Source organism: Paracoccus seriniphilus (assembly GCF_028553745.1).
Taxonomy (GTDB): Bacteria; Pseudomonadota; Alphaproteobacteria; order Rhodobacterales; family Rhodobacteraceae; genus Paracoccus; species Paracoccus seriniphilus.
In genome coordinates this window covers 1,545,378-1,601,542 of record NZ_CP067129.1, presented here as the reverse complement: position 1 = coordinate 1,601,542, position 56,165 = coordinate 1,545,378, and the positions used below count along the sequence as shown (strand labels likewise).

At 60.7% G+C, this 56,165-nt stretch carries 56 protein-coding genes and 3 tRNA genes (2 of these 59 cut by a window edge); 33 read left to right on the top strand and 26 right to left on the bottom strand.

The features are described 5' to 3' along the window. From JHW44_RS07830 to JHW44_RS07810, 5 genes are all read left to right on the top strand, one after another. Positions 1-636, top strand: the 3' portion of a protein-coding gene (locus JHW44_RS07830) for a phosphatidate cytidylyltransferase (protein ID WP_089343492.1). 195 nt of this gene lie to the left of the window's left edge; 636 of the gene's 831 nt are visible here — the last part of the coding sequence; its start codon lies beyond the left edge, outside the window; it ends in the stop codon at positions 634-636. 3 nt (positions 637-639) lie between these two features. Beyond that, positions 640-1,797 (top strand): 1-deoxy-D-xylulose-5-phosphate reductoisomerase, encoded by a 1,158-nt coding sequence (dxr, locus tag JHW44_RS07825; protein ID WP_089343493.1) that lies wholly within the window; start codon positions 640-642, stop codon positions 1,795-1,797. Continuing rightward, positions 1,794-3,125: an RIP metalloprotease RseP gene (gene rseP / locus JHW44_RS07820; RefSeq protein ID WP_089343494.1), complete on the top strand. Its 1,332-nt coding sequence runs from the start codon at positions 1,794-1,796 to the stop codon at positions 3,123-3,125. Before dxr ends, rseP begins: the two co-directional genes overlap by 4 nt. A gap of 103 nt (positions 3,126-3,228) precedes the next feature. Further along, positions 3,229-5,532, top strand: a complete 2,304-nt coding sequence (gene bamA, locus JHW44_RS07815; protein WP_089343495.1) for an outer membrane protein assembly factor BamA — start codon at positions 3,229-3,231, stop codon at positions 5,530-5,532. 80 nt (positions 5,533-5,612) lie between these two features. Then, complete coding sequence (locus tag JHW44_RS07810; protein ID WP_179217654.1) at positions 5,613-6,227, top strand: OmpH/Skp family outer membrane protein; 615 nt, start codon at positions 5,613-5,615, stop codon at positions 6,225-6,227. On the opposite strand, the gene JHW44_RS07805 is transcribed toward JHW44_RS07810, so the two are convergent. Both JHW44_RS07805 and JHW44_RS07800 read right to left on the bottom strand, forming a co-directional pair. Continuing rightward, positions 6,228-7,166 carry a nucleoside hydrolase gene (locus tag JHW44_RS07805; protein ID WP_089343497.1) on the bottom strand — a complete coding sequence of 313 codons (939 nt, stop codon included), beginning with the start codon at positions 7,164-7,166 and terminating at the stop codon, positions 6,228-6,230. Positions 7,167-7,262: 96 nt separating this feature from the next. Further along, positions 7,263-8,261 (bottom strand): Fe(3+) ABC transporter substrate-binding protein, encoded by a 999-nt coding sequence (locus JHW44_RS07800; RefSeq protein ID WP_089343498.1) that lies wholly within the window; start codon positions 8,259-8,261, stop codon positions 7,263-7,265. 125 nt (positions 8,262-8,386) lie between these two features. On the opposite strand from JHW44_RS07800, the gene JHW44_RS07795 reads away from it, so the two are divergent. The 9 genes from JHW44_RS07795 to ribD all read left to right on the top strand — a co-directional run bounded on the left by JHW44_RS07795 (position 8,387) and on the right by ribD (position 16,376). Further along, positions 8,387-10,207, top strand: coding sequence for an ABC-F family ATP-binding cassette domain-containing protein (locus tag JHW44_RS07795; RefSeq protein ID WP_089343499.1), 1,821 nt, complete (start codon positions 8,387-8,389; stop codon positions 10,205-10,207). A 187-nt stretch (positions 10,208-10,394) separates the two neighbouring features. Then, complete coding sequence (gene rplU, locus JHW44_RS07790; protein ID WP_089343500.1) at positions 10,395-10,775, top strand: 50S ribosomal protein L21; 381 nt, start codon at positions 10,395-10,397, stop codon at positions 10,773-10,775. A 12-nt stretch (positions 10,776-10,787) separates the two neighbouring features. After that, complete coding sequence (rpmA, locus tag JHW44_RS07785) at positions 10,788-11,060, top strand: 50S ribosomal protein L27 (protein WP_089343501.1); 273 nt, start codon at positions 10,788-10,790, stop codon at positions 11,058-11,060. Positions 11,061-11,169: 109 nt separating this feature from the next. Further along, positions 11,170-11,742 (top strand): GNAT family N-acetyltransferase, encoded by a 573-nt coding sequence (locus JHW44_RS07780; RefSeq protein WP_089343502.1) that lies wholly within the window; start codon positions 11,170-11,172, stop codon positions 11,740-11,742. Between the two features lie 103 nt (positions 11,743-11,845). Continuing rightward, positions 11,846-12,826 (top strand): LLM class flavin-dependent oxidoreductase, encoded by a 981-nt coding sequence (locus tag JHW44_RS07775; protein WP_089343627.1) that lies wholly within the window; start codon positions 11,846-11,848, stop codon positions 12,824-12,826. A 93-nt stretch (positions 12,827-12,919) separates the two neighbouring features. Then, positions 12,920-14,353, top strand: a complete 1,434-nt coding sequence (locus tag JHW44_RS07770) for a DNA recombination protein RmuC (RefSeq protein ID WP_089343503.1) — start codon at positions 12,920-12,922, stop codon at positions 14,351-14,353. Further along, a complete protein-coding gene (locus tag JHW44_RS07765) occupies positions 14,350-14,772 on the top strand; it encodes a secondary thiamine-phosphate synthase enzyme YjbQ (protein ID WP_089343504.1) in 423 nt (140 codons plus the stop codon). The genes JHW44_RS07770 and JHW44_RS07765 overlap by 4 nt, the downstream gene beginning before the upstream one ends. 138 nt (positions 14,773-14,910) lie before the next feature. Further along, positions 14,911-15,372, top strand: coding sequence for a transcriptional regulator NrdR (gene nrdR / locus JHW44_RS07760; RefSeq protein ID WP_089343505.1), 462 nt, complete (start codon positions 14,911-14,913; stop codon positions 15,370-15,372). Positions 15,373-15,398: 26 nt separating this feature from the next. Next, positions 15,399-16,376: a bifunctional diaminohydroxyphosphoribosylaminopyrimidine deaminase/5-amino-6-(5-phosphoribosylamino)uracil reductase RibD gene (gene ribD, locus JHW44_RS07755; protein ID WP_089343506.1), complete on the top strand. Its 978-nt coding sequence runs from the start codon at positions 15,399-15,401 to the stop codon at positions 16,374-16,376. Positions 16,377-16,382: 6 nt separating this feature from the next. Here ribD and JHW44_RS07750 read toward each other — a convergent pair whose 3' ends face one another. From JHW44_RS07750 to JHW44_RS07740, 3 genes are all read right to left on the bottom strand, one after another. Then, positions 16,383-18,398: a capsular polysaccharide biosynthesis protein gene (locus JHW44_RS07750; protein WP_089343507.1), complete on the bottom strand. Its 2,016-nt coding sequence runs from the start codon at positions 18,396-18,398 to the stop codon at positions 16,383-16,385. A gap of 19 nt (positions 18,399-18,417) precedes the next feature. Beyond that, positions 18,418-19,506: a polysaccharide biosynthesis/export family protein gene (locus tag JHW44_RS07745; RefSeq protein ID WP_336385720.1), complete on the bottom strand. Its 1,089-nt coding sequence runs from the start codon at positions 19,504-19,506 to the stop codon at positions 18,418-18,420. 136 nt (positions 19,507-19,642) lie between these two features. Continuing rightward, on the bottom strand, positions 19,643-20,899 hold the full coding sequence (locus tag JHW44_RS07740; protein WP_245846904.1) for a capsule biosynthesis protein: 1,257 nt from the start codon (positions 20,897-20,899) through the stop codon (positions 19,643-19,645). Between the two features lie 242 nt (positions 20,900-21,141). On the opposite strand from JHW44_RS07740, the gene JHW44_RS07735 reads away from it, so the two are divergent. The 7 genes from JHW44_RS07735 to JHW44_RS07705 all read left to right on the top strand — a co-directional run bounded on the left by JHW44_RS07735 (position 21,142) and on the right by JHW44_RS07705 (position 26,501). Beyond that, entirely contained in the window at positions 21,142-21,762 is a 621-nt protein-coding gene (locus tag JHW44_RS07735) for a riboflavin synthase (RefSeq protein ID WP_089343509.1), read from the top strand. 57 nt (positions 21,763-21,819) lie between these two features. Then, positions 21,820-22,938, top strand: coding sequence for a 3,4-dihydroxy-2-butanone-4-phosphate synthase (ribB, locus tag JHW44_RS07730; RefSeq protein ID WP_089343510.1), 1,119 nt, complete (start codon positions 21,820-21,822; stop codon positions 22,936-22,938). A gap of 4 nt (positions 22,939-22,942) precedes the next feature. Next, on the top strand, positions 22,943-23,491 hold the full coding sequence (locus JHW44_RS07725; protein WP_089343511.1) for a 6,7-dimethyl-8-ribityllumazine synthase: 549 nt from the start codon (positions 22,943-22,945) through the stop codon (positions 23,489-23,491). Then, entirely contained in the window at positions 23,488-23,979 is a 492-nt protein-coding gene (nusB, locus tag JHW44_RS07720; RefSeq protein ID WP_089343512.1) for a transcription antitermination factor NusB, read from the top strand. Before JHW44_RS07725 ends, nusB begins: the two co-directional genes overlap by 4 nt. A 74-nt stretch (positions 23,980-24,053) precedes the next feature. Then, on the top strand, positions 24,054-24,353 hold the full coding sequence (locus JHW44_RS07715) for a hypothetical protein (RefSeq protein WP_089343513.1): 300 nt from the start codon (positions 24,054-24,056) through the stop codon (positions 24,351-24,353). Between the two features lie 423 nt (positions 24,354-24,776). Then, complete coding sequence (locus tag JHW44_RS07710) at positions 24,777-25,679, top strand: DUF481 domain-containing protein (protein WP_089343514.1); 903 nt, start codon at positions 24,777-24,779, stop codon at positions 25,677-25,679. A gap of 357 nt (positions 25,680-26,036) precedes the next feature. Next, complete coding sequence (locus JHW44_RS07705) at positions 26,037-26,501, top strand: MmcB family DNA repair protein (RefSeq protein ID WP_089343515.1); 465 nt, start codon at positions 26,037-26,039, stop codon at positions 26,499-26,501. On the opposite strand, the gene JHW44_RS07700 is transcribed toward JHW44_RS07705, so the two are convergent. Beyond that, a complete protein-coding gene (locus JHW44_RS07700; protein WP_089343516.1) occupies positions 26,482-26,700 on the bottom strand; it encodes a DUF6324 family protein in 219 nt (72 codons plus the stop codon). The genes JHW44_RS07705 and JHW44_RS07700 overlap by 20 nt on opposite strands. A 103-nt stretch (positions 26,701-26,803) precedes the next feature. Here JHW44_RS07700 and JHW44_RS07695 point away from each other — a divergent pair. The 3 genes from JHW44_RS07695 to JHW44_RS07685 all read left to right on the top strand — a co-directional run bounded on the left by JHW44_RS07695 (position 26,804) and on the right by JHW44_RS07685 (position 28,142). After that, positions 26,804-26,880, top strand: a tRNA-His gene (locus tag JHW44_RS07695). A 182-nt stretch (positions 26,881-27,062) separates the two neighbouring features. Next, on the top strand, positions 27,063-27,497 hold the full coding sequence (locus tag JHW44_RS07690) for an ElaB/YgaM/YqjD family protein (protein ID WP_089343517.1): 435 nt from the start codon (positions 27,063-27,065) through the stop codon (positions 27,495-27,497). Positions 27,498-27,509: 12 nt separating this feature from the next. Beyond that, on the top strand, positions 27,510-28,142 hold the full coding sequence (locus JHW44_RS07685) for a hypothetical protein (RefSeq protein WP_089343518.1): 633 nt from the start codon (positions 27,510-27,512) through the stop codon (positions 28,140-28,142). A gap of 26 nt (positions 28,143-28,168) precedes the next feature. Here the strand turns inward: JHW44_RS07685 and JHW44_RS07680 are convergent, their stop codons facing one another. The 6 genes from JHW44_RS07680 to JHW44_RS07655 all read right to left on the bottom strand — a co-directional run bounded on the left by JHW44_RS07680 (position 28,169) and on the right by JHW44_RS07655 (position 32,927). After that, positions 28,169-28,558, bottom strand: coding sequence for a hypothetical protein (locus JHW44_RS07680; RefSeq protein WP_089343519.1), 390 nt, complete (start codon positions 28,556-28,558; stop codon positions 28,169-28,171). 46 nt (positions 28,559-28,604) lie between these two features. Further along, positions 28,605-28,982 (bottom strand): DUF1850 domain-containing protein, encoded by a 378-nt coding sequence (locus JHW44_RS07675; protein WP_089343520.1) that lies wholly within the window; start codon positions 28,980-28,982, stop codon positions 28,605-28,607. Next, entirely contained in the window at positions 28,979-31,063 is a 2,085-nt protein-coding gene (locus tag JHW44_RS07670) for a TRAP transporter permease (protein WP_089343521.1), read from the bottom strand. The genes JHW44_RS07675 and JHW44_RS07670 overlap by 4 nt, the downstream gene beginning before the upstream one ends. A gap of 67 nt (positions 31,064-31,130) precedes the next feature. Further along, positions 31,131-32,087, bottom strand: a complete 957-nt coding sequence (locus JHW44_RS07665; protein WP_089343522.1) for a TAXI family TRAP transporter solute-binding subunit — start codon at positions 32,085-32,087, stop codon at positions 31,131-31,133. Between the two features lie 158 nt (positions 32,088-32,245). Further along, positions 32,246-32,608 (bottom strand): Grx4 family monothiol glutaredoxin, encoded by a 363-nt coding sequence (gene grxD / locus JHW44_RS07660; protein ID WP_089343523.1) that lies wholly within the window; start codon positions 32,606-32,608, stop codon positions 32,246-32,248. A gap of 76 nt (positions 32,609-32,684) precedes the next feature. Next, on the bottom strand, positions 32,685-32,927 hold the full coding sequence (locus JHW44_RS07655; protein ID WP_089343524.1) for a BolA/IbaG family iron-sulfur metabolism protein: 243 nt from the start codon (positions 32,925-32,927) through the stop codon (positions 32,685-32,687). Between the two features lie 405 nt (positions 32,928-33,332). Here JHW44_RS07655 and JHW44_RS07650 point away from each other — a divergent pair, with 405 nt between their 5' ends. Next, complete coding sequence (locus tag JHW44_RS07650) at positions 33,333-33,887, top strand: thioredoxin family protein (protein WP_089343525.1); 555 nt, start codon at positions 33,333-33,335, stop codon at positions 33,885-33,887. Then, positions 33,884-34,564: a phosphoglycolate phosphatase gene (gene gph, locus JHW44_RS07645; RefSeq protein ID WP_089343526.1), complete on the top strand. Its 681-nt coding sequence runs from the start codon at positions 33,884-33,886 to the stop codon at positions 34,562-34,564. Before JHW44_RS07650 ends, gph begins: the two co-directional genes overlap by 4 nt. A 33-nt stretch (positions 34,565-34,597) precedes the next feature. Here the strand turns inward: gph and JHW44_RS07640 are convergent, their stop codons facing one another. From JHW44_RS07640 to JHW44_RS07625, 4 genes are all read right to left on the bottom strand, one after another. Further along, entirely contained in the window at positions 34,598-35,020 is a 423-nt protein-coding gene (locus JHW44_RS07640) for a BLUF domain-containing protein (RefSeq protein ID WP_179217655.1), read from the bottom strand. Next, positions 35,010-36,986: an RNA polymerase sigma factor RpoD gene (rpoD, locus tag JHW44_RS07635; RefSeq protein ID WP_089343528.1), complete on the bottom strand. Its 1,977-nt coding sequence runs from the start codon at positions 36,984-36,986 to the stop codon at positions 35,010-35,012. Before rpoD ends, JHW44_RS07640 begins: the two co-directional genes overlap by 11 nt. 177 nt (positions 36,987-37,163) lie before the next feature. After that, the gene (gene dnaG / locus JHW44_RS07630; protein ID WP_089343529.1) at positions 37,164-39,068 is read right to left on the bottom strand and encodes a DNA primase; all 1,905 of its coding nucleotides are present in this window, start codon (positions 39,066-39,068) and stop codon (positions 37,164-37,166) included. 74 nt (positions 39,069-39,142) lie between these two features. Then, a complete protein-coding gene (locus JHW44_RS07625; protein WP_089343530.1) occupies positions 39,143-39,730 on the bottom strand; it encodes a TetR/AcrR family transcriptional regulator in 588 nt (195 codons plus the stop codon). A 99-nt stretch (positions 39,731-39,829) separates the two neighbouring features. On the opposite strand from JHW44_RS07625, the gene JHW44_RS07620 reads away from it, so the two are divergent. Then, a complete protein-coding gene (locus JHW44_RS07620) occupies positions 39,830-40,108 on the top strand; it encodes a hypothetical protein (protein WP_089343531.1) in 279 nt (92 codons plus the stop codon). 47 nt (positions 40,109-40,155) lie between these two features. Beyond that, positions 40,156-41,331 carry an alpha-hydroxy acid oxidase gene (locus JHW44_RS07615; protein ID WP_089343532.1) on the top strand — a complete coding sequence of 392 codons (1,176 nt, stop codon included), beginning with the start codon at positions 40,156-40,158 and terminating at the stop codon, positions 41,329-41,331. 18 nt (positions 41,332-41,349) lie between these two features. Here JHW44_RS07615 and JHW44_RS07610 read toward each other — a convergent pair whose 3' ends face one another. Then, complete coding sequence (locus JHW44_RS07610) at positions 41,350-42,300, bottom strand: acyltransferase family protein (RefSeq protein ID WP_089343533.1); 951 nt, start codon at positions 42,298-42,300, stop codon at positions 41,350-41,352. Between the two features lie 230 nt (positions 42,301-42,530). Here JHW44_RS07610 and JHW44_RS07605 point away from each other — a divergent pair, with 230 nt between their 5' ends. From JHW44_RS07605 to gluQRS, 3 genes are all read left to right on the top strand, one after another. Next, positions 42,531-43,163, top strand: coding sequence for a 50S ribosomal protein L25/general stress protein Ctc (locus tag JHW44_RS07605; protein ID WP_089343534.1), 633 nt, complete (start codon positions 42,531-42,533; stop codon positions 43,161-43,163). Positions 43,164-43,273: 110 nt separating this feature from the next. Further along, a complete protein-coding gene (gene trmFO / locus JHW44_RS07600) occupies positions 43,274-44,611 on the top strand; it encodes a methylenetetrahydrofolate--tRNA-(uracil(54)-C(5))-methyltransferase (FADH(2)-oxidizing) TrmFO (RefSeq protein ID WP_089343535.1) in 1,338 nt (445 codons plus the stop codon). Then, positions 44,593-45,459, top strand: a complete 867-nt coding sequence (gene gluQRS / locus JHW44_RS07595; protein ID WP_089343536.1) for a tRNA glutamyl-Q(34) synthetase GluQRS — start codon at positions 44,593-44,595, stop codon at positions 45,457-45,459. Before trmFO ends, gluQRS begins: the two co-directional genes overlap by 19 nt. Here the strand turns inward: gluQRS and hisI are convergent. Next, on the bottom strand, positions 45,440-45,796 hold the full coding sequence (hisI, locus tag JHW44_RS07590) for a phosphoribosyl-AMP cyclohydrolase (RefSeq protein WP_089343537.1): 357 nt from the start codon (positions 45,794-45,796) through the stop codon (positions 45,440-45,442). The genes gluQRS and hisI overlap by 20 nt on opposite strands. Positions 45,797-45,858: 62 nt before the next feature. Here hisI and JHW44_RS07585 point away from each other — a divergent pair, with 62 nt between their 5' ends. Beyond that, positions 45,859-46,302 carry an iron-sulfur cluster assembly scaffold protein gene (locus tag JHW44_RS07585; protein ID WP_089343538.1) on the top strand — a complete coding sequence of 148 codons (444 nt, stop codon included), beginning with the start codon at positions 45,859-45,861 and terminating at the stop codon, positions 46,300-46,302. Positions 46,303-46,583: 281 nt separating this feature from the next. On the opposite strand, the gene recG is transcribed toward JHW44_RS07585, so the two are convergent. From recG to JHW44_RS07550, 7 genes are all read right to left on the bottom strand, one after another. Further along, positions 46,584-48,704, bottom strand: coding sequence for an ATP-dependent DNA helicase RecG (recG, locus tag JHW44_RS07580; protein ID WP_089343539.1), 2,121 nt, complete (start codon positions 48,702-48,704; stop codon positions 46,584-46,586). After that, positions 48,680-50,887: an NAD-dependent DNA ligase LigA gene (gene ligA, locus JHW44_RS07575; protein WP_089343540.1), complete on the bottom strand. Its 2,208-nt coding sequence runs from the start codon at positions 50,885-50,887 to the stop codon at positions 48,680-48,682. The genes recG and ligA overlap by 25 nt, the downstream gene beginning before the upstream one ends. Positions 50,888-51,295: 408 nt before the next feature. Further along, positions 51,296-51,373: transfer RNA gene (locus tag JHW44_RS07570), tRNA-Arg, on the bottom strand. A 94-nt stretch (positions 51,374-51,467) separates the two neighbouring features. Further along, positions 51,468-51,944: a GNAT family N-acetyltransferase gene (locus JHW44_RS07565; protein WP_089343541.1), complete on the bottom strand. Its 477-nt coding sequence runs from the start codon at positions 51,942-51,944 to the stop codon at positions 51,468-51,470. Further along, positions 51,941-53,482 carry a tripartite tricarboxylate transporter permease gene (locus tag JHW44_RS07560; protein WP_089343542.1) on the bottom strand — a complete coding sequence of 514 codons (1,542 nt, stop codon included), beginning with the start codon at positions 53,480-53,482 and terminating at the stop codon, positions 51,941-51,943. Before JHW44_RS07560 ends, JHW44_RS07565 begins: the two co-directional genes overlap by 4 nt. Position 53,483: 1 nt before the next feature. After that, a complete protein-coding gene (locus JHW44_RS07555) occupies positions 53,484-53,930 on the bottom strand; it encodes a tripartite tricarboxylate transporter TctB family protein (protein WP_089343543.1) in 447 nt (148 codons plus the stop codon). Positions 53,931-53,960: 30 nt separating this feature from the next. Further along, positions 53,961-54,947, bottom strand: a complete 987-nt coding sequence (locus tag JHW44_RS07550) for a Bug family tripartite tricarboxylate transporter substrate binding protein (RefSeq protein WP_179217656.1) — start codon at positions 54,945-54,947, stop codon at positions 53,961-53,963. A 148-nt stretch (positions 54,948-55,095) separates the two neighbouring features. On the opposite strand from JHW44_RS07550, the gene JHW44_RS07545 reads away from it, so the two are divergent. Beyond that, positions 55,096-55,169, top strand: a tRNA-Gly gene (locus JHW44_RS07545). 121 nt (positions 55,170-55,290) lie between these two features. Here the strand turns inward: JHW44_RS07545 and lpxB are convergent. After that, on the bottom strand, positions 55,291-56,165 hold the 3' portion of the coding sequence (gene lpxB, locus JHW44_RS07540; protein WP_089343545.1) for a lipid-A-disaccharide synthase. It continues 268 nt past the right edge of the window; only the last 875 of its 1,143 coding nucleotides appear in the window; its start codon lies off the right edge, out of view; the stop codon is at positions 55,291-55,293.

Below are 56,165 nucleotides of genomic sequence, written 5' to 3'. Positions count from 1 at the left end.
CATGCCGGACCATTCGGCAGCTGGCGGCCGCTGGTCCTGGCCGCGATTGCCGGCGTTTCCCAGTTTCTGGCGCTGGTCCTGTATCACCCGCTGGCTTGGGTGGCATTGCTGTTGCCGATCATCCTTGGCCTGCCAGGGGCGGCCCGTCGTGACCGTCTGACCTATGGCATTTTCGGAATTGCCATCCTGCTTGTTGCCTATGGTCTCGTGCTGTTTCGTGAAGATTATGGCCTGGGCTTCGTGCTGTGGCTGATGGGCATCGTCATCGTTTCGGATACGGCGGGCTATTTCTTTGGTCGCATCTTGGGCGGTCCGAAATTCTGGCCCTCGCTCAGCCCGAAAAAGACCTGGTCGGGAACCGTTGCCGGCTGGATCGGCGCGGCAATCCTGGGTGCCTTGCTGTGGTTGTCCGGGCATGGCGACGCATCCCTGGTCTGGGTCTCTCCTCTGGTCTGTTTCGCGGGGCAGATGGGTGATATCGCCGAAAGCTGGCTGAAACGGCGCGCCGGGGTCAAGGACAGTTCCAACCTGATTCCCGGCCATGGCGGCTTCATGGATCGTTTCGATGCTGTCACCGGTGCCGTTCTGGCGATCCTGCTGATCGGGCTTTTGACCAGTCTACCTGCGGTGAACTGAGCAATGCGACGTATCTCAATTCTTGGTGCGACCGGTTCGGTCGGAAGCAATGGCTTTGATCTGATCCGGCGTGCGGGCGGGGCTGCGGCTTTCAATGTCGTTGCGCTGACCGGAGGTCGCAATATCGAACGCCTGTCCGGAATGGCGCGGGAATTGCAGGCCGAAATCGCCGTGACCGCGCATGAGCATCTGTTGCCGGACCTGCGCGACGCTCTGGCAGGAAGTGGCGTAGAGGCCGCTGCAGGCACCGAGGCCCTGATCGAGGCCGCGGCTCGGCCCGCTGACTGGGTGCTGTCGGCGATTGTCGGCTCGGCCGGTCTGGCCCCCGGGTTGCGTGCGTTGGAACAGGGCGGCGTTCTGGCGCTGGCAAACAAGGAATCCCTGGTCTGTGCCGGACCGTTGATTCAGGATGTCGCAAAAGCCCACGGCGGGACCATCCTGCCTGTTGATTCTGAACATTCTGCAATTTTTCAAGCGCTTGCACATGAAAACCTTGAAACTGTCAAGGATGTGACGATTACCGCCTCGGGCGGGGCCTTTCGCGACTGGCCGCTGGAACGCCTGGCCTCGGCCACGGTTGCCGAGGCCTCGACCCATCCGAACTGGGCCATGGGTCAGCGGATCACGATCGACAGCGCGTCGATGTTCAACAAGGCCATGGAAGTCATAGAAGCCAAGGAATTTTTCGGCGTCGAAGCAGATCGCATCAAGGTTCTGGTTCATCCTGAATCGATCATTCATGCCATGGTCAGCCATGTCGATGGCGGCACGATTGCCCATCTGGGCGCGCCTGACATGCGCCACGCCATTGGCTATGCGCTGAACTGGCCTGAACGCGCGGCGCTGCCGGTAGCACCGCTGGATCTGGCGGCCATTGGCAGCCTGACATTTCGCGCACCGGATGAAACCCGCTGGCCGGCCCTTCGCCTTGCCCGGCAGGTCATGCATGCGGGCGGCATGTCCGGGGCGGTGTTCAATGCCGCCAAGGAGCAGGCCCTGGACGATTTCATCGCAGGAAAGATCCGTTTCACTCAAATGGCGCCCCGGGTTGAAGCAACCCTGGAAGCCATGGCGGGCCGGGACGGTTTCACTGCTGCACCCGAGACATTGGAGACGGTCCTGCATTGGGATCGCCTGGCACGACAAGAGGCCGCTGCATGACAGATATGATCCCGCAATTTGGCGGCACGCTCTGGACCCTTGCCAGCTTTGTCGTGGCCTTGGCGGTCATTGTGACTGTCCATGAATATGGTCACTACATCATTGGCCGGCTGTCCGGAATTCGGGCCGAGGTGTTCTCGGTCGGCTTCGGGCCGCGGCTTTTCGCGCGGCGTGACCGCAGGGGCACCTTGTGGCAGGTCGCAGCAGTCCCGCTGGGGGGCTATGTGCGCTTTCTGGGGGATTCCAATGCCGCCAGCGCCGGAACCGGCCAGCAGGTCGATCCGGCCCTGCGGCGCCAGACGCTGACCGGGGCGCCGCTATGGGCGCGGTTTGCCACGCTGCTGGCAGGGCCGGTGTTCAATTTCATCCTTTCGATCCTGATCTTCGCGGGCTTTGCCCTGTTCCAGGGATTGCCGACCCAGGAAGTCCGCGTCGGAGAAATTGCTGCCGCCCCCCCGGGCGTCGTCAACGAGTTGCGACCGGGTGATGAAATCATCGCCATCAACGAGCAACCGATTTCAAGCTGGGGCGATATCGGACGGGTGGGGTCAGAACTGCCGATCGCCACGGAATATGACTGGCAGGTCCGGCGCGCGGGTGAGTTGGTCACGGTGCAGGGGCCGGATCCGATTCCGCCGCGCATCACCGGCGTTGCACCCCGCAGTGCGGCGGCAGATGCAGGTCTGAAGGCGGGTGATGTGGTTCTTGCCATCGAGGACAAGCCGATCTCGCGCTTTTCCCAGATGCGTAGCAGTGTCGAGGCCGCCGCTGGCCGTCCGCTGGCGCTGACGGTCTGGCGTCCGGAACAGGGAACCGCGGATTATACGCTGGTGCCGAAACAACAGGATCTGCCCCTGGCCGGGGGAGGCTATGAAAAACGCTGGCTGATCGGTGTGACCGGAGGCGAGGGCTATTTCGCGCCTGCAACCCGCCGGGCCGGGCTGGCTGAATCCCTTTGGCTGGGGGCGTTGCAGACCTGGGGGATCATCACGTCTTCGCTGGCGGGAATGTGGGCGATGATTTCGGGCCAGATCGGCAGTTGCAATCTGGGCGGTGCCATCAGCATCGCCGAAAGCACGGGACAGGCTGCCAGTGCGGGCGGGGCCAGCTTTCTGTGGTGGATCGCGGTTCTTTCGGCGGCCATCGGTTTTCTGAACCTGTTGCCGGTTCCGGTTCTGGATGGCGGCCACCTGATGTTCTATGTCTACGAGGCCATCAGTGGTCGTCCGCCATCCGACCGCGTGCTGAACCTGTTGACGGCGATTGGCATGGCTGCGGTGCTCAGCCTGATGATTTTCGGCCTCACGAATGATCTTTTCTGCCCCTGAAGTGCGATGTGCTTTTGACAGCAGGGCAGCTTTGGGGCACAAGCTATGCGCAAAAGAAGGTGCTCGCAGCGCACCATTGCAGGCTTGAAAAAGAGGGGCAGCGATGACACGGAAACTGGGCAAGGGCGCGGTCGCGCTGGTGGCGGCTCTGACCATCTCGGTGCCGGCGGCGCTGTTGGTGCCGCAGGCAGCATCGGCATATGTGTTCAATGACGTCCGGATCGAAGGGGCGCAGCGGATCGAACCGGCGACCATCCTGTCCTATGCCAATATTGCGCGTGGTCAGAACGTTTCGGCGGGGGAATTGAATGATGCCCTGCAGCGCCTGCAGGGATCTGGCCTGTTCGAAACGGTCGAGGTGACCCCGCAAGGCAGTCTTCTGGTGATCAAGGTCAGCGAATATCCGACGATCAACCAGATCAGTTTCGAAGGGAACCGCCGCATCAAGGACGATCAGCTTGCGCAGATCGTTCGAAGCAAGTCGCGGCGCGTCTATCAGCCCTCTCAGGCCATTGCGGATGCGTCCAATATCGCCGAAGCCTATTCCACCGAGGGCCGTCTTGCCGCCCGTGTCGATCCCAAGATCATCCGGCGCGGTGACAATCGGGTCGATCTGGTATTTGAGATCCAGGAAGGTGATCTGACCGAAGTCGAACGGATCAGCTTTACCGGCAACCGCGCCTTCAGCGACCGTCGTCTGCGCCAGGTGCTGGAGACCAAGCAGGCAGGGATCCTGCGCGCCCTGATCCGCCGGGATACTTTCGCCGCCGAGCGGATCCCGCTGGACGAGAAGATGCTGACGGATTTCTATCGTTCGCGCGGTTATGCCGATTTCCGGGTTCAGGCCGTGGCGCCCGAACTGACGCGGGAACGCGATGCCTTCTATATCACCTTCAACATCCAGGAAGGTCCGCGCTATCGCTTTGGACAGGTTGATGTCGTCTCTGAAATTCCCGGCGTCGATGCCGCAGCCTTCCGCAAGGAAAACCGGGTTGATCGCGGCGATGTCTATAATCCTGCGACCATCGACAATACCATTCGGCGGATGGAGACGGTCGCCCTTCAGCAGGGTCTGAATTTCGTCAATATCGAACCTCGCATCACGCGCAATCCGTCGAACCAGACCCTCAACCTGACCTTCGCGTTGACGCGTGGGCCGCGGGTCTTCGTCGAACGGATAGACATCGAGGGCAACACCACCACCCTGGATGAGGTGATCCGTCGGCAGTTCACCACCGTTGAGGGCGACCCCTTCAATCCGCGCGAAATCCGCAATGCTGCCGAACGCATCCGGGCGCTGGGGTATTTTTCGGACGCTCAGGTTGAAAGCCGTCAGGGCAGCAGCCAGGAGCAGGTGATCGTCGACGTCAACGTCGAAGAGCAGCCCACCGGCTCGCTGTCATTCGGGGCGTCCTATGGCGTCAGCGCAGGCGTTGGTCTGAATGTCTCGCTGAATGAATCGAACTTCCTGGGCCGTGGCCAGACACTTGGCATGACGGTGTCGACTGCAGATGGCGACCGCGAGGGATCGATCAGGTTCATCGAGCCCTATTTCCTTGGGCGTGACCTGCGTTTCAAGTTCAACACCTGGTATAGCGAAACCGAGGATTGGTATGCCGATTACGACACGCGGTCGGTCGGCATCAATCCTTCGATCGACTTCCCGGTTTCTGCCAATGGCCGCCTTGAGCTGAGCTACAAGCTGTCGAAAGACTGGCTCAGTGATCTTGATGAGGACAGTTCGGCCATTCTGGAGCGGGAAGTGGGCGAACGTATCACGTCGGCGCTGGGATATTCCTATACCTGGGATACACGAAATACCGGGCTGGATCCGCTGAACTCGTACAAGTTCACTTTCTCGCAGGATATCGCAGGTTTGGGGGGCGACGTCAAAAGCGTGACCACCACCGCGCTTGCCGGCTTTGAATCCACGGCCTGGCGCGATGATGTGACCTTCCGCGGGGAAATCGAGGCTGGCGGCGTCCATGCCTATAGCGATTACTCGACATGGATCATCGACCGTTTCCGTTCGGGTTCGCGCATTCGTGGATTTGAATCCAATGGCATTGGCCCGAGGGATCTGGCTGCGGACAATGAGGATGCCCTGGGAGGCAAGTATTTCTGGGCCGCGCGTGCCGAGGCGCAATTCCCTCTGGGACTGCCCGAGGAATATGGCATCACCGGCGGCCTGTTTGCCGACATTGGTTCTATCTGGGGGCTGGATGACACGACCGGCACGGATGGAGAGACCGTCGATGACGACATGCATATCCGCGCCGCAATCGGTGCCTCGATCTTCTGGACGACGCCGATCGGTCCGCTGCGCTTCAACTTCTCGAAGGCTGTTCGCAAGGAAGATTATGACGAAGAGCAGAACTTCGATCTGACCATTTCGACCCAGTTCTGATGCAGAGCCGGACGATATGCACCGGACTGGCGTTCTGCCTGTTTTGGGGCGTGTCGCCGGTCTGGGCGCAGCAAGACGACATGTCGTCTGCGGTGTCCGATCTGGGTTCGACCACCTCTGAAGCGACGGTGGATTCCGAAGATCATGCCGCGCTTCCCACCCGCACGATCGAAGCCAAGGGCAAGGCCGTGGGCAATGCCCCCATCCTGACGGTCAATCAAGAGCGGTTGTATGAGGATTCGGCCTGGGGGCAGCGGGCGCAGCGCGAGCTTGCCCGGAAAGGCGGAGAGATCGCGGAGGAGAACGACCGTATCGCCGCCCAGCTTTCAGCCGAAGAGGCAGAGTTGACGCAGAAGCGGGCAGCGCTGGCCCCGGCCGAGTTCCGCAAACTTGCCGAAGCCTTTGACGCGCGTGCCACCTCGATCCGGCGCGAGCGCGCCCAGATGGTCCAGCGACTTAACGCCGAGGCTGAAGCCGACAGGGCCGCCTTCTTTCAGGCGGCGCTGCAGGTCATGGGTGAAGTGATGCAGGAACGCGGCGCGGTTGCCGTGCTGGATCGGCGCACGGTCTTTGTTTCGCTGGATGCCATCGACATCACCACGGATCTGATCGAGCGTCTGAACATGCGGATCGGCGATGGGTCCAGACCCGATGAAGCGCCGACACCGGATGCCGCCACGCAATCTGACAACTGATCAGGGCAGACGCGCCAACCGTTCGCTCAACAGAGCAAACAGCCTGTCCCGATCCACATGGCGGATGAACAGCGCATTGGGTGTGCGCTCGGTGACGCCCCACCAGTCGGCTACCGTCATGCCGGTGGTGAACTCTCCCTGCGTTTCGATCTCGACATTGATATGGCGCCCGGTGAACAGATCGGGCTGCAACAGCCAGGCAATCGTGCAGGGATCATGCAGCGGCGCCCCCTTGCTGCCGTATTTCTCCTTGTCATATCGTTCGAAGAAATCGGTCCAGCTTGCAACGGCCGGACCGCAGCGGTTCGGCAGGGCACGCATTTCGGCGATCCATTCGGCCGAGGTCAGCGCCTCATGCGTGGCGTCGAGGGGCAGAACCACAAGCGGCACGCCAGAGGCGAAGACCTCTTTCGCGGCAATCGGATCGACATAGATATTGAATTCGGCGGCCGGGGTGACATTGCCGACCTCGAAATAGGCACCGCCCATCAGAACGATCTGCTGCACGCGGGTGATAATGTCGGGGGCGCGGCGAAAGGCGGTGGCAATATTCGTCAGCGGCCCAATGGGAACCAGAGTTACGCTGTCTGCCGGTTGTGCGCGCAGCGTGTCGATGATGAAATCGACACCATGTTGCTCTTGCAGCGGCATGGTTGGTTCGGGCAGCTCGATCCCGTCAAGGCCGGATTGACCGTGCACATGTTCGGCGGTGACCAGTTCGCGATCCATCGGGCCGGCGCAGCCCGCGTGAACCGGAATGTCGGGCCGCTGCGCCAGTTCCAGAATCTTGCGGGTGTTCATCTCGGTGCGTGACAACGGCACATTGCCCGCGACCACGGTGACGCCCAAAAGCTCCAGCTCGGGGCTGGCCAGCGCCAACAGAATCGCAACTGCGTCATCCTGTCCGGGATCTGTGTCGATGATGATCTTTCGTGCCATCCTGCCCTCCTGAGTGTTGCGGTATTAGTGCGACGCGATGAAAAAGGGCGCAAGCCGAAAGCCTGCGCCCCTGTGATATTCCTGTAGATGGTGGAATCAGCCGTCGAAATTCACCTCTTCGATCAGATCCAGTGCCTGCGGGCGAAGATCCGAGATTTCCGCCAGAGGCATGCTGTCGGGCGTGAACTCACCCCAGCTTTTCACAAGTTCCGAGCGTTCGACGTGGTCCGAGACCGGGAATTCGAAATTCGTTTCGGCGTAGATCTTCTGGGCCTCGTCGCTGACCAGAAAATCCATCAGCTGCCGCGCGGCATCCTGATTGGGCGAGGCCTTGGTCATCGCGACACCCGAGACATTCACATGGGTGCCGCCATCGGCGAAGGTCGGAAACAGGATGCGCACCGATTCCGCCCAGTCCTTCTGCTCGTCATCCTGCAGCATCTTGCCCATGTAATAGGTATTGCCCAGGCTGATGTCGCATTCGCCGGCCCAGATCGACTTGACCTGCGAGCGGTCATTGCCCTCGGGCCGTTTGGCCAGATTGGCCTTCACGCCTTCCAGCCAGGCCTTGGTTTCCTCGGCGCCGTGATGGCCCAGATAGGCAGCGGTCAGCGCAACGTTGTAGTCATGGGTGAAGGGGCGGGTGCAGATGCGGCCCTTCCACTTCGGATCGGCCAGATCCTCATAGGTGGTCAGCTCACCATCAGCCACACGATCCTTGCTGGCATAGACGATGCGGGCGCGCGTGGTCAGTCCGAACCAGTGATTGTCCGAGTCACGCAGCGTTTCGGGGATCACGTCCAGTGCCTCGTCATTGACGGGCTGGGTGACGCCGGCTTCCTTGACCTCGCCCAGACGGGCGACATCAACGGTCATGATCAGATCGGCGGGGCTGCGGTCGCCTTCGGCCTGAAGGCGCTCGACCATGCCCTTGTCGACAAAGGCCGTATTGACGGCAATCCCGGTTTTTGCGGTGAATGCATCGGTCAGCGGCTTGAGCAACTCGGGCTGGCGGTGTGAATAGATATTCACCTCGTCGGCCAGGGCGGGCAGGGCGGTCGTCGCAGCAAGAGCGGCAAGGATCAGGGAACGCATCGATGACTCCTTTGGTCAGATTTGTGCGTTTCTCGCAGCATGGCATGGGCGCGTCAATACCCGACTAAAGGAATCGGAATATGCGGGCGATTGACCATCGCGACTCCTCGGGATAGGCGCAGCACATGGCAAGAGCACCCCTTTTACAACTGACCGACATTTCGCTGACCTATGGTGGCGATCCCGTATTTGACGACCTGTCCCTGACCGTCCAGCAGGGCGACCGGGTGGCGCTGGTCGGACGCAACGGCTCTGGCAAATCCACCCTGATGAAGGTCATGGCCGGATTGGTCGAGGCCGATCGCGGAGAGGTTGTCCTGAACGCGGGGGCGCATACCGGCTATATGGAGCAGGACCCCGATCTGTCCGGTTATGAAACGCTTGGCGAATTTGCCGCGGCCGGACTGGATGATGCCGAGGGCTACCGGGTCGAGATGGCTGCCGAAGGGCTGAAGTTCGATCCCAAGCGCCCCGTTGCCACCGCGTCCGGGGGCGAACGTCGCCGCGCTGCTCTCGCGCGCTTGCTGGCGCAGACCCCGGAACTGATGTTGCTGGACGAGCCGACCAACCATCTGGACATCGAGGCGATCGGCTGGCTGGAGGACTATCTCGGCCAGACCCGTGCGGCCTATGTCATCATCAGCCATGACCGCGCCTTCCTGCGTCGGCTGACGCGAGCGACGCTGTGGATCGACCGTGGCGTGGTTCGTCGGCAGGAAAAGGGCTTCGAGGCTTTCGAGGACTGGCGCGAAGCGACCTGGGCCGCCGAGGATGATGCAAGACACAAGCTGGACCGCAAGATCAAGGCCGAAGCGCGTTGGGCCGTCGAGGGAATCAGCGCAAGGCGCAAACGCAATCAGGGCCGTGTTCGCGCGCTGGCCGCGCTGCGTCAGGAACGCTCGTCACAGATCAGGCGTCAGGGAACCGCGGCGCTTGCGCTTGAAGCCGGTTCGCAATCGGGCAAACGGGTCATCGAGGCAAAGGGAATCTCGAAGGCTTTTGGCGATCGGGTGATCCTGAAGCCCTTTGACTTGCGTATTCAACGCGGGGACCGCGTGGCCTTTGTGGGCCCGAATGGCGCTGGCAAGACGACGCTGATCAAGATGCTGATCGGCGAAGTCGAACCCGATGAAGGCACGATCACGCGCGGCACCAATCTGGAGATCGCGGTCTTCGATCAGGCGCGTGCCAAGCTGAATCCTGATCAGAGCCTGTGGGAATCCTTGACCGGTGATCCTGATATGAGCGTCTCTGGCAGGGCGGATCAGGTGATGGTTCGCGGACAGCCCCGGCATGTTGTCGGCTATCTCAAGGATTTCCTCTTTGACGAGGCGCAGATGCGCGCCCCTGTGCGGAGCCTGTCGGGCGGGGAGAAGGCGCGACTGCTGCTGGCCCGGTTGATGGCGCGACAATCCAACCTGCTGGTAATGGACGAACCGACCAATGATCTGGACGTCGAAACACTGGATCTGTTGCAGGATTTGCTGGGCGATTATAACGGCACGGTGCTTCTGGTCAGTCATGACCGGGACTTTATTGATCGCGTCGCAGATACCACGATTGCCATGGAGGGGGACGGCCGCGCGATCGCCTATGCAGGCGGCTGGACCGATTATCGCAGCCAGCGGCGAGCGGACCGTGAAGATGCCGGCCAGGCATCGGCAACGACGGCGAGAAAGGCAGAACCTGTCGCGGCCGTCCGCAACAAGCCCGCAAAATCCGGATTGAGCTTCACGGAAAAGCACCGACTTGAGGAACTGCCCGCGGTGATTGAACGGCTTGAGGCCGAAATTGCCAAGCTGGCCGAATTTCTGGCCGATCCCGAACTTTACCGGACTGCGCCGAAGAAGTTCGAGAAGGCGACCGAGGCGATGGCCGAACGTCAGGCCGCGCTGGAAGCCGCCGAAGAGGAATGGCTGCTGCTCGAGGAAAAGAGCGGCGGCTGATCCCGCGCAGATGCTTGACTTGCGTATATGAATGGGCCATATCAGCGCGACCGGCCGGGCAATCGCTCTTGGCCGGTGCATTATTTTAATGACGTCCCGACAGAGGGATGCGCTGTTCGACGGCGGGGAAACCCGAAACACCGGTCATTCCGGCGGCCATAGGACGCGGCAAACAAAGGAAGATGCGATGTTCGCAGTTCTGAAGACTGGCGGCAAGCAGTACAAGGTTCAGGCAGGAGACGTGTTGCGCGTCGAAAAGCTTGACGCTGCTGCCGGTGACAAAGTGCAGTTCAACGATATTCTGATGGTGGGCTCGACTCTGGGCGCGCCTCTGGTGGACGGAGCCTGTGTTCAGGCCGAGGTCATCGACCAGATCAAGGCCGACAAGGTCATCACCTATGTCAAGCGCCGCCGGAAGCACAGCTCGCAGCGGACCCGTGGTCACCGTCAACAGCTGACGCTGGTCCGTGTGACCGACGTGCTGGAAAAAGGCGCTGCAAAGACCGGCGTGAAAGCCGCTGTCGGTGCACGCAGCAAGAATGCGGCAGATGCCGCCGTCGAAGCGTAAGGAGACTGAACCATGGCACATAAGAAAGCAGGCGGTTCGTCCCGCAACGGTCGCGACTCAGCCGGACGCCGCCTTGGCGTCAAGCTGTATGGCGGCCAGGCAGCAAGCGCTGGCAACATCATCGTGCGTCAACGCGGCACCAAATGGTGGGCAGGCGACAATGTCGGCATGGGCAAGGATCACACCCTGTTCGCGCTGACCGATGGTCACGTGGCCTTCAAGAAGGGCCTGAAGGGTCGCACCTTCATTTCGGTGATTCCCGCCAGCCTCGAGGCTGCCGAGTAACCCAAAATTAACATTCCGGTGTTAGAGGGGGGATCGGCGAAAGCCGGTCCCCCCGACCCATTTCGGGGATATCTTCCCGGGGGAGGAAACTATGGTTATGTCTGCGCCAATGCGGGAGGGAACGCGATTGGACGACCTCAAACTTGCCGATGCCGAGGCGCTGAATCAGCCCGTCATCGAAACTGATCGCTTTGTCCTGCGCCCGCTGCGCCCTTCAGACGCGGGCATGATTGCCCATTACACCTCTGATCGTCGTGTGGCCGAAGGTACACGCGCCATACCGCATCCCTTGCCACCGGGCGCTGCCGAGGATTTCGTCGCGCGCGCACTCTCGGTCGGACGAAGCGAGGATGTCTGGGCCATTGACGGTTCAGCCAATCGCCTTGCCGAACTTCTGGGGGTCGTGTCCCTGACGCGAATGGATGATGACCAATCGGAACTGGGGTTCTGGGTCGGTGCCGGCTTCTGGAATACCGGCTTTGCCACCGAAGCTGTCGAGGCTTTGGTCAGGGCCAACCCGCACAAGGCCCGCACTCTGTTTGCCGAGGCGTTCCAGGACAATCCCGGTTCGGCGCGCGTACTGACCAATTGCGGTTTCGTCTATCTGGGCGATGCCGAAAGCTGGTCTGTCGCCCGAAATGCACGGGTGCCCACATGGACCTATCTGCGGAAGATGGGCTGATCCGTCGCCGTCGGGGAAGCCGCTGACGAAATCACGAGAAAACGCGGCCGGTCGAGATTGCATTTCGGCCGGCCGCGCTTATTTGCGATGAATGACAACGAAAATCCCATATTCATTGCTGGATCTTGCCCCTGTTCCTGAAGGTGCCGAGACCGCTGACGCCATTCGCAATACACTTGATCTGGCCGCTCACGCCGAGGATTGGGGCTATCACCGCTACTGGATGGCCGAGCATCACAACATGCCCGGCATCGCCAGTTCGGCGACGGCCGTCCTGATCGGTCTGGTCGCCCAGGCGACCCGACGCATGCGCATCGGGGCGGGCGGAATCATGCTGCCCAATCACGCCCCCCTGACCGTGGCCGAGGCATTTGGCACGCTCGCCACCGTTTTCCCCGACCGGATCGATCTGGGTTTGGGGCGGGCGCCGGGTGGCGACGGAGCCGTGATCAAGGCTCTGCGGCGTGATCCCATGGCCGACAGCTTTCCGCAGGATGTTGTCGATCTGCTGGAATATTTCGGCCCCGAACAGGAAAACGCGACAGTTCGCGCGATTCCTGGGGAGGGCACGCATGTACCAATCTGGATTCTTGGAAGCAGCCTATACGGCGCACAACTCGCCGCGCATCTGGGGCTGCCCTATTCCTTTGCCAGCCATTTCGCCCCCACCGATCTGGAACAGGCGCTGGAGATCTATCGCCGCAAGTTCCGCCCCTCGCCCTGGTGTCAGGCGCCTCGCGTGATGATGGCAATCAATGTCTTTGCGGCCGATGATGCCGAGGAGGCGGCCTATCTGCGGACGACCATGCAGTTGGCCTTTGCGCGACTGCGAACCGGCATGCCGGGCAAATTGCCTCGTCCGACGCGCGATCTGGATGGTGAGATCGGCATCCCCATGCGCAAGGCGGTAGACCAGTCGCTGCGCATCAGCGCTGTCGGCAATCCAGAGGCCGTCAAGGAACAGTTGCGTGGGTTGATTGCCGAACATCACCCTGACGAGGTCATCCTGACCGGACAGATTCATGATCACACGGCGCGATTGCGCAGTTTCGAAATCGCGGCGCAGGTAATGCAGGAATTGTAGCAGGTGTTGCGGCCTCAGGTTGCCGATCCGGGTTGAAATCTCTGGACAAAATGTGAACATTGTCTGGAGATACCGGAAAGGCAAAGGATCGGCATGCAGTTTTCAGGCGCAGAGCTTTCGGGCTGGTTAAGCGATGTCACGCTATTGCAATGCACGATCCTTGCACTGGCGACGCTTTCGATCGGCCTCTGGTTCGCCAAGAGGCGCTGGCAGCGTCTGGCGGCGGAAAGTCTTGAAAATCTCTCGGACTTGCAGAAACGGTTACATGATCTGGATCTGCAGTCGGGACGGCAGGAGATCAGGCTGGAAACCGCCCAGATTCGACAGGCCGAACTGCTGGAAGAAAAGGACGGTCTGGCTGACGCCCTGCATCAGGCGCGCCAGCAACTGGCCGAACTGCAAACGGAACTGGCCGAATCCGAGCTGACCGCCGCCAAGGATCGCGAGGTCGCCGAGCGCGAGATCGAAACTCTGAAGGCGCTGCGCGAGGACATGCGCAGTCAGTTCAAGGCGCTTGCCCATGAAACCCTGCAGGTGCAGCGACGCGACATGCAGATGGCGCAGGGTGAACAGCTTCAGGCGCTGCTGACGCCTTTTCGTGATCAGGTCAACCGCTTCCAGACGGAATTACAGGCCAGAAACAAGGTCCTGGACGAAGAATCTGCAAGATTGCGCGAACAGATTCTGACCTTGCATCAACGCTCGGAGGCGATTTCGCAAGAGGCGGTCAATCTGACCCGCGCCCTGAAGGGGCAAAAGCAGATGCAGGGTGCCTGGGGTGAGATGGTTCTTGAGAGGATACTTGAAGATTCCGGTTTAGAAGCTGGGATTCATTACGAAACGCAGTCTTCCTGGCGCGATGAGAATGGGAAGATGTGGCGCCCGGATGTCATCGTCAGAATGCCGCGCAAGAAAATCATGGTGATCGACAGCAAGGTTTCGCTGAACGATTACGAAATTTCGGTCAACAATGAGGAACCCGCATTGGCTGCGGCGGCGCTGCGGCGTCACGTGGCGGCGCTGCGGTCGCATATCACGACGCTGGCAGAGAAGGGCTATCATCGCATGGACGACAATTCGGTCGACTATGTGCTGATGTTCATTCCCATCGAGGGCGCATTTTCGGATGCGCTGCGTCACGATCCGACACTGGCAAGTTTTGCACTGGAACGCGGGATCGGGCTGACGACCCCGACGACCCTGATGCTGACTCTGCGCACGGTGGAACATATCTGGGCGGTGGACCGCCGTGAAAGCAATGCATCCGAGATCGCGCGACGCGCCGGCGCTCTTTACGACAAGGTAGCCGGTTTCGTCGACTCGATGGAGGGTGTCGGCCGCGCATTGGATCAGGCGGGGCGCGCCCATGCGCAGGCCATGGACCGTCTCAGCCGAGGCAGCGGCAATGTCATCCGTCAGGTCGAAATGCTGCGCGAACTTGGCGCGCGCACCCAGAAGCAGATCGGTCTGGATCACGACAGGTCTGACGGCCCGGAAAGCCTGCCGCCACAGGAGGCTGCGGAATGATTGCGACCTTCACTGTCCGCACGAACGGCCCAGCTTGCCATGAAATTACCGGCAAGATCGCGGAATGGTTGGCTGCGGAAGATGCCTCGGACGGGGTTTTGACGCTGATGGTGCGCCATACGTCATGCTCGCTGTTGATCCAGGAAAACGCTGATCCCGATGTCCAGGTAGATCTGCTCAACTGGCTGCAGCGTCTGGCCCCTCCGGCAGATCATTTGTCGATGCGATGGATCACGCATCGTTACGAAGGACCGGATGACATGCCGGCCCATCTCAAGGCCGCAGTGCTTCCGGTCAGCCTGGGCATTCCGGTGGCCTCGGGGCGAATGATGCTGGGACGCTGGCAGGGAATTTACCTTGTCGAGCATCGCGCAACGCCGCATGACCGGGAAGTTGCGGCCTGTTTTCAGAGGGCGTGATCTGGTCGCGATCCATTGCCCGCCACATTCAGGCCGAAAAAGCGAAATCGCCTATATGGTAGCCTGTGGATAAGGCTACCCAAGCCCTGCGCAGTTGCCTATAGTGGCTGCGGATCAGGGACCTTAGGGGACAACAAGATGCGCTGCCCGTTTTGCGGAAATGTCGATACGCAAGTCAAGGATTCACGTCCCGCCGAGGATAATGTTGCCATTCGCCGCCGAAGGTTCTGTCCGGCCTGCGGGGGGCGCTTTACCACCTATGAGCGCGTGCAGTTGCGGGATCTGGTCGTCGTCAAGACCAATGGCCGACGCGAGGATTTCGACAGGGACAAGATGGCCCGTTCGATCCGCATTGCCATGCAGAAGCGCCCGGTCGAACCCGAACGTATTGAACAGATGATATCGGGTATCGTCCGACGTCTGGAAAGCACGGGTGAAACCGATATTCCCTCGAAGATGATTGGCGAGATCGTCATGGAAGCCCTGTCGCGCATCGACAATGTTGCTTATGTGCGCTTTGCCAGCGTTTACAAGAACTTTCAGGATGCGGATGATTTCGACAAATTCGTCTCTGAATTGCGACCCGGGTCCATCGATTGACCACTGAACAGAATGATCTGAAGCACATGCGCCATGCCCTGCGCCTGGCGAGGCGTGGATTGGGCAATGTCTGGCCCAATCCCGCCGTCGGCTGCGTGTTGATCCGCGATGGCGTGGTGGTTGGACGCGGCTGGACACAGTCCGGAGGGCGCCCCCATGCCGAACGTGTGGCCCTGGCGCAGGCGGGTGATCTGGCGCGGGGCGCGACGGCCTATGTGACGCTGGAGCCCTGCGCACATCACGGGCGGACCTCGCCCTGTTCCGAAGCCCTGATCGCCGCAGGTGTAAGCCGTGTGGTCAGCGCGCTGACCGATCCCGACCCGCGGGTGGCGGGGCGTGGCCATGCCATGCTGCGCGCGGCAGGAATAGATGTCACCGAAAATGTCGGGGCGGATATGGCCCGGCAGGCGCAGGTCGGTTTCCTGTCGCGCATGACCCGCGGCAGACCCTATGTCACCTTGAAACTCGCAACCAGCTTTGATGGACGCATTGCGACCTCTTCGGGGGAAAGCAAATGGATCACCGGCGAAAAGACCCGCCAGCATGTTCACGCCCTGCGGGCGATGCATGATGCGATCATGGTGGGCGCAGGAACAGCGCGGGCGGACCGGCCGTCGCTGAACGTGCGCGGTTTCGATGTCCCGCGACAGCCGGCGCGGGTCGTGGTGACACATGGCGCCTTGCCGGACCTGCCGCCTGAGGGGCCGGATTTCGGACCGCTTTGGCAGGTGGCTGGAGATATCCCCGGGATCATGTCCGATCTGGCCGCGCGCGGGATTACGCGGGTCTTTTGCGAAGGCGGCGGACAACTGGCCGCCGGGCTGATCCAGGCCGGAGTTGTCGATCAACTGGTCGGCTATACTGCGGGGCTTGTTCTGGGCGCTGACGGGCGGCCGGGCATGGGGTCGCTGACTTATGCGGCGCTGGCTGATGCCAGGCGTTTTCGGCTGGCAGAAACACGCCGGATCGGACCGGACCTGTTCCATCGCTGGCAAGCTGTCTGAACGACCCTAACGCCGCCAGATCCAGCTGTGCCCCGACATAGCCCCCTGCAGCTTGGCCAATGCGCGCAGTCCATTGCCCCGTGAGGTCAGGCTGCTGTCGGCAAGGCGGTGAATGATCGTTTCGGGCGAACAGGGCAGGCCGGTGACCGGATCGCGATATCTTGGATAGGCAATCAGGCAGGCATGCACCAGCGCCTCCAGTCCCGGCCTTGCACGACGCCGTTCCGGCACCGGCCCAAGATCTCGCGTCAATCCCCAACCGGCATAAAAGGGTGCGCCGAACACGGTCACCGGAATGCCGCGCATCAGGGCCTCGAACCCCAGGGTCGAGGTCATTGTCCAGACCTCATCGACCTGTTCCAGCAAGGAGACGGCCGAAGCCCTGATCGCCACGTGATCGGCGAGTTCCGCCAGTTTTGCCTCGGGAACGGCACCGGGGCGCAGACCGGCTTCGACATCGGGATGGGGCTTGTAGATCAGGCAGGCCTCGGGGTTCAGCGCGCGTGTGCGGGAAAGAAGTTCCAGATTGCTGTTGACCGCCCCGGCCCCCAGTCGGATCGAGGCATCATCCTCGACCTGCCCCGGCACCAGGATGACTGGTTGCGGGTGATCTGGCGGCAGGGTGAATCCGGGGCCATCCAGATTGTATTTCGTCAGCCGCGCAGCCGCGATGGCATCGATCAGGGCCCTTGCGCGCTTTTCACCGCCGGGGGGCACGACCCTGGCAATCAGGCGCTCCAGCCGGCTCTCGGATGTCGGGTCGTAATAGATCCCCAGATCATCGGCGACCAGCGACAGCGGTGGCGTCAGTTCTGCTCCCAACCCACGAGAGCGCAGGAACCCGTCTTCGACGCGTGTGGCCTGGGGCACTTCGGAAATCCGATTGGCCCAGCACAGCGTGACATCCGGTCCCGGTTTTCGGGTGAATTTCACCGGTTTGGCATCGCCGAAGGCCGCGGCAATGAAGCGCCGTTTCCAGATCCGGATACCATAGGCCAGATGCCCGTCGCGATCCTGTCGATAGGTTGCTGTCTCGGCTTCGAGTTGGTTCAAGGCCGTCTCGAAATCGGTCAGCCGATCAAGGCAGGGATCATACCAGAGCGGCGCGGTCAGATGGCTGGCGCAGAACAGGTCTTCCAAGCCGGCGCGTCCGCGCCGCCCTTCGGGCAATGACATCTCGTCGTCGCTTTGCCCCCAGCCCGCATAGAATGGCAGGCCGAACAGACGGGGGCGATGACCGGCCAGCATCGCTTCATACCCAAGAAGGGAACTGACCGAATAGACGGCTGCGGCATGGCGCAGCAGAGCCCAGGGAGAGATGGCCCAGTCGCAGAACAGATCACCCTCTTTCAGGTCATCGCGGGTCAGATGGCCGCCGCGCAGGCCCGCTGCCGTTTCCGGATGGGTTTTCAGCAGAATGGCCTTGCCCGGATGCTCGGCCCGCGCCGTCGCCAGCATGGTCAGAAAGCGCTGCCGGTCGGCGCCCATCAGCGAAGCATCGCCCCGTGTCTGGTCCACGACCAGAACATAGCCGTCCGAGGGCGGCACGATCTGCGGATCGTGGGCATTGTATTTGGACAGATGAAAGCTTTGCAGCCGCGCGATTCCCTGACGCGCGCGCGCCAGCAATTCTGGCCCATGATCGCGCTGGACATGGGTTTCGATCAGCGAAGGCCGACCGGGATCGAAATGCACGCCATGGGGATCAAGAAGCAGGCCGATCGGGCCGCGACGCGCCAGCGGACCATGGGCGCGACCGGGCAGGACCGAGCGCAGAAAGGCGTCTTCGACGGTCAACAGCCGGGCACCGGCTCTCTGCGCCATATGGCGACCACGCCATGCCGTCGGACTGTTGCCCCAGATTGCCACGCAGTCGGATTCCGAGCGCGGAATGCCAAGGGCCAGCCGCCAGCCCGCCAGTTGCAGAATCCTGCGTAGCCGGGGTTTGGTCCAGAAGCCGCCGTTATATGCATACAGCCGCCGGGGTTCATCCCCGGCGGCTGTTTTATCGTTCAGGCCCATTTTCCGGCCCATTCGGGGATCAGTCCCCGATGCTGGTCGCCGTGTCGACCGAGTCCAGGCTGCCCGTGATGGCCTGCAGACGCTTGTTCCACTGCACGAAGGGTGCCTCGGTGACATAGATCATGTCGCCATCGCGGATCAGGAAGTCGCGGGCAAGGAACAGCCCGTTGGGACGTGTCAGATCCAGAACATAGGCCATGCGCTGGGTGCCATAGACCGGCTTGCCCAGAACCTTCGAGGCAACCGATTCCGGCTCGTCGCGCAAGATGAATACGCCCGTCGGGTCGGCCAGGGTGGTATTGAGTCCGCCGACCATGGCCAGGGCCTCGACAGCGCTGATCAATTCATTTCCAAGCGGCACGCGGGTCTGGCCACCCAACGCGCCAAGCGCGGTAAAGCTGCGCTGATCCTCTTCGACCAGAATGATGTCGCCCGGACGCAGCGCAATGTCATTGGAGCGGCTGCTGTAGAGATCGGTCAACCAGACCTTACCCTGGGTGTTGCCGCGTTTGACGGTCACCACGGCGACCTCGGGTTCAATCGAAACACCGCCAGCGCCGGCCAGCATGGCCGAAAGCGTGCGCGTCGGACGTTCGATCGGATAGACACCCTGTGCCATCACCTTGCCCATCACCGACACCGTTGCGCCATTGCCTGCGACGCGGGTCACGGTGACCTGCGGGTCCGGTGTCTGTGCGCTCAGCCGATCGGTGATGATCTGGCGAAGCTGCTCGGGGCTGTTGCCGGCTGCGCGAATGCGTCCGGCATAGGGAACAAAGATATAGCCGCCGCTATCGACCTGAATTTCCTGCAGGGAAGTCGAGCTTGCTCCCAGCGAGGTCAGCAGACCATCATCGACGTTTTCCCAGACCGACAGGCCCAACACGTCGCCGGGACGGATTTCGTCTGCGCCGACCTGACCGGCATTCCGGAAGGCGGCAGAAAACCCGTAGGCGGGTGTGAAATTCGTGGCGCGGTTCACGTGGTCGTTGACATAGATGATATTCGCATTGCCGCCGCGTTCGACCGCCCCCGCATAGATCTCGTTCTTGCTCGGCCCGGAACGTGGAAGCGCACATGCGGCCAGTAAGGTCATTGCCGCCATCATGGTCAGCCGCAGGATGCCGGCTCTGGAAGAGAAGACTGTCACCTCGAAACTCCTGTTATTCTTCGGGCCGTTATGCCGTTGTTGACGAACAGCTTAGCCGGACTGGGGCCAGCATGCCATAAGTTCTGACCCATTTTTACTCGATATCGTCGATCTGATGCCGATGCGCGACAGCCCCTCTGGCAAGAGCCTGATAGGGATCATCCGCCGCAAGGATCATGTCGGCCACAAGGCGCAGCGTATGCGCGCGGGCGCGCCGTGAATAGAAACCGCCGGGGATCTGGCTGGTTTGCAGAAGATAGTTCCGCAGAATCCGGTAGGATTGCGGATCAGGTGGTGTGGGCTTGTCAAAGAACTCTGGCAGCGATTGCCCCGAAACGATACCGGGCTTGGCATAGATCGCGCGCCCCAGCGTCTTGACCGGAATTCCGCGCCACAAGGCCTGCTGCGCCGAGGTCGAATTGACGGTCACGACCGAACGGGCATGGGCCAGCAATTCGGCGAGCTTCCCCGCTCGCAGATAGTGGACCCGATCGGCCAGACCGAATTGTGTGGCGAGGTTCTGAATCGTGCTGCGGTTCCCGGCGCGGCCGTCTTCCAGCGGATGGGCCTTGAACAGCAGGTGGTGATGACTGGGCGCTGACTTTGCAAAGGCGGAAATCACGGTTTCGATGAACTCGCGATTGCCGCTGAAAGGCGAATGACCCAGAAAATTCGAGTCATGTTCCAGTTGCAGCGGCACCAGCGTATAGGGCCAGCCCGCGAATTTGTAGCGGCGCCATTGCAGGAATGATGCAACATTGTAATAGGGCGACAGCAGGAAACGCATCAGGTTCAGCCGGAACTCCTCGATGACCGGCAGGCTGCGATGGCCAGTGTAATTGCGATAGTCGCGGTTCGCGACCAGCAGGACAAAATGATAAAGGGCGCCATAGAACTTGTGCTGGCGCATATCGCCCCATTTCGCCGGAGGGCGACGCATATCATTCGGAGCATCCCGCAATGCCCGACGCATTTGCGCCAGGGGAATCTGCAACAACATGGAATGCCCGTTCGATCCGCCCCGCTCGTAAGTGACCCAATAGGGGCGCAGGTAACCCTCTTCGAAGACATGGAAATGCAGCTCTTCCTCGCGCGAGGCATTGCGTGCCATGGCGTGGATCGGGCGGACATCGCCGTAAAGGACGATATCGGTCACGCCTTTTTCGATCAGGATACGATCCAGGAAGGCCGGCCATTCGTCCATGCGGCCGGTGAAGGGGATGAAATGTTCCTTGTCCGACCAGAAAAACGCATCACCGGCATTGAAACCGCATCGCCAGACCTGGGCGCCCGCCGCGCGCAACATTTTTCCAAGGCGATCAAAAAAGGGGCCATGCGGGCCCTGCAGCATCAGAAATACCCGTCCTTCTGCCGTATCCGGCGAATCGAGAATCTCTTCATCTGTTTTGATCGGTCGGTTCTGCATCTGGATCCAATCGCGGCATGGTTGTGTCTGATTGACACGGAGCGCTCGGGAATTCCATAGCCTTTGCATTGCGATACGGGTCGCGCGACGCCTGTGGCCGGATCGTGTGGCGCTTGCGTGCGGCCCGGCGATGCCCTACTTGCGAATGGATAGCAAGGGGCAAGGCGATGTTTACCGGGATTATCACAGATATTGGCAAGGTCCGACAGGTCGAGATGCGCGGCGACATGCGCGCCCGGATTGGTTGCAGTTATGACATGTCCGGCGTGGAAATCGGCGCCTCGATCGCCTGTGATGGCGTTTGCCTGACAGTGATTTCGAAAGGTCAGGACTGGTTTGATGTCGATATCTCGGCCGAAACCCTGTCCAAGACGAATATCGGCACGAATGGCTGGCCCGAGGGCAAGACCCTGAATCTTGAACGCGCCCTGCGCGTCGGGGACGAATTGGGCGGCCATATTGTCAGTGGCCATGTCGATGGCGTCGCCAGGATCGTCGAGGCCCATGACGATGGCGACAGCCTGCGCCTGACATTTGAAGCCCCGCCTGCTCTGGCACGCTTTATCGCGCCCAAAGGCTCGGTGGCGCTGAACGGCACCTCGTTGACCGTGAATGAGGTTGATGGCTGTCGTTTCGGCATCAACCTGATTCCCCACACCCAGCAGGTCACGACCTGGGGAAGCGCCCGGACCGGCGATGCGATCAATCTCGAGATCGACACGCTGGCGCGCTATGTTGCGCGTCTGGCCGAAGCGGATCGGCAACTGGCCACTCAGGAACGGAACTGATCGCGGCCTGATCACACCGCGTCCGACAAATGGGATGAACAGCAAAGGAGCCTAGCCATGCAATATGAGAACGCCGGACCGGTCGAGCGTGACTATGGCGACGCGATTTCACCGATCGAGGACATCATCGAGGATGCCCGCAATGGCCGGATGTTCATTCTGGTCGATCACGAGGATCGCGAGAACGAGGGTGATCTGGTCATTCCTGCCCAGATGGCGACGCCGGATGCCATCAACTTCATGGCGACCCACGGGCGCGGTCTGATCTGTCTGTCGCTGCTGGGGGAACGCATTGATGCGCTTGGTCTCAGCCTGATGAGCGCCAAGAACTCCAGCAGGCATGAAACGGCATTCACCATGTCGATCGAGGCGCGCGAAGGCGTAACCACCGGGATCAGCGCCCATGACCGCGCACGCACGATCAGCGTGGCGATCGACCCGACCAAGGGTGCCAGTGACATCGCTACGCCGGGGCATGTCTTTCCCCTGCGTGCGCGCAGTGGCGGCGTGCTTGTGCGCGCCGGCCATACCGAAGCCGCCGTGGATATCTCTCGGCTGGCCGGGCTGAACCCATCGGGCGTGATCTGCGAGATCATGAATGAAGATGGCAGCATGGCGCGCCTGCCGGACCTGATCGCCTTTGCCCAGAAGCATGGGTTGAAGATCGGCACGATCAGCGATCTGATCCGCTATCGCCGCCGCCATGACAATCTGATTGCCGAGCGCAGCCAGCAGCCCGTGACCTCGCTGCATGGCGGTGACTGGATGATGCGCATCTTTGCGGATGAGACGCAGGGGGCCGAACATGTCGTTCTGACCAAGGGCGATCTGACGCAGGGCGGCCCGGTGCTGGTGCGCATGCATGCGCTGGATCCCTTGCATGATGTTCTGGGAATCGGTCGCGCGGATGCGGGAACATTGCCAGCCGCGATGGAAGAGATCGCGCGCGAGGGCAGGGGCGTTGTCGTGCTGATCCGCGATCTGAACAATACCGTCGCCTCGCCCGACGATTCAGGGCCACAGACATTGCGCCAATATGGTCTTGGCGCCCAGATATTGTCGGCCCTGGGCCTGTCCGAACTGATCCTGCTGACGAATTCTGCACCTTTGAAGGTTGTAGGTCTTGACGCCTACGGGCTTTCGATCCATTCCACCCGGCCTATCCCGAAGGACTGAACCGATGGTTTCGAATACCCCGCATTACCAGTTGGCGCTGCCAGAATTTGCCGACCCCGTCCGTCTGCTGGCAGTTGTGGCGCCCTATTATCGTGACATCGCCGATGGCTTGCTGGCTGGCGTGCGCCAGACGGCCCAGCAGGCCGGTGCCGCGCTTGATATTGTCGAGGTGCCCGGCGCGCTGGAGATTCCGGGAGCCATCGCCCTGGCCGCTCGACATGCCCATTATGACGGCTATGTCGCGCTCGGCTGCGTCATTCGGGGCGAGACCACGCATTACGACACGGTCTGCAATGACAGCTCGCGCGGGCTGACATTGCTGGGGCTGCAAGGGATCTGCATCGGCAATGGCATCCTGACTGTCGAGAACATCGAACAGGCCGAGGTTCGCGCCGATCCCGAAGGGCAGAACAAGGGCGGCGGTGCCGCTGTGGCGGCCTTGCATCTGGTCGCGCTGGCCCGCAAATGGGCCAAGACACCGAAAACGGATGCTTTGAACGAACGCGATCTGATCCGGCTGGCCGGACAACTTGAAGGACAGGACCGGACATGAGCGACCAATCCACGGATACCAACAAGGCTCAGCGCCCGGACCGGCGTGCGCTGAGCAGCGCAGCACGTCTCTATGCGGTGCAGGCATTGTTCCAGATGGAGGCCTCGTCGCAAGGTGCTGATCGCATCCAGCAAGAGTTCCTGACCTATCGCATTGATGTCGACCATCCTGACGGTCGCACCCCCGAGGCTGATGAAGCCCTGTTTGGCCGGATCGTCGATGATGCCGTGACATGGCAGTCACGGATCGATCAGGCCACGGATCGCGGGCTGGTCGCCAAATGGCCCATCGATCGCATCGACCCGGTTTTGCGGGCGCTGTTTCGCGCGGCCGGTGCCGAGTTGGTAACCCCGAAGACCCCACCGAAGGTGGTCATCGTGGAATATGTCCGCCTGGCCGAAGCCTTCTTCCCGGATGGGCGCGAGCCGAAATTCGTGAATGCGGTGCTGGATCACATGGCGCGGGAAATCCGCCCCGACGCATTCTGATCGCAACAAATATTCCCCGAATCGGTTTTCGCGCCTAACATCGGACCCCAGCGGCCAATCGAAAGGCGCGAATCATGCCACGGCTAATCCGAATCTATATTGCCAGCGTCCTTTGGGGCATCTGTCTGGCTGCCGTGTTCACGGGCCTGCTGATCGCATTGGATGTCGCCGGGCTGCGCCATTTGCTCATGCAAAATTCGGCAGGTCATCTGGCGATCGTCATGCTGGTGGTCTTCAACAGCATCGTCTTTTCTTCGGTGCAATTCGGATTCCGGATCATGACGATGCATGACAAGACACCCCCGCCGTCGGGCAAGCGCAGCCATACTATCCTGACCCCGAAGCTGATTCTGGCCCCTGAAACGCGCCGGTAACGGCGAAAGGGACGGTTTTTAGCGACATTATTGCCGATCCGGGCAGAGCTTCGTGGCGTTTCGGCAACAGAACATGACTGCATTCCGACATTTTTTCTGCCTATGTTTTGTGCAATCACTCGTTTGTTTCAGATTTTATTCAAACTGTTTGGTCTTGGTCTGTGCGATCTGCGCATCTAATTTCATGGCTGATCTGCATAAACGCCGGTCCTGACAGGGTTCCGTTTTTCCGGTTCACAGTTTTGTTTCGGCAGGTTTTCGCGCAGCGACGTCATGGGCGAAAATTTTCACTTTTTCGACATCAAAGCTTCTCATTTGGAGGGCTGTAAGGAGGCCGGAGTTGAGCCTAGCTTCACTCCAGCAGAGATGCGCTGACACCGAAGTTCGGGTCAGTCATGAAACTCTTTCTTTAGAGGTTTTACGATGAAAAAAATTGCCCTCCTCAGCAGCACCGCTGTGATTCTTGCCGGCCTTTCGGTTCCGGCGTTCGCGCAATCCGAGATTGCCACCGGCGCAAACGCTGCAGGCATTTCCGCGGTTGATGATCGTATCTCGGACATCGAAGATGACGTTCAGGACGATTTCGATCGCTCGTCGGATGCCGACCGCTTTGGTCCGGCTTCGCGCCGTCAGGGTCTGTCCGGCTCGATGTCACTGGCCTATTCCGGCCGCACCGGCAATGTCGAAAACCAGGACCTGACGCTTGCCGGGCGCGTGTCCTATAACACCGATCCGATCAACCAGACGCTGGGAATTTCGATCGAATACGGCGAAGACGACGACGGCAACAAGGACACCGAAGAAACCAACGTCATCTATGACGCCCAATATTATTTCAACGACAGCCTCTATGCTTTCGCTCTGGGCCGGTTCACCGTTGACGGTCTGGTTGACGGCTACGACAACTCGGACGAGTCGGTTCGTGACACGGACGAGGACGAGGATCTGCGTCTGGACGGCTTCCTCGGCTTTGGTCCGGGCTATCGCATCGTCAACAACGACCTGACCGCCTGGCGCGTACAGGCCGGTGTCGGTGTCCGCTACACGCAGACCGGCGCGCAGCACATGACCGATGACTCGGAAACCGAGGTCGGCTATATCCTGTCGTCGCGCTTCTACCGCAAGCTGAACGAAAACGTGTTCCTGACCAATGACACGGACTTCCTCAGCTCGGATGTGAATGACGTCATCACCAACGAATTCGGTGTGAATGTCCGCATGAGCGACAGCCTTTCGACCCGCATCAGCTATCTGACCGAGTATCAGTCGGACCGCGCTGTGCGCACCGACAATACGCTGGGTCTCGCGGTGGTTTACGGCTTCTGAGCTGCGCCTTGCAGATCGATACGGAAGAAGGGGCGGGTTCATCCGCCCCTTCTTTCTGACCGTGATCGGGCAACGCAAAAGCCGCCTTGCGTACAAACGCAAGGCGGCTTTTTCTGTGGCGGGAACCGCAGCGACCGCGGCGGCGCGAGATTTCCCGAAAGCCTGGAGTACCAGGTGGGCGCCAGATAACGAGACCAGGGCCTCGACAGAGCCAGCCCCCTCGGAGAAGTTATAGGCCAGTGGAAAAAAGGCCACGCGCGAGAAGAGCAGAAACCCGCCGGGCATGACAGATAAGGTTCCGTCAGGGCCGTGACAAGTGCGCTTGCGTCACGTTCTGTTTTTGTTCTAGATTGACCCATGTCTTTGCGAGCCAACCACCAGAAGCTGATGCCCGGTCAGGAACTCGCCCGGGGCGTCGGGCGCATGTTGCGCAGTCTTGGCCATAGCCCGTTGATGGAATTCAGCCCTGTCAAAGGGCTGCGTGTGGACGTTGTTTCAGTCGGAACAAAGGGCGAAATCTGGATCGTCGAATGCAAAAGCAGCCGCGCGGATTTCATCAGCGACCGGAAATGGCAGGGCTATCTGGAATGGTGCGACCGCTATTTCTGGGCCGTCGACACCGATTTTCCCGACGATCTTCTGCCCGGCCACACAGGCCTGATCCGCGCGGATTCCTACGGCGCCGAGATCGTCAGGATGCCCGCTGAAACCCGCCTTGCCGCCGCAAGGCGCAACAAGATGACGCGACGGATTGCGCGGGTTTCGTCCTTGCGGCTTCAGGCAGTGATCGATCCCGAATCACTTAGCGCCGGGGAGGCTTAGATTTGCCAGATTTTTTTCCCATGGCCTGCACAGCCTCGACGGCGGCCATGAGTTCCTCGGCGATTTCCGTTGCTTCTTCAGGGTCGAAATCCAGAGGCAGATCAAAGCCATCGGCCTCGACATAGATACGAACCATGCCTTGATCCGTGGGTCCGACCTGCAGATTTGCCGAAATATTGCTTTCGCTGTTGATGCTCACGCTGTGATCCTTGCTTGGTATGTCGCTTTCTGTAACTTGAGTTGAGATTTACAGCAAGTCGGGCTTGCAACCCGCGAAACTTGGCATTAAAGACCGCACCCATGCCGCCTTAGCTCAGTTGGTTAGAGCGCTAGATTGTGGATCTAGAGGTCCCCCGTTCGAGCCGGGGAGGCGGTACCATCAAAACCCCGGAATCAATGATCTTTATGCGGCTATCCGCACAGCCTTCTCGCGCATCATTTGTGCCGGGCTGAACTGGCCTTTCCCATGGCATCGAAATTCGGCAGGCCAATGGAACGAAGGAGGGGTGGTGCGGGTTTGGTGCCTGAAGTGAAACAAGCACCCGAGGAAAGGATCTTCCTATGGCTGATACGAGCAGCACTACCGCACAGGCGAAACGTGACGCGAAAGACGCCGCAGCAGAAGCGCGCCATGACCTCAAGAGCGGCGCAAGGAATGTCGCGGATGAGGCCAAGGCAGCGGCCGAGGATCTGACTGACAATGCCGGGCTGGAGCGCCTGAAGGAGCGTGGCGCCGAATTTGCAGATCAGGCACGCCGGGCAGGACAGGAATATACCGGCCGCGCGAGAGAGATGGGCGAGGAATATGCCCATCGTGCCCGCCACGAAGCCGAACGGCTGTATTCGGCAGGGCAGGAACAGACCGATCACGCGGCCCGCTATGCCGGAGAACGCTATGACGATCTGTCAGAAACAGTGCGCCGCAATCCGGTGCAGGCCCTGGGCATCGCGGCGGGTATCGGCTTTCTGGCCGGGTTGATTCTGGCGCGTCGGTAAGGGTGCCCGTTGATGTTTGACTATGCGCAACGCCTGCAACTGGCCTTGGGCGATACAGCCCGGCGTTCGGCCATCAAGCTTGTCGCCGGCCTGTTCCTCCTTGTCGGGCTGGGCTTTCTGATCGCGGCACTATGGTCGTGGCTTGCCATCGGGCTTGGTCTTGGAGCGACCTATGCCTCCTTGATCGTGGGGGGGATCTTTCTCGCTTGTGGGCTGATCGCATTTCTTGTTGCGTCCAAACCGCGCCACGAGATGCCCACCACCGATGATCTGAAGCGCGAGGTCGAAGCCCGCGTGAACATGGCCGCGGATGCCGCTGTTGACCGGGCACGTGCCGAGGCGATGCGATTGGCCGAGATGGCCGAAGACAAGGCCAGATCCGTCGTCGGCAATGCCGGTTTTCGCGCCGCCCGCGCGGCCAGCAGTGCCGAGCATTTCGCGCGCGATACGGCGCAGCGCAGCGGGTTCACCGATGAAAACATTCAGGCGGCGCAGGAAAAGATGCATCAAGCCGCACAGGCTGGCTCACGCGCTGCCAACTCCAACGTGGGCAGCATGGCAAAACTGATCGGGGCCTTTGCGGTCGGGATCACTTTGGCATCGAAGCTGCGCGGCGGCCGCGACAACCCGGGACGCGAAGGCTGACCTGAAAGGGCGGGCCTGGCCCGCCCTTATGCCGCCGCGCTTTGATGCAGCAGGTGGTCGGCCAGCGCGCGCAGATCCTCTTCGACGAATGGAGAGGGCAGGCTGAACGAGCCTCGGGCAGCGGCGGCCTCGACCGGATCATCGCCCTGGCGCAGCACCAGCTTGGCATTCGCAGATGCGACCAGTTGATCAAGCCCCAATTCTTCCATCTGCGAAATCGTCAGTTTGGTGACAAGGACCAATTGCCGCCGGGACGATTCATCCCAGCCCTGCAGATGTGCCACGACATCGCAGGGGTCCAGAACATGCGTCACCGTGCAGCCCGGCAGCGCGGCTGCCAGCCCGCCCTGCATGTCTGCAGCGACGAGGTGATCCTTTTCCAGAACAAGAAACTCAAAACCGGTGTGATCTGTCATGACAGCAGCATCACATTCTATCTGCCGCGATGCAATTGAAGCTTTGTCATTGTGGCGGTGATTGGCTGATGCAGGGACGCAGATGAATGGGTTTGCCTTCGGCGGCGCCAAACTCATGACATTCATCCCCGTCGCAGATGCTCCAGCCGCCGTCGGTCGCGCCACTGGCCGCCAGAAAAAGGCCGGGCTGTGGTGGCAATTGGGGCGCCCAGACCCACCACTCATCGCGCAGGACCGCATCGGGGCCGGGGTCCATGCCAGCCCCCGATCCCTTGACGGCTGCCTGTTGCAGCACAAGCCTGTCGTCCTGGATGGCCCAGCTTTCGCGCCAGATCACATGTTCGACCGAATGCTGCCACTCCAGCCGGAATTCAGGGGTGGCGAGGGACAGCATGACCATACCCACCATCAGGCAACTGCTCATGCAGTTCTCCGCAACCACCAGATACCGGCACATAGCGCGGTCAGGGCAAATCCGACCTCATCGCTGAGCGGCAATGCCGCAATCAGCAGAAATGCCGCGGCAGCGGTCAGCACGCGCTCCCAAGAGGCCAAAGGGCGGATGAACCAGCCCGTCACGGTCATGCCCCACAGACCGATCGCGAGAAGACATTTCAGGACGATATAGGCGACCGCAGGCGCATAACCGATGGATTGTGCCAGGGGCCCACCGTCCTGCAGCATCAGCGCCGGCGTATAGACCGCCATATAGGGAATGACGAAACCCGCTGCCGCAACCTTCAGTGCCTCGAAGCTGATCCTCAGCCCGTTTTCCTTGGCGATCGGTGCTGCGGCAAAGCAGGCCAGCGCGACGGGCGGCGTCAGATCCGCCAGAATGCCGAAGTAGAACACGAACATATGACTGACGATCAGGGGCACACCCAGTTGCAACAGGGCCGGTGCCGCAATGGTCGAAGTGATGATGTAATTGGGGATGGTCGGAATGCCCATGCCCAGCACGATGCAGGTGATCATCGTCAGGATCAGGGACAGGATCAGACTGTCCTTGCCGACCGAGACGATATACAGCCCGAAGGTGTTGGCCGCCCCCGTCAGGGTCATGGTGGCAATGATCACGCCCACCAGCGCACAGGCAACGCCGACCGGCAGGGCGGTCTTGGCGCCCTCGGCAAGGCTGTCGATGACCTGGCGGATCGTTTCGCGCCCACCCGTGCGCAGGGCATTCCAGAGCAGCAGGATAGCGATCCCCAGCCACAAGGCGTTATTGCCGAATTCAAGGAAACTGGCGGCCAGAAGCCCCAGTCCGATCCAGAAGATCACGCGCAGGGTTCCTTGGGGCAGACCCAGCGCCGCCGAAGCGCCCAGGATCAGCATGATCGTCAAGGCCAGCCCGATGGTACCGGCAAACAGTGGCGTGTATCCCGAGAACAGCAGATAGACCAGAACGGCCAAGGGCAGGATCAGATACCAGCCTTCGCGCAGGGCGCGCCGCGCCGAGGGCAGTTCATCCCTGGACATGCCGCGCAGATTGCGTCGGCCGGCCTCCAGATGGACCATCCAGAAGGCACTGGCGAAATACAGCAATGCCGGAATGATCGCTGCACGCACCACGTCGAAATAGGCGACACCCAGCGTTTCGGCCATGATGAAGGCGACAGCACCCATCACGGGCGGCATGATCTGCCCGCCCATCGAGGCCGTGGCCTCGACGCCGCCGGCGAAAGCCGGGCGATATCCAAAGCTTTTCATCAGCGGAATGGTGAACTGGCCGGTGGTGACGACATTGGCCACGCCGGACCCCGAAATGGTGCCCATCAGGCCCGAGCTGACCACCGAAACCTTGGCCGCGCCGCCCATCTTGTGACCGACCATGCCAAGCGAGACATCCGTGAACAGCTTGATCATTCCGGCCTTTTCCAGAAATGATCCGAAGAGGATGAACAGAAAAATATAGGTCGCCGAGACATAAAGCGGTGTGCCATAGATGCCTTCGGTGCCATAGCTCATCTGCTCGACGACCTGTGCGAAATCATATCCGCGTGTCACCAATGGCCCGGGGAAATGCTGTCCGAACAGGGCGTAGATCAGGAATATCCCCGCCACCATCGGCAGCGCCGGGCCCATGATCACATAGGCCGCCGCAAAGGTCGTGACCAGCGCAATGACCCCGATCACGACATCTATCTGGTTCAACGCGCCCGAGCGCATCATCAGCGGCACATATTCTGCCCATTGATAGCCGGCGACGATGACTCCCAGCAGACCCAGACCCCAGGCCAGCATCTTGGCGCCACGGCCTTTGCCACGCAGCGCCGCCAGAAGCGGAAAGCACAGCAGAACCAGAAACCCCAGATGCAGGGCCCGCTGGATCTGGCTGGTCAGATTGACGATATGGGCCGCAATCGCGATCTGATACAGCGAGAAGGCAACCGCGATCCAATACAGCAGCTTGCCTTCGACTCCAGTGGGAAAGCTGTCCGCCAGCGGGTCGTGAAGGCCCAGATCGGGATTGTCCGCAGGGGCAGGGTGCTGCGCTTGGGTCATGACTGATTATCCGGATAGAAGACCAATGGCCGGGACCTCGCGATCCCGGCAAGACAGACAGCTTGTCCTATTCGGCGGAGACGCCGACTTCGTCATAATAGCGCTTTGCGCCCGGATGCACCGGGATCGGCATGCCTTTCAGGGCATTCTTGACGTCGATGCCAGCCGTGGCGGAATGGGCAGCCTTGAGCTCGTCCAGATTCTCATACATCAGCTTGGTCATCTGATAGGCCAGGTCGTCGCTGACCGCTTCCGAACTGACAAGGAAGTTCACGACAGCCACGGTCGCGACGTCCTCGGTCTGGCCTTCATAGGTGTTGGCGGGGATGGTCTCGGCGACATAGGGCGCGCCAAGTGTCTCGGCGATCTCATCGGGAATTGACACGACGGTAATCGGGATCGAGGTCGACAAATCCTTCAGCGAGGCGACGCCAAGCCCGGCAGATTGCAGCGTGGCATCCAGCTGGCGGTTCTTCATCAGTTCAACGGATTCGGCAAAGGGCAGGAACTCGACCTTGCCCAGATCCTCGTAGGACATGCCCGCTGCCGCGAGAATGGCCCGCGCATTCAGCTCGGTTCCCGATTTCGGTGCCCCGACCGACAGTGCCTTGCCCTTCAGGTCTTCCAGAGACTTGATTCCCGATTCCTCGCTGGCAACGACCTGGATGAAGTTCGGATACATGGCGGAAATCCCGCGCAGCTTGTCCAGAGGTTGCGGGAAGCCTGCCTCGGGGTTGCCTTCGCCCGCGAATTTGACCGAATCCCCCAGCGCAATGCCGATCTCACCCTTGTTCTGTTGCAGCAGGTTCAGGTTCTCGACGCTGGCCTTGGTCGATTGCACCTGCACCTTGGCGTCGGGGATTCCGTCCGAGAAAATCTTGGAAAGTGCGCCGCCCACGGGGTAATAGACACCTGATGTGCCGCCGGTCAGAATATTGATGAACTGCTGGGCGGAAGCGGCCATCGGTGCGGTGGCAAGAGTTGCACCTACAGCCAAACCGCTGATCGTCTTGAGGATATTCATATGGACCTCCCATTGATCTCTTCAGGGAAAGGTTACGGGCGTTCGTTCAACAGGTCAAAGCCCATCTTGGCCCGGTCCATGATTGCCGCTAAGGCAAATGAAAACGGCGCGCCCTGATTGCCAGGGCGCGCCGCTGATCCAATGATTTCAACAAGATATCAGGCGTTGGCTTCGCGAATCTTGTCGGCGGCTTCCTTGTCATAGGCGACGCCTTTCTGTTCGAAAAGCTGGTCCAGCTCTCCTGAAAGGGTCATCTCGGTGATGATGTCGCAACCGCCGACAAATTCACCTTTGACATAAAGCTGCGGAATGGTCGGCCAGTCCGAGAAATCCTTGATGCCCTGACGCACGTCATTGTCGGCCAGGACATTGATATCGCTGAAATCTACGCCCATGTAGTTCAGGACGCCGGCAACTCGGCTGGAAAACCCGCATTGCGGCATTTCCTTGGTACCCTTCATGAACAATACCACGTCACTGGCATCGACCATTTCCTGGATCTGGGATTTCACATCGCTCATCGTCTGAGTCCTTTTCGGATACTGGCCCGGATCTGTGCGGGCCCTGTGTCTGTTGGCAGGCCGGGCAGGGGGCTGCTCAGGCGGGTGCCTTTGTTGTCAGCGCAAGCGCGTGCAATGCGCCGCTTGGGCCATCCATTTTCCCTTGCAGAGCGGCATAGACTGCCCGCTGCTGCTGTACACGATTCTTGCCACGGAAACTTTCGTCTATCACCTCGGCAGCATAGTGGTTTCCGTCGCCAGCCAGATCGGTGATCGTAATCTCCGCATCCGGGAATGCCGCACGGATAAGGGCTTCGATTTCATGAGCTTCGATTGCCATCACGCAGTCCTTTTTCCTTCGCTTTCAGATGTAGGTGAACCATGCTGCAGCCGCAAGACCCGTGGCGGCATTCCGGCGACCGTGGGTGGATATGTCGCCGGTTGAAATCCGCCGCGCCGGTCACGATCCGCTCTCTCTCCGTCATGGGCTGCGGCAACAGCATTGGCGAAACAGCACAGATCCCGATTGTTTCATGCCGTTCAAGAAAAGCGGAATATCCGTTGATCTTGCTTGGTTGCGGTTGTTCCGCCGCTACACGTCAGTTTTAAGCCGTGACGATTCAGAGGTGATTGGCGCTCTGCTGTTAAACCTGTAATCCATATTATGGAATATATTGACATATAGGCTTGTCATACCGCTTGTCGTCATGGACAACGACATCTGGTCAGTTCTCAGGAGATCTCGATGGCTGTTTCACCTCCGGTATGTGATTTTGACGCCCCGTGGCACGAGTTTGCCTTGCCCGCGACAGACGGAAAGATTTACAGGCTTGCGGATATTCAGGGAAAGAACGGAACCCTGATCATGTTCATCTGCAATCACTGTCCCTATGTGCAATCGATCATCGACCGGATCGTTCGTGATGCCGAGGTGATGAAGCGCGCCGGCATTGGTGTGGTTGCCATATCTTCCAACGATGTCGTCAGCTATCCTCAGGACGGCCCCGAAGAAATGAAGGCCTTTGCGGCAAAGCACGGCTTCGGCTTTCCTTATCTCCATGATGAGACCCAGCAGACAGCACGGGATTATGGAGCGGAATGCACCCCAGATTTCTTTGGCTATAATTCGGATGGCAAGCTGCAATATCGCGGCCGCTTCGATTCCTCGAAAAGAACCGCAGGCCCCGAGGACGCCCGACCCGAGCTGCTTGAGGCGATGTTGCAGATCGCCACGACCGGCAAAGGTCCGCAGGACCAGATCCCGTCAATGGGATGCTCTATCAAATGGAAAAACACATGAATGTCTGCTTTGCCCCCCGTCCGGTTGTCTTCGATCTGGACGGCACCCTGATCGACAGCGCGCCAGATATTCACGCCTGCGTCAATTCCGCGCTGACCGAACATGGCAAGCAGGCACTCAGCCTTGATCGCGTGCGCAGTTTTATCGGTGGCGGCGTGGATGTCTTATGGAACAAGATTTCCACAGCCTGTCAGATTGATGAGGCAAGCCGCAAAGAAATGCAGGCAGCCTTTATGGGCCATTACCTCAGCGCGACGGAACATACGGTCATGTTTGACGGTGTGGCCGAGGCGTTGAACATCCTGGCAGATCGCGGGCATCCCCTTGGGATTTGCACCAACAAGCCTCTGGGTCCGACGCGAACCGTTCTGAAACATTTCGGCCTCGATCATCTGTTCGCCGTGGTTGTGGCTGGCGACACGCAACCGGAAAAGAAACCACATCCAGCTCCGCTGCGCGCCGCTGTCTCGGCCTTGGGTGCCGATCCCGACAAGCCGCAAGCCATCTTCGTCGGAGACAGTGAGTTCGATGCGGAATGTGCTGCCGCCCTGCCCGTCCCGTTCCTGCTTTACGAAAAGGGATACCGCCAGACACCGCCCGGAGAATTGATTCATCGGGCCAGTTTTGAAAGCTTTGCAGAACTTCCCGGCCTGGTCGAAGCCGAAGCACAGGTCTGAGAATGATCCGGGCGCCTGAGGGTGCCCGGTCTTCTAGACGATGGATTGCAGAAAGGCCACGACGCCGCCTGCATATTCATTGCGATCGACGGTAGACATGCTTTGCGCGGCGAACCAGTCCATCAAGGACTTGCGGTCACGGTCCGAAAATCTCATCTGCCAGTCCTCGAACCGCCTGACGTCAAGCGGTCCTTCATTCAGAACCGTCACATCGTGATGCCGATCATCCCGCAGGATCGATTCGATCACCGGACGCAATCCTGCATGAGGCCCTTCAAGCCATTGGAAGAACAGGCCATCTTCGTGGTGAAGGCAGCCGGTCAACCCGGCTGCCTTGTTTCTTGATCTGGCGACCGACAGGATGCGCGTCAGATCGCCATTACCGATATCGGGTCTGGCTGCGCTGCGATAGAGAAAGAAAGACAGACCCGACGCGGCATCAAAATCATTGATCAAGGAACGACCGCAGCTTTCTGCTCCGCGAAGGATGCTTCAATTTGCGCAATGCCTTGGCTTCGATCTGACGAATCCGTTCGCGCGTGACGCTGAACTGCTGACCGACTTCTTCCAGCGTGTGATCCGTGTTCATGCCGATGCCGAAACGCATCCGCAGAACACGCTCTTCGCGCGGCGTGAGGCTGGCCAGAACGCGAGTCGTCGTCTCTTTCAGGTTCTCCTGAATCGCGCTGTCCAGCGGCAGGACCGCATTCTTGTCCTCGATGAAATCGCCAAGCTGGCTGTCCTCCTCGTCCCCGATCGGGGTTTCGAGGCTGATCGGTTCCTTGGCGATCTTCATCACCTTGCGAACCTTCTCAAGCGGCATCTGCAGCTTGTCGGCCAGTTCCTCGGGCGTCGGTTCGCGGCCGATTTCATGCAGCATCTGGCGACCGGTGCGGACCAGTTTGTTGATCGTTTCGATCATGTGGACCGGAATACGGATCGTGCGGGCCTGATCCGCGATCGAGCGCGTGATCGCCTGACGGATCCACCAGGTCGCATAGGTCGAGAACTTGTAGCCACGGCGATATTCGAATTTATCGACGGCCTTCATCAGGCCGATATTGCCTTCCTGGATCAGGTCCAGGAACTGCAGGCCGCGGTTGGTGTATTTCTTGGCAATCGAGATCACCAGGCGCAGGTTGGCCTCGACCATTTCCTTCTTGGCCTGACGTGCCTCTTTTTCACCGCGCTGGACCTGGCTGACAATGCGGCGGAATTCCTCGATGTCGACGCCGACATATTGGCCGACCTGAGCCATTTCGGCACGCAGGCTTTCAACCTTGTCGCGCGAACGTTCGAACAGGGCCTGCCAGCCGCGACCGCCATTTTGCGACATGCGATCAACCCAGGCCGGGTCCAATTCGCTGCCACGATAATGTTCAATGAACTCGCGCCGGTTGATGCGCGCGGAATCGGCCAGCTTGACCATGCCGCTGTCGATCGTGACGATCCGGCGGTTGATGCCATAGAGCTGGTCAACCAGGGCTTCGATGCGACTGTTGTTCAGGTGCAGCTCATTGACCAGACCAACGATCTCGCTGCGCAGCGTCTGATAGTCGGTTTCAGCGCCGGCCGAGAAAGTGTCATCCTCGTTCAGCGTTGCCGACATCCGCTGATCCTGCATGTCGGCAAGACGTTCGTAATGATCCGCGATCACTTCCAGCGTTTCGAGAACCTTGGGCTTCAGGCTGGCTTCCATCGCCGCCAGCGACAGATTCGCGCCTTCATCCTCGTCGTCGTCGTCGTCATTGCGCATCGGATTGCCGTCGGCATCCAGTTCTTCGCGCTTCTGCGACGGCTGGGCAGAGGTCGTCTCGGTGCTGACGACCGGTTCGCTCTCGGCCTCATCCTCTTCCATCGACTGGCCGAAGGTGGTTTCCAGATCGATCACGTCGCGCAGCAGGATCTCTTCGTCCAGAAGCTCCTGGCGCCACATGGTGATCGCCTTGAAGGTCAGCGGGCTTTCACACAGACCGGCGATCATGGTGTTGCGACCGGCTTCGATCCGCTTGGCGATGGCGATCTCGCCCTCGCGGCTCAGCAGTTCGACCGACCCCATCTCGCGCAGATACATCCGCACCGGATCATCGGTCCGGTCCAGCTTTTCGGTCTCGGTCGCAGTGACGGCAACTTCGCGAGAACCGGAATCCGTGGTCACGACCGCGCCACCTTCGGTTTCCTCGCCGGCTTCTTCGTCCTCGATGACATTGATGCCCATTTCGGACAACATCGACATGACATCTTCGATCTGCTCGCTGCTGACCTGTTCGGGCGGCAGAACGGTGTTCAGCTGATCATATGTGATATAGCCGCGCTCGCGGGCCTCGGCGATCATCTTCTTGACCGCAGCCTGGCTCATGTCCAGCGAATGCGCGTTCTCGTCCTTGTCGGTCTTGTCTTGGTCGTTGTCCTTGGCGGCCATCCAGGGCTCCTTACTCGGGCATCGATTCGCGAATCAGTTGCGAATCATTGCAAACCTGACGTTGTTCTAACGTTAATTCCAGACGGATCAAAGCCCGTGAACGCAACCGATTCGCGATCACCCGACCCTGATTCGCCATTCCTCCGACTTTTTCGCGAATCGGCACGTGACTGCCGGTCATCGACGCGGCGGCTTGCGCCAGATTTCCTTGCTGAGCCAAGCCTGAAGCTGGGCAGACAAGGCGTCGCGATCTTCATTCATGTCACCGCTATCTTCCATTTCGGGTCTCTCGGCCTGATGACGCGCGCGTGCGATCTGCTGCATCCGCCAGGTCAGGCCCTCATCCACCTCACCCTGAATTTCCGTTTCGGCGCGGGCCAGTTCGGTTCCCGCCGCCCGTTCTGCCTCCAGGCGATCCAGAAGATTGACCAGGATCGCCGCGGCGTTTTCCTGATCCTGTTCCCTGATTACCGCTGGTGTCAGGCCCAGATGGGCGTCCGCGCGCAGTGTTTCAAGAGCACGCGCCCCGGCGGGTGATTGCCCGCCTGTCAGCAGGTCATGCAGCAGCGCAGCCCGATCGGGGTCTTGGGGAACCAACCGCTCCAGCCGCGTCTCGACCCGGGCCACCAGATCGGGGCGTAGGGCGCAGAGCAGCAGGCTGGCCCCTTCCAGCAGGGACGGTCCGGCATTCGGTCCGTCAAGGCGGGTCACGCCGGCGGGCAATCGCACGACATTCCCGCGTTGGGCTTTGCGCGAACCCGGCCGGCCCTTCCCGTCAAAACCGCGCCGTTGCCAGTTGTTGCCGAACAGTTCGCGGCGCTTGCTGCGGATTTCTTCGCTGTAATGCTGGCGGGTCAGCTCATCGGGAATTTTCGAGATGGCATCCTGCAGCCGGCGGTCCAGCGCGGCCTTGCGCTCGGGGCTGTCAAAGACCTGCCCTTCGGTTTCGCGCGCCCATAGCAGGTCCACAAGCGGCTTGGCCCCGTCCAGCAGGGCGCGCATCGCCCCTGCCCCGGAAGATTTGATCAGATCATCGGGGTCCTTTCCGGCCGGCAGAATCACAAAGCGCAGCGCCTGACGCGCCCCGGTCATCGGCAGCGCCAGATCGATCAGCCGCTGCGCGGCGCGCTGACCTGCGGCATCACCATCAAGTGCAATGATCGGCTCGGGGCTGATGCGCCACATCAGTTGCAACTGGCTTTCGGTGATGGCCGTGCCCAGAGGCGCGACAGCCCCTGCGAATCCTGCACGCGCAAGGGCAATCACATCCATATAGCCTTCGGCCACGATCAGGGGCTGACCCTTGCTGACCGCCGACCGTGCCGATGCCAGATTGTAGAGATTGCGCCCCTTGTCGAACAGCGGCGTTTCAGGACTGTTCAGATACTTGGCGCGGGCGTTGGGATCCATGGCCCGGCCGCCAAATCCGATGCAGCGCCCCTGCCCGTCCCGGATCGGAAAGATAATCCGCCCGCGAAAACGATCGTAAACCTGTCCGCCGCCCTCGGGTTTGGCAACAAGACCGGCTTCGATGATCTGCGACTCGTCAAAGCCCTTTTCGCGCAGCGCCATGCCCAGGGCATGGCGGCTGTCCGGCGCATAGCCGATATCGAACTGCCGCTCGGTTTCCTCATCCAGACCACGGCGCTGCAGATAGTCGCGCGCCTCGCTGGCCGCGCCGGTCTGAAGTTGCAGGCGAAACCAGCGGCAGGCGGCCTCGGTCACCTCGAACAGTTGCGATCTGCGATCACTGCGTTCGCGCGCCCTCGGGTCCGGTTCGGGCATGGCCATCCCGGCCTCGGCCGCAAGGACCTTGACCGCTTCCATGAACTCCAGCCCGTCAGCATTGCGCAGAAAGGTCAGCGCATCGCCCTTGGCCTGACAGCCAAAGCAATAATAAAAGCCTTTCTGATCGTCGCAATGGAAGCTGGCGGATTTCTCCTGATGGAAGGGACAGGGAGCCCACCAATCCCCGCGCGCCTGATTGGACTTGCGCAGATCCCACACGACCTTGCGCCCGATCACACGGCTGATCGGAACGCGATTGCGCAGTTCATCAAGGAATCCCGGAGGCAGGCTCATGGTGTCAATATCGGCTCAAGTGATCAGGCCGTAAAGCGGCCAGAACGACTATTTGCGCCTTGCGGACCCGGTCGTCAATTGGCGCCCACCGCCCCGCGCGCCAGACCCCAATATATGTCACCGATTCTGTCGCGATCCAGACGACCGCCCTCGCGATACCAGTTGATCACCCCGGTCAGCATGGCAATCATCGCAAGGGTTGTCAGCTTGCGATCCATCATATGCATGACGCCCGCTTCGGCACCGGCCTGCAGAATCTGGTCAAGCGCATCCTCATACCTGCCACGCAACTCGGCGATATTGCGGAAATTTTCCGGCGTCAGATTGCGCAGTTCCATATAGGACAGAAACACCGCATCGGCGTGATCGAGGCTGAAATCGATGTGGAACCGGACAAATCTCTCCAGCCGGGTCAATGGGTCCGCCGAGGGATCATCGCGCCAGGCCGCCAGCAGTTCCTTCATGTGGGATTGCAGCAGATCATGCAGCAGCGCCTGTTTGTCCGGCGTATAGGCATACAACGCCCCAGCCTGAACGCCGACCGCCGCCGCGATCTGACGCATCGAGACGGCCGCATAGCCATTGCGCGCGAAAAGGCGCCGCGCCTCATCGCGAATGAGCGGGCCTGTAATTTCTGCGCGGGATCCGTGGGTTCGTGCCATGCCTTGTCATAATCGCTCGTCCGGCGCAGCGAAAGGGGGCGGTCGGCCATGTCGCCAAGCCGAGTTGTAGTTGCAATATCACAAGAGTAACCTGCGCCCATGAAAAAGATGCCCTGCCTTTCCGCCCTTCTTGCCGCACTGGCCCTGTCGGCCTGCCACAATGGTGCCGTCGATTATCCGGAACTGCTGCCGACCCAGCAGATTCTGGCCGAACCGACCTTGCCCGAGCATTCGGGTGAGGCCGCGCAAGACCCGGACAGCACGCAGGCCGAGACGGTCGCCCGCGCCGAAGCACTGCGCCGCAAGGCCGAGGCCCTGAACGTACCGGTCATTGAACCCGCCACCAAGGCGCGTATGACTGAAGTCAGCGCGCAATAGACTCTTGCGTGGCATCATCCATATCAAACCCGGGGCAGAGACCGAACATGACGGCAATCACCTGCATTGATGATCTGAAACGGCTGCATCGCGCGCGCGCGCCGCGCATGTTCTATGACTATGCCGAGTCAGGCAGCTATACCGAACAGACATTCCGGGACAATTGCGACGACTTTTCCAGGATCAGGCTGCGCCAGAAAGTGGCCGTCGACATGTCCGGCCGGTCTACGTCGTCGAAGATGGTCGGGCTGCCCGTGACCATGCCGGTGGGACTGGCCCCTGTCGGCCTGACCGGAATGCAGCATGCCGATGGCGAAATCCTGGCAGCACGCGCGGCAGAATCCTTCGGGGTTCCGTTCACGCTGTCAACCATGTCCATCTGTTCCATCGAGGATGTCGCCGCCCATACGTCCTCGCCCTTCATGTTCCAGCTCTATGTCATGAAGGATCAGGAATTCCTCGAGGCGATCATCAATCGCGCCAAGGCGGCCAATTGCAGTGCGCTGGTCCTGACGCTGGACCTGCAGATCCTGGGCCAGCGCCACAAGGATCTGAAGAACGGGTTGAGTGCACCGCCCAAGCTGACTCTGCCCACAATGCTGGATCTGGCGATGCGCTGGCGCTGGGGGCTGGGCATGCTGAAGACCAAACGCCATTCCTTCGGCAATATCGTGGGACATGCGAAAGGCGTTGGCGATACATCCTCGCTCTCCAGTTGGACCGCCGAGCAGTTTGACGAAAAGCTTGACTGGGACAAGATTGCCCGCATTCGCGAGATGTGGGGCGGCAAGCTGATCCTCAAGGGGATTCTGGACCCAGAGGACGCAAGGATCGCCGCAGATTTCGGCGCCGACGCCATCATTGTCTCGAACCATGGCGGGCGACAGCTGGACGGGGCGCTGTCCTCGATCAGGATGCTGCCCCATATCGTCAAGGCCGTGGGGGATCAGGTCGAGATCCATATGGATAGCGGCATCCGCTCGGGTCAGGATGTCCTGAAGGCCCTGGCCCTTGGGGCAGATGCCACATGGATCGGACGCGCCTTCATCCATGGCCTGGGCGCAATGGGTGAAGCCGGGGTCACCAAGGCGCTCGAGATCATCCACAAGGAACTGGACACGACCATGGCGTTGTGTGGAGAACGCCATATTGACGATCTGGGATTGCACAATCTGCTGACCAGCAACGGCTTCTTCGAGGAATATGCAACCCCGCAGCCCTGAGTGGCGCGGGGTGTTCCGTCAGAACAGTTGCGCCATCCAGCGCTGACCACGCCCCAGCCGCACCATCAGCAAGACCAATGCCGCCGGGACGAGAAAGGCTACCAATGCGGCGGGAAGCGGATGGGGCACATGCATTTGGGCGGCGAAATGCAGGAACAGATAGTGCATGACATAGATTGCCGAGGCCATCACGCCCAGAGGCAGGTCCGTTTCCGGTGCCCTGACATTCAGGACCAGTGCAAAGATGGCCGGCGCCATGATGAACATCCCGATCTGATATTCCAACAGGGCATATTCGTTGATCGTCGTCAGAAAAAAGGCATTCTCGGCCAGTGCCAGAAGGAAACCGGCCATCATGACGGCAATCAGGGCCGGACGAGCGGGAATCGACCATGGCACGCTGTCGGGCTGGGTCAGCTTTGACGCGAACAGATATCCCATCACCATGAATGGATAGATGAAGAACGGGCCGCTGCGAAAGATTTCCAGCGGAATCCCGATCAGATGCCCGACCGCGGCATATTCCAGGGCCACCCCTACCCCGGCCAGCAGGATGGCAGACCAAAGCATGACCCTGGGACCAAGAGCCACCATGAAGTGCATCATGACGGCGGCGACGACCAGACCTTCCAGAAACCACAGATGCCGAAAGCCCAACAGCAGTTCACGCAGGCTTTGTCCGACACCCTGATGCCACAGTCCCATGAACAGGAAATAGATCAGGTACCAGACGACATAGAGCACGGCCATCCGCCTGGTCCAAAGCCAGTACTTGTTTCGTTGTCGCGTGCGCAGAAGGAAAAAACCGGCGGTCATCGCAAAAAGCGGCACGGCCAGACGCAATATCGTATTCAACGTGATCAAGCCATAAACGCCGAATGTCTCACGTCCCATGCCGGCGTGGCCAATCACGACAAATGCGGCAAGCATGATCCGCATGTAGTCGATCGAATAAATACGTTGATACATCAGTTACTCGTAAAAATGGGACGGCAAACGCTTATGGCCTGAACAAGCTCCACAACTGCAAAACCTTGTGATAGGCATATTCTTGCCGATGCCATCTGTCAAACTTTTCAGTTTGCCCATGCGCAGTATTTGACGCTTCCCTTCAGGAAGGATCTGGGGTATGGGCGCGGCTCTGCCATCATGCACCCTTGGAGGATGATGGCGTTCATAACTGTTTAAGGATTAGAAAAATGGCCAAAGAGATCCCGGATCTGGTGGCTGAGGCACGCGCGGGGACAGGCAAGGGGGCCGCCCGCCAATCTCGTCGCAACGGCAAGGTGCCCGGCATTGTGTATGGTGACCACAAGGACCCCATCGCGCTTGAGTTCGACTTCAACAAGCTGCTGGCGAAACTGCGCGCCGGTCGCTTCATGTCGACCCTGTGGAACCTGAAAGTCGAAGGTCACGACGACGTTCGCGTCATCTGCCGCGGCGTTCAGAAAGATGTCGTCAAGGATCTTCCGATCCATATCGACTTCATGCGTCTGCGTCGCACCTCGAAGGTCAAGCTGTTCATTCCGGTTGAATTCATCAACGAAGAAGAATGCCCCGGCCTGAAAAAGGGCGGCACCCTTGTGACCGTACGCAACGAGGTCGAGATGATCGTGACCGCGGGCGATATCCCCGATCACCTCACCGTCGATCTGGCTGGCCATGAAGTCGGCGAGAGCATTCACATCAATGACGTGAAGCTGCCCGCAGGCGCCAAGCCGACCATCGACCGCAACTTCGTGATCGCGAACATCGCAGCGCCTTCGGCCCTGCGCTCCAGCGATGATGAGGGCGGTGAAGGCGAAGAAGCCGAAGCAGCTGCAGAAGAATAATTCTGCCGCGCAAGTGACTCGTGGGGCGGTGCCATCGGCGCCGCCCTTTTCTTTTGGGCGGCGCTTTGCTAGCGCAGACCCAAGCTGAACACTTCAGACATGAGGACCGGATGGAACCTGTTCATATCATTGGCGCCGGTTTGGCCGGGTCCGAGGCCGCATGGCAGATCGCGCGCGCCGGAGTTCCCGTCGTTCTGCACGAAATGCGCCCAGGCACGGGCACATTCGCCCATAAGACCGGCGACTGCGCCGAAATGGTCTGTTCCAACAGTTTTCGCTCCGATGACGACGTGATGAACGCCGTCGGGCAGTTGCATTGGGAAATGCGCAATGCCGATGGGCTGATCATGGCGATGGCGGACCGACACCGGCTGCCTGCCGGTGGGGCATTGGCCGTGGATCGCGAGGCTTTCTCGCAGGCCGTCACCGCCGCCCTTCGCGCCGAACCGCTGATCGAGATCCAGGGCGGGGAAATCTCGGAACTGCCCGAGAGCGGAAACTGGATCATTGCCACTGGTCCGCTGACCTCGGACAAGCTGGCTCAATCCATTCGGTCCGTGACGGGCACCGATGCGCTGGCCTTTTTCGACGCGATCGCGCCGATCGTTCATGCCGATACGATCGACATGAGCATTGCATGGGAACAAAGTCGCTATGACAAGGGCGACACGGAAGAGGAGCGCCGGGCCTATATCAATTGCCCGATGACCAAGGACCAATACGAAGCCTTCATCGACGCGCTGCTGGCCGCCGAGAAGACCGAGTTTCACGAGGGCGAAACCGCCGGATATTTCGACGGCTGCCTGCCCATCGAGGTCATGGCCGAGCGTGGTCGCGAAACCCTGCGCCATGGCCCGATGAAACCCGTCGGCCTGACCAACGCCCATATGCCCGAACAGAAAGCCTATGCAGTGGTTCAGCTTCGGCGGGATAATGCGCTGGGAACACTGTATAATATCGTCGGCTTTCAGACCAAGATGAAATATGGTGCGCAGACCGAGGTCTTTCGCATGATCCCCGGCCTGCAGGACGCCAGCTTTGCACGTCTGGGCGGCATTCACCGAAATTCCTTCCTGAATTCCCCGACCTTGCTGGATGACCGGATGCGGCTGCGCCGGCGGCCCAATCTGCGCTTTGCCGGTCAGGTGACGGGCGTGGAAGGCTATGTCGAAAGCGCTGCAATGGGCCTGTTGGCGGGACGCATGGCTGCGGCACAGGCCAAGGGACATGATCTGCCACCGCCCGCCATCACCACGGCGATGGGGGCCTTGGTCAATCACATCACCGGCGGTGCCGAGGCCAAGACATTCCAGCCGATGAACGTCAATTTCGGCCTGTTCCCGCCGCTGCCGGATGTGAAAAGCGGCAGGCGCGGCCGAAAGGATCGCTATCCGGCCTATACGCAGCGCGCCAAGGATGATTTTTCCGCATGGCTGGCGGCGCAATAAGACGTACCCGCTTTGCCCCCTCGCCAACCGGGCTGTTGCATCTGGGCCATGCCTTCGCGGCAGGCGTGGCCGCCGCGCAGGCCGATGCTGGCGAATTCCTGCTGCGGATCGAGGATATAGACCGCGCGCGCTGCAAGCCGGAATTCGAAGCGGCGATCTATCAGGATCTCGACTGGCTGGGACTGCAGTGGCAACAACCGGTCATGCGCCAATCGGACCGCATGGATGCATATCGTGACGCGCTGGCACGATTGGCGGAATTTTCCTATCCATGCCGTTGCAAGCGGGGTGACATTCGCGCCGCACTCTCGGCTCCGCAAGAAGGCGCCCTGCCCGCCGGCCCCGACGGCCTGATCTATCCCGGAACCTGCCGCCATCGCCCGCTGTCCGATGCGGCGCCAGATGATGTGATCCGGCTGGATGTGGCCCGCGCCTTTGATGCGCTTGGGCAGTCACGGCTGGAGTTTCGCGACGAGGTCATGCGCCCCGCCGAGGCCTTCCTCATGACTCGCGACAAGTTTCTGGATCAGATCGGGGATATCATCCTGTCACGACGCGGCATGGGCACATCCTATCACCTGTCGGTTGTGGTGGATGATGCGGCGCAGGGAATCACTCTTGTGACCCGCGGTGAGGATCTGTTCGAATCGACCTGGATCCATGTGCTGCTGCAACAGCTGCTGGGATATCCAACACCGCTCTACCATCATCATCGTCTGATCCGGGATGCCGAGGGAGCCCGGCTGGCCAAGCGCGACAATGCGCGGGCCATTCGCACGATACGCAAGGCCGGAGCCCAGCCCGCCGACATCTGGCGAATGGTCGGGCTCAGACCATGGGATCCATGATCACGACTGGCTCGCCATCGCGGATCGCGGTGTAAAAGCAGCTGCGGCGATTCGTGTGGCAGGCCGGGCCCGTCTGTTCCACCAGCACCAGCAGGCAATCCTGATCGCAGTCGACACGCATCTCTACCAACTTCTGCACATGGCCCGAGCTCTCGCCCTTGACCCAGAAGGACTGTCTCGAGCGCGACCAATAGGTGACTTTTCCGGTCTTCAGGCTGCGGGCGACCGATTCGGCATTCATCCAGGCCATCATCAGGACCTCGCCGGTTTCAAAATCCTGCGCAATTGCCGGAATCAGGCCATTGGCATCGTACTTCAGGCTGGTCGGGTCGAACATCGGGTTCCCTTTTCCTATATGCGAACCTATCTAGAATGAACGCAGCGCAGGGAAAAGGACCCATGGCAGACAGTGATCTCATGCAGCTTTATTCCCGCCGGATTCTGGCGCTGACCACGGCTATTCCGCACCAGGGCCGTCTGGATGCGCCCGAGGCCACGGCCTCGAAACGTTCGCCACATTGCGGATCATCGGTTTCGGTGGATGTCGTGCTGAGAGATGGTGCCATCGTCGATTTTGCCCAACAGGTCCGCGCCTGTGCACTTGGTCAGGCCTCGGCGGCAGTGCTGGGTGGCGCGGTCATGGGACGGACACGGGATGAATTGGTGGTAGCGCGGGATGAATTGCGCGCCATGTTGAAACAGGACGGTCCGGTGCCAAATCCGCCCTTTGCCGATCTGGAAGCACTGCTGCCGGCGCGGGACTATCCCAACCGGCATGCTTCTATCCTGCTGGCATGGGATGCCACGATCGAGGCCATGGACAGCGCCTTGGCGGCTGCGTGACAAAAAAAGACCGGCCCAATGAAGGACCGGTCAAGTTGCGCGTGCAGAGACCAGAGTGACGCACAGGCGGAGGCGTCATGTTGCAACGCGGGGCAATCTAAGCAGGTCAGGCGTGAAGGATTGCGGGCAACCAAAGAACGACAATCGTCGTGACGGTCAGCGCGGCCAATCCAAGGGCATCACAGATGAATTCGCGGGTCATGGGCAACTCCTCTCTGTTGCCTCTTTGTTCTCATATGATGTTCCCTCTGTAAAGAACTTTTTAGGAACATCTTAACAATTCACCCCACCGAGATCAGCCGGATGGCCTGATCCTGCTGCATCAACCACATCAGGAACCTGATGGCGCGGCCCCTTTTCGACTGCAGATCGGGGTCGATTTCCAGCAGGGTGCGGGCATCGTTGCGGGCCAGTGCCATCAGCCCCGCCTGATGTTCCAGATCGCCAATCTGAAACCTTGGCAGACCCGATTGTGCCGTGCCAATGACATCGCCGGCACCGCGCATGGCCAGATCGACCTCGGCAATCCGGAAACCGTCTTCGGTATCGCGCAGCGTGGTCAGACGTTTCGCGCCGGTTTCACTCAGCGGCGGGTGATACATCAGCAGACAGGTCGATGCGCCCTGCCCGCGCCCGACCCGACCGCGCAGCTGGTGCAACTGGGCCAGTCCAAAGCTCTCGGCCCGCTCGATCACCATGATCGTGGCCTCGGGCACATCCACTCCGACCTCGATCACGGTGGTTGCCACAAGAATAGAGGCCGTGCCATCGGCGAAATCAGCCATGGACTTGTCGCGCTGATCGGCATGCATCTGCCCGTGGACAAGACGCACCTGTTCACCGAATTTCGCCCGCAGATATTCAAATCGGGCCTCGGCCGCTGTCAGATCGCTGACCTCGCTTTCATCGACCAGCGGACAGACCCAATAAGCCCTTGCACCACCATCGATGGCAGCCCGCAATCGAACGATGACCTCTTCCAGTCGCTGATCGCTGATCATCACCGTGGTAATCGGCTGACGTCCGGGCGGCTTTTCATCAAGGATCGTCAGGTCCAGATCGCCATATTGCGTCAAGGCCAGCGAGCGAGGAATCGGCGTAGCCGTCATGACCAGCATATCCGGTGGCGCGTCCCCCTTGGCGGAAAGCTCCAGCCGTTGCGCTACCCCGAAACGGTGCTGTTCGTCGATGATGGCCAGCCTCAGGTCATGGAAGGTGACGTCTTTCTGGAACACCGCATGGGTGCCGACCAGAATATCAATGCGCGCCTGGGCCAGATCCTCCAGCAGTTGGGCGCGCAACTCGCCCTTGTCGCGTCCTGTCAGCGTGGCAAGCCTGATTCCTGCCACCCGCGCAAGAGGCTCCAGCGCGCGGCCGTGCTGGCGGGCAAGAATCTCGGTGGGGGCCATCAGCACCGCCTGCCCGCCCGATTCCACCGCGTTCAGCGTGGCCAGAAAGGCGACGAGGGTCTTGCCGGCCCCGACATCGCCCTGCAACAGCCTGTTCATGCGGAATTCACTGGCCATATCCGCGGCAATCTCGGTAACTGCGCGCGACTGGGCACCCGTGGGCGGCCATGGAAGATTCTTCAGAACCAGATCGCGTAGCCTGCCATCGCCCTTGCTGGGACGTCCGCGTATGCGGCGCCTTTCGCGGCGCACCAGCGCCAAGGTCATCTGATGGGCCAGAAATTCATCATAGGCCAGACGCGCCCGCGCTGGATGCTCGGGCGACAGATCGGCCTGCGACCGCGGCTGATGCGCCTGCTGCAAAGCCTGAGCAAACCCGGGCCAGCCTCGTGCAGCAACCACCTGCGGGTCTATCCATTCGTCAACCTCGGGAACCCGCTCCAGCGCGGCCGCAGTTGCTTTGGTCATTGTTTTTTGGGTCAGGCCAGCCGAGAGGTGATAGACCGGCTCGAAATCCGCCGGCAGTTCGGCACCGGGCCGAAGGATGTGATCGGGATGGGCGATCTGGGCCTGACCGTCAAAAAGTTCGACCTTGCCGCTGATGATGCGCTGTTCTCCCAAGGGGAGTTGTGACTCGATCCAGTCGCGCCGGGGATGAAAGAACACCAGCGTCAGGTCGCCACCATGCCTATCCACGCAATGAACGCGCCAGGGTCGACCGCGAGTGCTGGGCGGATAATGCCTCTCGACAGTTACAGAAATGGTCACGATCTCGGGCGGGACGGCATCGCCGACACGGTCGATCCGCCTGCGCAGCGTGCCGCTGGCGGGCAGATTGAAAATCAGGTCACGGGGTCGCTCCAGCCCCATTTGCCCCAATGCAGCCTGCGCCTTGGGGCCGATACCGGGCAATGTGTCCGCCGTTGCGAACAGCGGAAACAGTTCCGGGGGGCGGCCGCGCGGCGGGCCTATCTTGCCGAGATTTTCAGCCATTCGTCCTCATCAATGACCTTGACCCCAAGATCGGCAGCCTTTTTCGCCTTGGATCCGGCCCCCGCGCCAGCCACCAGAAGATTGGTCTTGGCACTGACCGAGCCCGCGACCTTGGCCCCCATTTCCTCGGCTCGGGCCTTGGCCTCGGCGCGGGTCATCTTTTCCAGCGTGCCGGTAAAGACCAGGGTCAGTCCGCTGATTTCGGTTTGCTGCTGCGCTGAACTGTCATCGGGCAGAACATGCAGCTGCGCCAGCAACCGGTCAATGCTGGCACGTTCGGCCTCTTGCTGAAAGGTCGTGACCAGCGACCTCACCAGGGTCGCTCCAATGCCATCGATGCCGGTCAGTTCGGCCCAGTTCGGGCTGTCAGGCAATGCTGCGCGCCGGGCCTTGTCATCAGGTGCCGTAAAGGCGGGCTCATGCGCCGCGCCATCAATCGCCGCCAGCAGGGCCTCCCATGTGCCGAAATGGCGGGCCAGGGTTGCCGCAGCCACCTCACCCACATGGCGTATGCCAAGGGCAAAAATCAGCCTTTTCAATGCGATGTCACGGCTTTTCTCGATGGCGGCGAACAGCTTTTCGACCGATTTCTCGCCAAATCCATCGCGGTTCTTCAGCTTGGCAAGATTCTCTGCATCACGCTGCGCCAGCGTAAAGATATCCGCAGGCTCGCGGATGGGCAGAGTCTGGTCGGCGAAGAACATCTCGATCTGGCGCGCGCCCAGTCCATCTATGTCAAAGGCGGCGCGACCGACAAAATGTTTCAGCTTTTCAATCGCCTGAGCGGGACAGATCAACCCGCCGGTGCAGCGGCGCACCGAATCTCCGGGTTCGCGAATGGCGTCCGAGCCGCATTCTGGGCATATCTCGGGGAACTGGTAGGGTCTGCTGTCGGCGGGTCGGCGCGACAGATCCACATCGGCGATCTTGGGAATGACATCTCCGGCACGATACAGCTTGACCCAATCACCTTCGCGAATGTCGCGACCTTCGCGGATCTCGGCGCCATTGCTGTCGCGCCCGGCGATGTAATCCTCGTTGTGCAGCGTCGCATTCGAGACGACAACCCCGCCCACGGTCACCGGATCCAGCCGGGCGACGGGCGACAACGCCCCCGTCCGGCCGACCTGAATTTCGATCCGCTCCAACCGCGTCCAGGCAGTTTCGGCGGGAAACTTATGGGCCAGCGCCCAACGCGGCGTGGTTGAACGGAACCCCAAACGCGACTGATAGTCCAGATCATTGACCTTGTAGACGACGCCATCAATGTCATAGCCCAAGGTCGCACGTTGTTGTTCAATCTCGGCCCATGCGGCCACCAATTCGCTGGCGTTGCGGCAAATGCGGGTCAGCGGGTTGATGCGAAAGCCAAGTTCCTTCAGCCGTTCGACCGCTTGCATCTGGGTCTGGCCCAAGGGTTCGGACAGTTCTCCCCAGCTATAGGCAAAGAACATCAGCGGCCGTCTTGCCGTCACCGAGGGATCAATCTGGCGCAGCGAGCCGGCAGCTGCATTGCGCGGATTGGCAAAGGTCTTGCCACCCTCTGTCGCGTTGAGCCGCGCGAAATCCTCGTGCGACATATAGACTTCACCACGGATCTCGACGATGCCAGCGGGCTTTCCGGCAAGGGTCTTGGGAATATCCGCGATGACACGGGCGTTGGCAGTGACATTCTCGCCCACCGACCCATCGCCTCGCGTTGCCGCCTGCACCAGTTCACCATCTTCATAGCGTAGCGAAAGCGACAAGCCGTCGATCTTGGGTTCGGCGGTGAACTCCAGCGGCGCATCTTCGGGCAGGTTCAGAAAGCTGCGAACGCGGGCGACGAAATCGTTGACATCCTCCTCGCTGAATGCGTTTCCCAGAGACATCATCCGTTGGGCATGCGTGACCTTTGAAAAGCCTTCGGCGGGTGCTGCACCGACCTTTTGGGTCGGACTGTCCTGCAATGCCAGATCGGGGAATCGGCTTTCCAGCCGCGCCAGATCGAGTTTCATCCGGTCATATGCGGCATCGCTGATCGTCGGCGCATCCTGCCGGTGATATTCGTCATTGGCACGCGCGACCCGCGCCGAAAGTTCGGCAATCAGGCGGGCCGCCTCATCCCGGTCCAACCCCGAGACATCCCGGGGAACCGTCAGCTCCGTGGTCTTGGTATCTGGGGTGCTCTCGCCTTGCGCCATTGAAATGCCCTGTCTTGCCGTCCTGTTGCCACCACTGCGAAGATTGGCGCCGCTTGCGCAGGCCGATCACGAATTCGCCGCCAGATTTCGCCCAGATAGCCGCCGCGCACAAGCATATTGCAATGCCATCGAGGCGCGATGGCAGCCTTTGCGGGCGGGTGGCCATCCGATCCGGATTCTTTCCGGGGTGCTGCGTGACTGCCCGGTCCACAGATGATCGAGATGCCACGGAATGCAGGAGGCTTTGCCCGGCCATATTCGGGCCCACAAGAGGGGCATGGCAAGGGGATATGTTGGCGGCTTCTTGCGAACATGGCGTCGGGCTGTCACGAAATGCATATCAAGGCCGGTCCAGGCATCCGAACCGCGCAAATCAAGCGCCATGGAATTGGTGCGGGAGATTGAGAATGGCGAGCCGTGGAGGACTCGAACCCCCGACCTGAGAATTAGAAGTTCCCTGCTCTAATCCAGCTGAGCTAACGGCCCGCATTCGTGGCGTGGTATCCGTCAAATTTCCCCATCATGTCAACGTGCTTTTTGACCGAAACCTTCTGCACCGCCACTGATTCACGCAATTCGCCTAGAGCATCAGGGTCATATAGACGCTGTTGGGGTCCAGACGATAGTTTGCAAAAGGCGGGCATTCGGCAAACCCCGCCCGCTGATACAGGCCGCGCGCGGCCTGAAAGCTGGGTTGCGCGCCGGTTTCCAACGACAGGCGGCGCAGCCCCTGCGCACGGGCATGGGCGACCATATGGTCGAGCAGGCGCCGCGACAGCCCCTGCCCGCGCAGTTCCGACAGGACGTGCATGGATTTCAGCTCGCCATGCGAAGGATCCAGCCTCTTCAACGCGCCCATGGCGACCGGCTTGGGCCCGCGCCGCATGACGAAGAATGTGATTTCGGGTGAAACCAGCGTTTCGCGCGGCATCATGTGGATGGATTCCGGTGGGGTGTCCGCATGCATTGCCACGACATGGCGTTCAAACAACAGATCAAGCTCGGATGACAGCGGATTCCCGATGGAAATGTCAAATTGATCCGGGGCGTTCGTCATGTTCTGTCATCCTCCTGTTGCGGTGCCGCGGCTGCAGCGATTTGACGTCGCGCCGCCCTGTTCCTGGAAACGGCCTTGATGGTGGTAAAGCCGACAAGCGCCACGGTTGCCATGACGAACAGGCAGGCAATCGGACGTTCGATGAAGACCATGGGATCGCCGCGCGAAATCAGCAGCGCCCGGCGCAGATTGGTTTCTATCAGCGGTCCCAGCACGAAACCCAGCAGCAGCATCGCCGGGCTGAAGGATGCCAGCGCCAGAAGATAGCCGATCGCGCCAATACCCGCGACCATGGCAATATCAAAGGTCGCCCCGCGCACGGAATAGACGCCCAGACAGATGAAGACGATGATCGCCGGATATAGCCATCTGAAGGGAATGCGCAGCATCGAGACCCAGATGCCGATAAGCGGCAGGTTGAGGATCAGCAGGAACAGATTCCCGATCCCGAAACTGGCCACCAACCCCCAGAACATATCCGGGCGGGCCTCCAGCATCATCGGGCCGGGTTGGATGCCATGGATGACCAGCGCGCCCAACATCAGGGCCATGATCGGGTCTCCCGGTATCCCCAGGGTCAGGGTCGGGACAAAGGCGGTGATCGCGGCCGAGTTATTGGCCGCTTCGGGTCCGGCGATGCCCGCGATCTCGCCCTTGCCGAAGCGCTCGGGATGGCGGGAAATCCGCCGCTCCAGCGCATAGCTGAGGAATGAGGAAATCGTCGAGCCGGTGCCGGGCAATGCGCCAAAAAAACCGCCCAGGGTCGTGCCGCGCGTGATCGGCGCGATCATCTTGCGCAGTTCATGCCGCTGCGGGACCAGTTGGCGCAGGGAAATCCGGTCGGGCGGGCCGTGCCGGTCGGCCTTGCGGATATTGGCGATCACCTCGGCGACGCCGAACAGCCCCATTGCCAGGGCAACCAGGTTGATACCGTCCAGCAATTGCGTCTGGCCAAAGGTGAAACGTTGCGCGCCCGAATTCACATCGGTGCCCACGCAGCCCAGGATCAGTCCAGCCACGACCATGGCCAGGCTTTTCGCGGGGCTGCCCGCCCCCACGGTTGCCGCAGCAACCAGCCCCATGATCATCATCGCCGCATATTCCGCTGCGCCGAACATGGTGGCCACCTCGGCCAGCCATCCCGCCAGCAGCACAAGAATGACAATTCCGAGCATCGAGCCAGAAAAGGACGAGATCATCGAGGTGAACAGGGCCACCCCGGCGCGTCCCTGCTGAGCCATGGGATAGCCATCCAGCGTGGTCACCGCCGATTGCGGCGTTCCCGGCAAGCGCAGCAGGATCGAGGCCACTGCGCCGCCATATTGCGCGCCGTAATAGACCCCGGCCAGCATCACCAGAGCGGCCTCGGAAGAAATGTAATAGGTGATCGGCAGCAGCAGCGTGATCGCGGCCATGGCGCCAATGCCGGGCAGAACCCCGACGAATGTGCCCAGCAGGGCACCGAACAGACTGTAGACAAGCACCGAGGGCTGCAGTGCCACCGACAATCCATGCGCCAGACCTTCAAGAGTGTTCATGTCAGCGACTCCATGGCCAGACGGGGATCGTCATGTCCAGTGCCAGAACAAAGACCGCCCATGTCAGCAAGGTGACTGCCGCGCAAAGGACAAGGCGCCAACTGACACCTGCTCGCGGTGCCACGGAACTGGAGATCAGGGTTGTAAGCGCCGTGGTCGCAACAATGCCCAGGCGTGGCATCAGCACGGCAAAGACCACCAGTGACAGAATGACGCCCATCCCTTCGCGCCATGCGAAGGGCTGGGGCACGCCGGCGCGGCTCCATGCGGAAACGGTGATCACGCCTCCCAGGGCGGTCAGTATCACGCCCAGAACCACGGGAAAGAAACCCGGTCCCATGCGGCGCAGGCTACCGATCTCGTAGTGGGCGGCGGCATATGCAGCCACCGCCAGCCCGAACAGCGCAAGGATCGCCCCCCATAGAAGGTCTTGATAGTCACGTTGCATGAAACCGCTCTTTTCATGTTTTCCGGCGGTTTAGTCCTCTGTCTGGGTCTTGTCGATCACCTCGCCCCACATGGCGGTATCCTCGGCAATCCGCCGGGACAGATCCTGCGGAGTTCCGGGCGCTGTCTGCCAGCCGATGGCCAGCAGCTTTTCCTGCACCTCGGGATCGGCCAGTATCCTGCCCAGTTCGGCATTCAACCTCTGGACGACCGCTTCATCCGTACCGGCAGGGGCAATGAAGGCGTTCCAGAGTTCGGCGCGGAAATCATCAGGCAGACCCGCCTGCCCGGCCAGAACCGGCACATCGGGCACCTGAGCAAAGGGTTCTGACGAGGTGATCCCCAGCATCTTCATCTTGCCGGCTTCGACATGGGCCACGGCCGCCGAAGGGGCCATGAAACCGGTGTCGATCTCGCCGCCCAGGATCGAGGTCGTCACCTCGGCATAGCTTTGGAAGGGAATATGGAACAGCTCGATCCCGGCCTCCGAAGCAAACAGCTCGGCGGTCAGATGCGCGCCCGACCCCTGTCCCACCGAACCATAGCTGATTTCTCCCGGATGTGCCCTGGCATCCTCGATAAAGGCGGCGGCGTCATCGGCGGGGAAATCGCTGCCGACCACAAGAACCAGCGGGCTGGTGGCGATCAGGCCGACCGGGGCAATGTCGCTGGCCGGATCATAGCCAAGATCCGCAATCAGGCGCGGGGCCGTCGTCAGCGGTCCATTGATGGTGATGCCGAAGCTGAGTCCGCCGTCCTGCTGCGCAAGCATCTGCTGAACACCGATCACGCCACCGGCGCCCGGCTTGTTCTCGACAACGACCGGTTGCCCCAAAGCCTCGGACAGCGGCTCGGCGACAAGACGTGCAATCGTATCGGGCGAGGAACCGGCCGGAAAGCCGACAAACAGGTGTAGCGGCGCGGTGGGCCATTCCTGCGCCATGGCAGGCAGGCTCAGGCAGGCCAGGCCGATTGCTGTCGCGGCGCAAAAGGCACGGCGGTGATATGAACGGACCATCAGACAGATTCCCTTGCTTTGATTTTCCCCCATGTTGTTCGGGTTTTGGACGCCGGGGTCAATCTGTCGTCGAAGGCGGTTGCCGCGGGCAAAAATCTGCCTGTTTCCCTCTTGCAGGAGACGTTTCCAGACAGTATTCAAATGGTGCGCGGGTATGGTGAAATGGTATCACACGAGCTTCCCAAGCTCTTGGCGCGGGTTCGATTCCCGCTACCCGCTCCAATCATTTCCTTCAGGGATATTGCAGGACGCCGGCATCCACCCTGGCTGTCGTGGCCGGCCAGACCTTTTCCCGCGATGACGCGAATGGCCTGACATGCCGAGACGATGGTGCCAAGTGCCCTCAGATCGCTGCCAGAACCGAACGTGCAGCCCGCAGTCCCGGCGCCTCACCCCCTTTTCCAAGGCGATCCATGGTCAGTTCCATGGCATCCAGCTGGGCCTTGCGGGTGATCTTTTCTTCAAGCACTGCCTGAAGCGCCTCGGCGATCGGCCCGGGCTGGCACTCGCGGCCCAGGAATTCCGGCACCGCCCGGGTCTCGCTGACCAGATTGACCAAGGTGACCGTATCGGTGCGCAACAGCATGCCGATGATCATCCGGCTGATCGGGGCCATGTCATAGCCGATCACCATCGGCACATGATTGGCCGCCAGTTCCAGGCTGACCGTCCCCGAGGCCGCAAGGGCCAGATCCGCCGCGGCGAAAGCGGCCTGCTTTTCATCTCGCTCCTCGACCACGATGGGCGCCGTGGGCCAGCGTCGCGCCATGTCGCGCACCATATGGACAACGCCGGGAACGGTGGGCAGAACGACCCGCAATTCCGGCACCCGGTCGCGCAACCGGATCAGCGCTTCGTCAAAGCGGGACGCCAGACGGCCAACCTCGGACTTGCGCGATCCCGGCAGGCAGAGAACAAGCGGGGCATCGGCGGCGATCCCATGCCGGTCGCGAAACAGCGCGGCTTCATCCGCACCAGCAACCCTCGCCGTGGCAACCGGATGTCCGACAAAGTCGCAAGTCATGCCGGCGGCCTGCATCAACGGTGGCTCGAAGGGAAGGATTGCCAGAACATGATCGATGACCTTGGCCATCTTCACCGCGCGCCCGGGCCGCCATGCCCAGACCGAGGGCGCAACATAATGGACGGTGCGCAGCTTCGCATCCGCTTCGCGCGCGGCCGCGGCGACACGCAGGCAGAAATCGGGACTGTCGATGG

Coding starts and splice junctions, on each gene's coding strand:
- dxr (WP_089343493.1), top strand. CDS start 640: ATGCGACGTATCTCAATTCTTGGTGCGACCGGTTCGGTCGGAAGCAAT.
- rseP (WP_089343494.1), top strand. CDS start 1,794: ATGACAGATATGATCCCGCAATTTGGCGGCACGCTCTGGACCCTTGCC.
- bamA (WP_089343495.1), top strand. CDS start 3,229: ATGACACGGAAACTGGGCAAGGGCGCGGTCGCGCTGGTGGCGGCTCTG.
- JHW44_RS07810 (WP_179217654.1), top strand. CDS start 5,613: ATGTCGTCTGCGGTGTCCGATCTGGGTTCGACCACCTCTGAAGCGACG.
- JHW44_RS07805 (WP_089343497.1), bottom strand. CDS start 7,166: ATGGCACGAAAGATCATCATCGACACAGATCCCGGACAGGATGACGCA.
- JHW44_RS07800 (WP_089343498.1), bottom strand. CDS start 8,261: ATGCGTTCCCTGATCCTTGCCGCTCTTGCTGCGACGACCGCCCTGCCC.
- JHW44_RS07795 (WP_089343499.1), top strand. CDS start 8,387: ATGGCAAGAGCACCCCTTTTACAACTGACCGACATTTCGCTGACCTAT.
- rplU (WP_089343500.1), top strand. CDS start 10,395: ATGTTCGCAGTTCTGAAGACTGGCGGCAAGCAGTACAAGGTTCAGGCA.
- rpmA (WP_089343501.1), top strand. CDS start 10,788: ATGGCACATAAGAAAGCAGGCGGTTCGTCCCGCAACGGTCGCGACTCA.
- JHW44_RS07780 (WP_089343502.1), top strand. CDS start 11,170: ATGCGGGAGGGAACGCGATTGGACGACCTCAAACTTGCCGATGCCGAG.
- JHW44_RS07770 (WP_089343503.1), top strand. CDS start 12,920: ATGCAGTTTTCAGGCGCAGAGCTTTCGGGCTGGTTAAGCGATGTCACG.
- JHW44_RS07765 (WP_089343504.1), top strand. CDS start 14,350: ATGATTGCGACCTTCACTGTCCGCACGAACGGCCCAGCTTGCCATGAA.
- nrdR (WP_089343505.1), top strand. CDS start 14,911: ATGCGCTGCCCGTTTTGCGGAAATGTCGATACGCAAGTCAAGGATTCA.
- ribD (WP_089343506.1), top strand. CDS start 15,399: ATGCGCCATGCCCTGCGCCTGGCGAGGCGTGGATTGGGCAATGTCTGG.
- JHW44_RS07750 (WP_089343507.1), bottom strand. CDS start 18,398: ATGGGCCTGAACGATAAAACAGCCGCCGGGGATGAACCCCGGCGGCTG.
- JHW44_RS07745 (WP_336385720.1), bottom strand. CDS start 19,506: ATGATGGCGGCAATGACCTTACTGGCCGCATGTGCGCTTCCACGTTCC.
- JHW44_RS07740 (WP_245846904.1), bottom strand. CDS start 20,899: ATGCTGCAGGGCCCGCATGGCCCCTTTTTTGATCGCCTTGGAAAAATG.
- JHW44_RS07735 (WP_089343509.1), top strand. CDS start 21,142: ATGTTTACCGGGATTATCACAGATATTGGCAAGGTCCGACAGGTCGAG.
- ribB (WP_089343510.1), top strand. CDS start 21,820: ATGCAATATGAGAACGCCGGACCGGTCGAGCGTGACTATGGCGACGCG.
- JHW44_RS07725 (WP_089343511.1), top strand. CDS start 22,943: ATGGTTTCGAATACCCCGCATTACCAGTTGGCGCTGCCAGAATTTGCC.
- nusB (WP_089343512.1), top strand. CDS start 23,488: ATGAGCGACCAATCCACGGATACCAACAAGGCTCAGCGCCCGGACCGG.
- JHW44_RS07715 (WP_089343513.1), top strand. CDS start 24,054: ATGCCACGGCTAATCCGAATCTATATTGCCAGCGTCCTTTGGGGCATC.
- JHW44_RS07710 (WP_089343514.1), top strand. CDS start 24,777: ATGAAAAAAATTGCCCTCCTCAGCAGCACCGCTGTGATTCTTGCCGGC.
- JHW44_RS07705 (WP_089343515.1), top strand. CDS start 26,037: ATGTCTTTGCGAGCCAACCACCAGAAGCTGATGCCCGGTCAGGAACTC.
- JHW44_RS07690 (WP_089343517.1), top strand. CDS start 27,063: ATGGCTGATACGAGCAGCACTACCGCACAGGCGAAACGTGACGCGAAA.
- JHW44_RS07685 (WP_089343518.1), top strand. CDS start 27,510: ATGTTTGACTATGCGCAACGCCTGCAACTGGCCTTGGGCGATACAGCC.
- JHW44_RS07680 (WP_089343519.1), bottom strand. CDS start 28,558: ATGACAGATCACACCGGTTTTGAGTTTCTTGTTCTGGAAAAGGATCAC.
- JHW44_RS07675 (WP_089343520.1), bottom strand. CDS start 28,982: ATGAGCAGTTGCCTGATGGTGGGTATGGTCATGCTGTCCCTCGCCACC.
- JHW44_RS07670 (WP_089343521.1), bottom strand. CDS start 31,063: ATGACCCAAGCGCAGCACCCTGCCCCTGCGGACAATCCCGATCTGGGC.
- JHW44_RS07665 (WP_089343522.1), bottom strand. CDS start 32,087: ATGAATATCCTCAAGACGATCAGCGGTTTGGCTGTAGGTGCAACTCTT.
- grxD (WP_089343523.1), bottom strand. CDS start 32,608: ATGAGCGATGTGAAATCCCAGATCCAGGAAATGGTCGATGCCAGTGAC.
- JHW44_RS07655 (WP_089343524.1), bottom strand. CDS start 32,927: ATGGCAATCGAAGCTCATGAAATCGAAGCCCTTATCCGTGCGGCATTC.
- JHW44_RS07650 (WP_089343525.1), top strand. CDS start 33,333: ATGGCTGTTTCACCTCCGGTATGTGATTTTGACGCCCCGTGGCACGAG.
- gph (WP_089343526.1), top strand. CDS start 33,884: ATGAATGTCTGCTTTGCCCCCCGTCCGGTTGTCTTCGATCTGGACGGC.
- rpoD (WP_089343528.1), bottom strand. CDS start 36,986: ATGGCCGCCAAGGACAACGACCAAGACAAGACCGACAAGGACGAGAAC.
- dnaG (WP_089343529.1), bottom strand. CDS start 39,068: ATGAGCCTGCCTCCGGGATTCCTTGATGAACTGCGCAATCGCGTTCCG.
- JHW44_RS07625 (WP_089343530.1), bottom strand. CDS start 39,730: ATGGCACGAACCCACGGATCCCGCGCAGAAATTACAGGCCCGCTCATT.
- JHW44_RS07620 (WP_089343531.1), top strand. CDS start 39,830: ATGAAAAAGATGCCCTGCCTTTCCGCCCTTCTTGCCGCACTGGCCCTG.
- JHW44_RS07615 (WP_089343532.1), top strand. CDS start 40,156: ATGACGGCAATCACCTGCATTGATGATCTGAAACGGCTGCATCGCGCG.
- JHW44_RS07610 (WP_089343533.1), bottom strand. CDS start 42,300: ATGTATCAACGTATTTATTCGATCGACTACATGCGGATCATGCTTGCC.
- JHW44_RS07605 (WP_089343534.1), top strand. CDS start 42,531: ATGGCCAAAGAGATCCCGGATCTGGTGGCTGAGGCACGCGCGGGGACA.
- trmFO (WP_089343535.1), top strand. CDS start 43,274: ATGGAACCTGTTCATATCATTGGCGCCGGTTTGGCCGGGTCCGAGGCC.
- gluQRS (WP_089343536.1), top strand. CDS start 44,593: ATGGCTGGCGGCGCAATAAGACGTACCCGCTTTGCCCCCTCGCCAACC.
- hisI (WP_089343537.1), bottom strand. CDS start 45,796: ATGTTCGACCCGACCAGCCTGAAGTACGATGCCAATGGCCTGATTCCG.
- JHW44_RS07585 (WP_089343538.1), top strand. CDS start 45,859: ATGGCAGACAGTGATCTCATGCAGCTTTATTCCCGCCGGATTCTGGCG.
- recG (WP_089343539.1), bottom strand. CDS start 48,704: ATGGCTGAAAATCTCGGCAAGATAGGCCCGCCGCGCGGCCGCCCCCCG.
- ligA (WP_089343540.1), bottom strand. CDS start 50,887: ATGGCGCAAGGCGAGAGCACCCCAGATACCAAGACCACGGAGCTGACG.
- JHW44_RS07565 (WP_089343541.1), bottom strand. CDS start 51,944: ATGACGAACGCCCCGGATCAATTTGACATTTCCATCGGGAATCCGCTG.
- JHW44_RS07560 (WP_089343542.1), bottom strand. CDS start 53,482: ATGAACACTCTTGAAGGTCTGGCGCATGGATTGTCGGTGGCACTGCAG.
- JHW44_RS07555 (WP_089343543.1), bottom strand. CDS start 53,930: ATGCAACGTGACTATCAAGACCTTCTATGGGGGGCGATCCTTGCGCTG.
- JHW44_RS07550 (WP_179217656.1), bottom strand. CDS start 54,947: ATGGTCCGTTCATATCACCGCCGTGCCTTTTGCGCCGCGACAGCAATC.